This is a genomic window from Paenibacillus sp. J31R30 (genome assembly GCF_059692115.1).
Genome location: NZ_JCAUAV010000009.1, coordinates 1 through 57671, shown reverse-complemented (window position 1 = coordinate 57671; position 57671 = coordinate 1). Strand labels below are relative to the sequence as shown.

Sequence of the window (57671 nt, the reverse complement as noted above, 5' to 3'; positions counted from 1 at the left end):
ATGGTGAACAATGGAATATGAATTTTTTCTAAAGGTAATGATAGAAAAAAGGATTTTTCATCTGTTTTGTTGAAAGTAGTCTGTCGAGTATTTCAGAAATTGAGTAAAAGAAAGTAGGACGAATATGATTGAGTTTAAAAATTTGTCTAAAGTTTATCCAAATGGCACGGTTGGTTTAAATGATATTAACCTTACCATTCACCCAGGGGAGTTCGTCGTGATTGTAGGTTTATCTGGTGCTGGGAAGTCCACACTGCTGCGTTCGATTAATCGGCTGCATGAGACGACTAGCGGTGAAATCCTAATTGATGGCAAATCCATTACCAAAGCGAACGGCGCGGGGCTGCGTCGGATGCGTAGAGATATCGGGATGATTTTCCAAACCTTTAATCTAGTCAAAAGATCTACGGTAATTCGTAACGTCCTTTCTGGTCGCGTTGGTTACCACTCTACACTTCGTACAATGTTCGGTTTGTTCCCTAAAGCGGATATTGAGCTTTCTCTCAAAGCACTCGATCGGGTGAACATTCGGGAAAAAGCTTATTCGCGCGCCGATGAATTGTCCGGAGGTCAACAACAGCGCGTTTCCATCGCAAGAGCGCTCGCACAGGAAGCCAAAATCATCCTGGCGGATGAGCCTGTTGCGTCATTGGATCCGCTCACAACCCGTCAAGTTATGGATGACCTGAAACGGATTAACAAGGACCTCGGTATTACAACCGTCGTCAACCTTCACTTTATTGACTTGGCTCGCGAGTACGCAACACGTATTATCGGACTTCGTGCAGGTAAGGTCGTGTATGATGGACCTGTTGCCGATGCGACGGACGATGTGTTCTCCGAGATCTATGGCCGCGCCATCAAGAAAGATGAGCTGCTGGGGGGGCAGGAGGGATGAGTGTAGCAACCGTCAAAAAGCCTCCACGCACGAAGTTTTATTTGATTATTGCGATCATGGTGCTATTCTTGATCGGCAGCATTTATCAGACAGATGCGACGCTGACTAGATTAGCTACGGGTACGCCGGAGATCTTCAAATTCATTGCAGAAATGTTTCCGCCAGACTGGCTATTCTTCGCAGACATTTGGAAGCCGATGGCACAAACCATACAAATGTCCATTTTGGGTACGGTTGTTGGAGCTCTATTTGCGTTCCCAATGGCGCTGTTGGCTGCTCGTAACGTTACATCCTCACCATGGTTGTCGTACCCAGCTCGCTTTATTATGAATTTTGTTCGTACCATTCCGGATCTGCTCTATGCAGCATTATTTGCTGTATTAGTAGGCTTTGGTCCAACAGCGGGTACATTAGCGTTAATCTTCTTTACGTTTGGTATCATTTCAAAGCTTTCTTACGAATCAACGGAAGCGATTGATCCAGGTCCGCTTGAAGCGATGACCGCGGTGGGAGCTAATAAGCTGAAGCTGATCCGTTTCGGTGTCTTGCCACAAGTAGCACCTACGTATCTGGCGCATTTTCTGTATACCTTTGAAGTGAGCATTCGTGCTTCCGCTATCCTCGGTTTGGTTGGCGCAGGCGGTATCGGCTTATTACTTAAAAACACGCTTGATCTGTTCCGTTACGATCAATCTTGTGCAATCGTCATTTATACGCTGCTGATCGTTGTCATCATTGATTTGGTGAGTACACGATTCCGTACGTATTTGCTAAAAGGCAGTGCTAAGCCGATGTCTGAAACGCAAGCTAACACGTATAAAATTATTGGTATAGTGGCTGTAATCGGTCTACTTGTTTGGGCATTAACGGGCTTGGAATTAACAGGCTTCCAACCTACCACCTGGATTCTTACAAAAGCGATGATCAGTGGATTATTCCATCCTGATTGGGCTTATGTCTATATTCCTGAAGGGGAAGATTTACTTCGCTCCCTACTTGAAACCTTGTCGATTTCCTATTTAGGAAACTTCGTATCAGCGATTGTCTGTCTGCCCTTTGCTTTCTGGGCTGCGGCCAATATGAGCAAGTACCGTGCTGTTTCTGGCACTGGGAAGCTATTCCTTAGCGTCGTTCGGACAATTCCAGAAATCATTATGGCTTTGATCTTTATCAAAGCGGTTGGTCCAAATGCATATGCAGGTGTTATGGCGCTTGGCTTGCACTCTGTGGGGATGTTAGGTAAGCTCTACGCCGAGGCTATTGAGAACATGGATATGGGGCCTACAGAGGCCATGACGGCCGTAGGAGCGAACTTCTGGCAGCGGATGTCGTTCGCCGTCATTCCGCAGGTCATTCCAGATTTCATTTCGTATACACTGTACCGTTTTGAAATTAATGTCCGTTCTGCGACCTTGCTTGGAATCATTGGTGCCGGAGGAATTGGGACACCATTGATCTTCGCGCTGAATGCAAGACAATGGCCGCGTGTAGGCATTATCTTGATTGGGATTATTGTCACAGTTTCTGTCATTGACTATATCTCAGGTACATTGCGAAAACGGATCGTTTAAAGCGATTAACAACGCATTACTAAATAAAAGGCAGTTCCTGAAGGTCGTAGACCTTCAGGAACTGCCTTTTACTCATGAATGAACATTCCCACCTTGTGCAACTAAGTGGAGGATACGAGGCTCACGAAAACGATGGGAAACATGGGGGAGTGGTTCTTCTGGTCCGATAATCTCGATTTGGTCAATTAACGTGAGAGGAATCATAATGTTGTTTATTTTTAGAAGCTGAAATTCTGGGTAATACTGCGAAATGACACCCTGTACTTCATCGGTGCCGCACCGAATGATAACTTCTGTTTTCCGCATAATCAGCATTTCGTACATCTCTATTTTCACCCCACAATAAGTTATGACACGGCCGACTAGTAAACGTTTGGTAATTGAAAGTAAACGATGAGCTTGGACGGGCGTGCCACATTCATAATATGCAAGGAAAGTCTGGTATAGAATGTAAAATTAGAAGGGAAAAACCACCGCATCATGTTGTAAGGCTCATGCTACGGTGGTTTGTTTATGTGGTGTTAAATCTTATTTCAAGCCCATTGCTTTGTTAGCTTCACGAACGATGTTGAATTTATCATCAGTCGTAGCAACATAACCTTGGTGTGTGTATACGTCGATGATTACTTTCTTACCTTCTGGATCGTTGCCAATCGCAATGAAAGCATCTTGAATTTTCTTTTTCCAAGCTGCATCCATATCCGAACGAACAGCGATCGTATCATTTGGAATTTTATCGGAGTAAGAAAGAACTTTTGTTTGTTTGAAGATTTCAGGATAATCCTTCAACATGTTTGTACGAATATCTTGGAATACGCCGACTGCGTCAACTTGACCGTTAAGCAAAGCGATTACTGCTTTGTCATGCCCTTGGAATTGAACGCCTGTTACATCTTTAACTGGATCTACACCAGCGTTTTTCAAAACAAGACCTGGGTAAACGTAACCAGCAGCGGAAGTAACACCTTGCCAGCCCATTTTCTTACCTTTTAGATCAGCAACGGATTTAATAGGGGAATCCGCTTTAACAAGAATTTCGGATTTATAGAAATCAACAAGCTCTTTCGTTGGTTGACCTGTTGCATCATCAACGCCAAAACGTTGTGCTTGTACAAGAAGATCAGCAGCTTTACGATTATCGTGAGCAACAACATAGTTACTTGGTGGCAAGAAACCAACATCAACTTGTTTGGAAGACATTGCTTCGATTACGACGTTGTAATCAGTGGAAACGGAAACCTTAACTGGGATTCCTAGTTTATCTCCAAGCAATTTTTCAAGCGGCTTAGCTTTTGCTTCAAGTGTCTCTGCATTTTGGGAAGGAACGAATTGCACTTTAAGTTCTTTAGGAATGAAACCTGCCGCTGCTGCTGGAGTAGCCGTTGCCGCCGCTGTTGCTGCTGCAGTAGCTGAAGCAGATGGTTTAGTTTCTTCTTTTTTCGCGCAGCCTACAAGTGCACCTGCAGCTACAACCATGGACAAGCTAAGTACTGTTAATTTTTTCATGTTTTTTTTGACCTCCGTTTAAATATTTACTTTTTATCTATGATGTACTATAACATTATCATAAGAGATATGGAAGATAGTGTGAAGTATTTGTTAAACTGACAGTCTATATGTAATAGTTTACAAAAAATTGGAATTGGGTGAAGTGCTTGACGCAGACGGGGCAAGGACAAATATGTCACATTACGATTTTAGAAACGAGCGACCTCCATGGGAATATGTTTCCCATTCATTACGCAAATAATCATCCCAATGAAGTGGGATTGTCGAAAATCGCTGCATTAATTGCTCAAGAACGAGCAAAGGAAGCGCATGTAATAGTAATCGATAACGGAGATCTAATCCAAGGGACGCCGTTAGCATATCACCACGCCCGTTTGGATAATAAGCCTATGAATCCTATGGTGCTGGGTCTGAACTATTTGAATTATGATGGAGCTGTACTGGGGAATCACGAATTTAATTACGGGATGGACGTGCTGCAGAAAGCAGTCAGAGAATCTGAATTTCCTTGGTTATGTGCCAATATTGTGAACGAAGCGACAGGCCAGCCTTTCTTTGGTAAGCCGTATCTCGTTAAGGAATTTCCTGAAGGCGTGCGTGTAGGGATTCTTGGTTTGACTACGCCCTACATTCCGAATTGGGAAGATCCGAAGCATATTGCTGGCTTGCGTTTCGAAGATCCTATTGCAGCAGCTCGAACATGGATACAATTCCTCAAGGAGCAGGAACATGTAGACGTCGTTGTTGTTTCCTACCATGGCGGATTTGAAAGAGATATCGCAACTGGCGAGCCTACAGAGCCATTGACAGGCGAGAATCAGGGTTATCAGCTATGTATGGAAGTAGCGGGAATCGATGTTCTACTCACTGGTCATCAGCATCGAAGCATTGCGGGTGCCCAAATAAACGGCGTAACCATCGTTCAACCAGGCACAGCCGGCGTTACGCTGGGGAAAGTGAACATCGCGCTGGAGCAAGTTGAAGGGGGCTGGCGTATTGTTTCCAAGCAATCGGAGCTTCTATCTGTTGCGAATGTAGAGGCTGATAAGGTTCTGCTGGAGCGAATTAGTTCCTATGAGTCAAAGACGCAATTGTGGCTGGATCAACCCATCGGTAAGCTATCGGGCGATATGCTCGTGAGAGATCCTATGCAGATTCGTACCCAGGACAATGCGCTGATTGAGTTCATTAACAAGGTCCAAATGGAGCTGTCAGGCGCCCCTATATCTAACACAGCGTTATTTGATAACGTTTCACCTGGATTTCCGGCGGATATCACCATGCGGGATATTGTTTCCAACTATATTTATCCGAACACATTGAAGGTCATTCGAATCTCTGGTCAGGATATAAAGGATGCGTTGGAGCAGTCTGCGGAATATTTTGAAGTGTCGGAAAATGGAGATCTGCAAGTTAGTAAATCTTTTATGGATCCGAAGCCTGCTCATTACAATTATGATATGTGGGAGGGCATCTCCTACACGTTAGACATCGCCCGTCCTGCAGGGAATCGTGTTGTGCAGCTTGATTATGAAGGGGAACCGATTAAGCTGGAAGCCTCCTTCGATGTGGTAATGAACAATTATCGCGCTGCAGGCGGAGGCAATTATGCGATGTTCCAGAATAAGCCGGTAATCAAGGATATTCCAACGGACGTAGCTGAGCTATTGGCGGGATATATCATGGAGCGAGGTACAATCGAGGCAAGTGTAAATCATAACTGGAAAGTGATTTGGAAATAGATCATGTTGCATCTAAAAAGCCTGACAAAAGCGGGAGAATCGAAAGGTTCTCAGCTGTTGCAAGGCTTTTTTAGTTTGTGAAAAAGAAAAAGTTACTTTTCACGAATATAGGCACGATCTCCCGTCCGGGGATTATAGTAGACACGATGATCCCGCTCATAACCTTCGCGCTCGAACAGCGGTCCCGTAGGCGACGATTTCGCTCATATTTTGACCAATATCCCCGCCAATGCCTCTTGCCCTCACTACGACGCCAAATGTACTGCCCAATACTTCCGTAACCTCATAACCGGCAAAGTTTTCTGTTGTAACTACAATCATATTGAATCGCTCCTTTACTGTTGAAATAGATGCTTTTCTACGCGTTAAGGATTGGCTATTATTAACTTAGTACGCTAAACGCATAAGGGGGTTTCAAATGTGAACGTAAGGACGACGATTGAATTATGGCCTGGAGCCACGCAAGATAGTCAAGGTGTGAATAATCAAGGCTGCCCAAGCTTAACCTTATACCCAGTAGAGGGAGAGGGCTTGCGCGCAGCAGTTATTGTATGTCCTGGTGGAGGTTACGGCGCACGAGCTCCTCATGAAGGGGAACCAATCGCTAAATGGCTGAATGGGCTTGGCATTTCTGCTTATGTGTTGAACTATCGTGTAGCTCCTTATAAACATCCTATACCTTTGCAAGACGCGCAGCGGGCTATTCGTACCGTGAGACATCATGCTGAGGCATGGGGAGTCGATGGGAACCGCATTGGTATTCTTGGTTTTTCGGCAGGTGGTCATTTGGCTGCAACAGCAGGCACGCACTATGATACGGGAGATCAAAACGCCTTAGATCCAATTGACCAACATAGCTCTCGTCCTGATCTAATGGTACTGTGTTATCCTGTCATTTCATTCGGTATGAATACGCATCAAGGTTCGCGAATTAATCTGATTGGTGAAGATGCCAGCGATGAGTTAGTCCAGGATTTGAGCAATGAACTTCAAGTAACGGCAGATACACCGCCAACCTTCCTGTGGCACACGGCGGATGATGCGGCAGTTTCCGTCGAAAATAGCTTGCTTTTTGCCAGTGCGCTTAGTCGCAATAAGGTCCCATTTGATCTCCACGTTTTCGAGTCGGGACGTCATGGAATTGGCATTGCAGATGATCATTCGGAAGCGTATATCTGGCCAGAGGTTTGTGCGAATTGGTTGAAAAAGCAGCGATTTGCATGACCAAGCTTGTCTATGAATGCTATCCGCTTGGGGATTCAGCGATTGTGATTCGTCTAGGAGATGACATTTCGTTATTGAATCTTCATAAGGTCAGGCAGGTAGCGAGTTATTTAGAAAATAACTGGCATGAAGGATTCACTGAGCTAGTTACCGCCTATACAACCATTACAATTTATTATGATGCTTTCCACATGTATAACTATTCTTCCGAAGTTGTGTTAAAAAGCGGACGAACATATAGGGAAGCGACTTGGCTCCCTTATGATCATGTCTTACGGTACATAGAGCTGCTATTGAATGCTTATAGGGAGGACGAAAGCTTAGCCGGGCAACTGGGAGTCATTATTGAGATCCCTGTTTGTTATGAGGCAGCGTATGGTCCTGATCTTAGGGAAGTAGCGGCATACCATCAGGTGGATACAAAAGAAATCGTGACATGGCATACATCTCGCGTGTATCCGGTGTATATGATTGGCTTTGCACCCGGTTTTCCTTATTTGGGTGGTATGGATGAAAGGCTAGCGACACCACGCAAGTCCGTGCCGCGCACACAAATTCCAGCCGGCTCTGTTGGTATCGGCGGGTCGCAAACAGGCATCTACCCTTTTGAAACACCGGGTGGTTGGCAGCTTATAGGTCGAACGCCACTCCGCCTGTTTCGTCCTGAGACTGTTCCACCTTCCTTACTGAAGGTTGGAGATCAAGTGAAATTTGTGGCCATCACTTCCGAGCAGTTTCAAGCGTTAGAAGAAGGGAATGCGAGCGATGAGCTTTGAGGTAATAAAACCTGGCCTTTTAACTACATTACAGGATGAAGGGCGCAATGGTTATCGGAAACATGGCGTGATCGTAGCCGGGCCGATGGATCTGTTTGCTCATCGCGCAGCGAATTTGTTAGTTGGCAATGATCGCGAAGCGGCGACCTTAGAAATGACACTTAATGGGTCTTCATTAGTTGCCCAGAGAGATATGCTAATTGCTATTTGCGGTGCAGATATGCAAGCAGAAGTGGATGGAAGTTCAGCTCCGATGTGGCGCCCCTTCGTTCTTCGTAAAGGAAGTGAATTGCATTTTCACTACGCTACACATGGTTGTAGAACCTATTTAGCTGTGCATAGTGGTTTCAAGTCAGACTACGTACTGGGGAGTCGCAGCACCTACCAGAGAGCGGGTATGGGTGGGTATGAGGGAAGAGCTCTTCGTACAGGGGATGTATTGGAACTCGAGCGTAATGAACTGCCATCTCAACTCATGAAGAGTGTCGAGCTCCAATCCAAGTCCGTGAGTCCATGGATTCGTCCTGATTATCGAGACAATCCTGTTATACGGATCGTTAGAGGGAGGGAAGCCTCCTTTTTTACCGCAGTAAGCTGGTCTGGATTGCTTTCTCAGAGCTTTCAAGTGACCTCCCAATCGGATCGCATGGGTTATCGGTTGTTGAGTGACCCCAAGCTTGAGCTAGAAGCGGGCGTGCCCTATGAAATGATTTCCGAAGCTGTAGTAGCTGGGACGCTTCAGGTGCCCTCAAGTGGACATCCAATCTTGTTGATGGCCGATTGCCAAACAACAGGCGGATATCCACGGATTGGTCATGTAATTACGGCCGACCTTCCTTTGGTCGCTCAGGTAAAACCAGGTGGGAAGCTGCGTTTCCAGGAGGTCACACATTTTGAAGCACAAGAGCAGTTGTTGCTCCAAGCGATGGATTTGAAGCTGCTGGGGGCGGGGATGAAGGCTTGGTTGAGGGGAATGGCTTAAAACAAGGGATGCTTACTCTGTGAGGCAGGGACATGGGGACATGGCATGATAGGGATGGCTAAGCGATGCAGCGCCTAGGGAAAGACAAGTCATGATGATACATCAAGGCAGGGCATAGAGAAAATGACGAAGATGAGTTGGCACAATCTTGGGTGGGAGTGTGATGGCAATGCTGCGCATTGATTTGAATTGTGACATGGGCGAAGGGTTCGGCGCATACCGCCTTGGCCGTGATGCGGAGCTGCTTGACTATGTCAGCTCCGCCAACATCGCCTGCGGGTTCCACGCAGGCGACCCCGCAACCATGCGCAGCACGGTACAGCTGTGCGTGCGCATGGGCGTGGCGATCGGGGCCCATCCGGGCTTACCCGATCTGCAGGGCTTCGGCCGGCGCGAGATCGCGATCACGCCGGCTGAGGCTTACGAGCTGACGTTGTATCAGCTCGGGGCGCTGCAGGCGTTCGTTCACGCCGAAGGCGGACGCCTGCAGCACGTGAAGCCGCATGGCGCGCTCTACCACATGGCTGCGAAGCGCCATGAGTTAGCCGCCGCGATTGCGGCTGCAACGGCCAGCGTCAGCGCGGAGCTGACGCTGTATGGCCCGCCCGGCAGCGAGCTGCTGCGGGCGGGCGCCGCCGCGGGGCTGCGGACCGCGAGCGAGGCTTTCGCGGACCGCAGCTACCAGCGGGACGGCTCTTTGACGCCCCGCGACCAGCCGGGGGCGCTGCTTGAGAGCGCCGCGGCGGCTGCGGCGCAGGTGGAGCGGCTTGTCCGCGAAGGCAAGGTGCTCTCCCTCACGGGAGAGCACCTGAGCCTGCGCGCGGACACGATCTGTATCCACGGCGATGGCGTTCACGCCGTGGAGTTCGCGCGCGATATCCGCGCGCTGCTTACGCAAGGCGGCATCGCAGTCATGCCGCTGGGGACCTAGCGCAATGCTAGGTCCTTTTTTTCATGTATCCGTGTACAGTGGATTAACTGGAAAAAGTACATTTAATTATGCTCGTATTTCTCTTTTGGAGGTAATAACTGGATTTTATGAAGTTGATTTGGCCACTTTGTTCATTTAGCCACCGAAACACGGAATTTAGCTGGGTATTTTCCATTTAATATGAATTTCAGATGTAAAAAGCAGAAAAAAGATGTACTTTCTCCAGTTAATTTGCCAAACGAGCTATGAGCTGAGATCGTCCGAAAAGCAACATGTGCAACGTTTCGTGGTACTTTAAGTACTTTCACGCACGTCCACTTCGTTCTAACCTGCAACTTTCTCCACATCGTTTCACTCCCCCGTCAAGGAAAGAATCCCTATAACTATTCTTTCACTTGAGACCTGCTTAGCAATATGAGTAATATAGAGATGTAGCCGGCCGGCTAATGCCTTCGGAAAGGAGTGATCAAGGTGATTACAACGCAAACAGAGGTGATCTCTGCGTAAGCAGAGATCACTGTTCCAAGCGGGGGCCCCTAGGCCCTCGCATAACTTTTAAGATCGAGTAGACAGCGAGAAGCTTTTTACATATAATGAGAAATGTGAACACGAAGTGAACACAACAAAAAACTACGGTGAAGGGAGTGCTTTTTAATGAACACAATGACAATGACAGTAGCGATGAATGTTGCGGCCGCCGCAGAGGTACTCGTCTCCTAACTGAATATCATTCGTGGAATAACCGTTCACCTGAATTGTATAATTGCATATACAACCGACAGGCACGATTATGATCGTGTTTTTTTTATTCCATTTTTGAGAATGGTAGGAGGTTAAGGGGCGATGAAGATACTCTCTGCAAATCAGTCAAAGTTAAGCTTTGTACAATTTGAGGAGGTTTTCATCCATGAGTTACAAGAACGGGAAAGATGTTCTTCCCCCTAACCTATTAAAACAATTACAAGAATATATCCAAGGCGAAATCGTGTATATCCCTAAGAAAGAGCAAAAACGTGCTGGCTGGGGAGAAAATAACGGCACTCGCATCATCATTGAGCGGAGAAATCGTGAGATTTTCCGTCTGTATCAAACAGGCTCGACGGTTTTGGAGCTGATCAAGGTGTTTCATTTGTCCGAAGACAGCATCCGCAAAATTATTGTTAAAACACGTGAATTAACAGCCAATCAGGCATAGCAGCAGCATCCATCGTGATGCTGCTTTTTTTTGTAGGATTCCATGGACGAAATAACGAACTTATGTACATAACGCAAATAAGACAGGGAGGAACAGAAAATGATAGCTGTATTTGTGTATGGAACGTTACTTGTAGGAGAGAGTAATCATTTTGTTGTCTCTCCGTATGTACTTGACGTGCAACCTGGAGCAATTGAAGGACGTTTATTTGATGTAGGACCCTACCCAGCACTAGTTCGTATGGGTGATGATCATAGGGTTGAGGGAGAATGGCTCGAGGTCACCGAAGAAGGCTTAGCCGCCATGGATGACTTGGAAACGTACTACGGTCCCAATCATGAGGACAATGAATATGAGCGGATTTGGGTGAAGGATGTCAGTGGAGAGCGGGAAGGCTGGGTTTACTGTTGGACTAGCCCTCGCGGTTTGCCGGAAATAAAAGGCTCGTCATGGAAGGTCCACCAGCACGGTAAGGAAGTGTGATTTCTTTCGATATTTTCCGACATTTTCCTATCTAGGCGTAAGCGATGGTGCTATAATTAATGGTAATTCATAGACTCGAGGAGAGAGAACATGTCAGCTTACAAAATTTTGCTTGCCGATGATGAGTTGGCACTTCGCTTTCTGCTGACGGAAACGTTATCTGATGAAGGCTACGTTATTACAGAGGTTGAGGATGGTCAACAAGCGATCGAACAACTGGGTAAGGAAGCTTACGATCTAATCATTCTTGATTACATGATGCCGGAGCGTACGGGTGTCGAAGTTTGCGCTTGGTTGAGACAAAGTGAGAATGTGAATAGGGATTTGCCGGTTATTCTTTTGACTGCCAAAGCGCTAGAGAAAGATAAAGAGAAGGCTAAATCAGCGGGTGTTACCACGTACATTGTGAAGCCTTTCAGTCCGCTTCAATTATTAGACACCATAGGGCAGCTTTTGCAACGCTAGAAGTTTTTCTCATTAAGCTTATAAAGGGTGATTGTCTGTTATGAGCCATAGAAACATAGAGAGATCCAAAGATGCAGGTTCAGAAACTGATCGTGATGCAAGGATTCTTAAACAAGGCAAAAAGCTGTTTATTCGTGAATATGACAAGCAGCTCCAACTGCTTCAGACTTTGCTGACAGCCGTTCAAGTTGAACCTGTGCTAGAGGATTTACAACAGTGTTACCGGATTGCGCATACGCTCAAAGGCAGTGCGCCTGTTTTTGGTTATTTGAGAATCGGTAAACTGGCGGAAGACCTGGTACGGATGTGGGAATGGACACTCGCGACGAATACACTGGATGATGCGCTGCTTTCGTCGACGAATCCTGTTTATGAAAGCATAGAGCGAACAGCCGGAGTTTTGCTGGAATTGAAAATGGAATTGGATATCGGCTTAACAGAAATTCAGATGGATGAGCAGCAAGATCCTGCAGTGAGTTCGATGCTTCGAACCTTGAAAAGCCGCATATTACTTGTGGATGATGACGATGCGCTGCGCTCCTATTTGACAAGAAGATTGCAGCTCGATGATTGTATGGTTGACGAAGCATCCGACGTGGAGTCAGCTAAGAAATTACTTCGTGAGCATACGTATGATCTCGTTACGTTAGATCTTATGATGCACCCGCAATCAGGCTATGAGCTCTTCGAGTTCTTAAAGGAAGATCCTACGCTCAAATGGCTGCCGCTTATTGTATTATCAGGACGTGACGATGTCAGTGATAAAGTACGGTGTTTTCATTTGGGAGCGGATGATTACGTGACCAAGCCATTCCAATACGAGGAATTGGCGGCACGCATCTATGGACTCCTCAAGCGGACTCGGAATTTTGAACAGCTGGCTTTCCGGGACCCACTGACAGGCGTGTTCAATCGCAGATATTTCGATCTGCAGATTGGCCTGGAGCTCCAGCGGATTGAGCGCTACCCTGCGCCAATATCGCTTGTGTTTATCGATATTGACAGCTTCAAACGCGTCAATGATACGTACGGACATCACGTAGGGGATTTAGTGCTCCAAGGCTTGGCTCACTTGATGCAGATTAATCTGCGATCAACGGACTTATTGGCGCGTTTTGGCGGTGAGGAATTCGTTATTGCACTTCCGAATACCTCTGTGGAACAAGCTCGTTCTATTATGCAAGATATTCTTGATAAAGTACGTGTGAAGCCTGTAGCTCAGAATGATGGGCAGACGTTCTCCATCACGTTCTCGGCAGGCGTCGCTGAATGGCAAGTAGGCATAACGATTGCGGAGTGGGTAGCGAAGTCCGATGACGCGATGTACCAAGCGAAACAACAGGGCAAGAATCGGATTATCCTTGCGGATCTAGAGGATGAGGGAGCACAATTTACGAAACTTGTCGCCCATGCGCATGCACAGCTTCAGAAGAAGAAGCTTCTCATTGTTGATGATGATCCGATTCTGCGAGCCATCTTAATTTCACAATTGGAGCACTTGCCGATTGTAATTACGCAAGTTTCTGACGGTGAACAGGCGTGGCAGCTGCTGACTAGTCAAGCTTTCGATGCCTGTATTTTGGATGGAATCTTGCCTGGGCTGGACGGATTTACCATATTGGAAAAGGTAAAGACAGATGCTAATTCTCTCTCCAAAGAGATGAAGATTCTCATGCTTTCTGGGAAGAAGAAGGAAGCGGATGTAGCGAAAGGCTTGCAAATGGGAGCCGATGATTATATGACGAAGCCATTCTCACTCGTGGAGCTGGAGAACCGTGTCAAACAGTTAATGAAACTCGTCTAAGGAAGGAGGGGGTGCTGCCCTCTCCTTTTTTCTTTTTGCCTAGAGAAAGGTTATGTGAGGTGGTGATCTCCTTGATGGAGGTTTGCGACGCCAGTACTTTCTGATACAGTAGGAATAGAGACGAAGTTACCAATGAAGGAGCAAGATGAATGTCGGATAAAGAGAATCTGGTTCGTTTCGGAATTTCGATGCCGCAATCCCTGATCGAGCAATTCGACCGGTTGATTGCGATGCAAGGGTATGATAATCGCTCGGAGGCGATTCGAGATCTTGCCCGCAAGGCACTGTTAACCTCAAGCAGTATGCAGCCGAATGAGATGGTCGCTGGAACGATTGTTATGGTATATGACCATGAAATTAGAGATTTACCCATTACGTTAATGGAGCTTCAGCACGACTATCATCATGCGATCATTTCCACCATGCATATCCATTTAAACCATCAGCAATGCTTGGAAATACTCGTAGTTCGAGGTGAAGTACAGGAGCTTCGAGAGCTGCAGCAACGCATTCAGGTGTTAAAAGGGGTAGGCTACGCGGAGCTGTCAGTTACGCATGTGGACGAGCATAGCCAAAGTCATAGACATGCTCATCATCACGGACACCAGCATGATCATCATCATGTTCACGATAAACCTCATAAGGATGAGTAGAATTCGTAGTTCTCTCATTTTTTTGCTAAAATAATGGACATGGAGGTGCGTTATGTCTGAGAAGAAATGGTTCTCTTTGGAAGAGGCCAATCATTTATTACCTTTTGTTGATCAGGAACTGAAAAAAATGCAAGCCTTGAAGAGTGAGTTTGAGGACAAATATATGGAGTTGCGCCATAAGAAGAATGAATACGCGGAAAAGCCTGGCACGGAGAAGGATCCTTTCTTTGTCATGGAAGCTGCGCTTGAATTTCTTCAAATTGAAGCGCGTGGACTCATTCAAAGTTTTCAAAAGACAGGCATTGAGCTGAAGGACATCGATTCGGGTCTTGTTGATTTTCCAGCTGTCATGAATGGACAAGAAGTGTTGCTGTGCTGGAAGCAAGGAGAGGATCAGATTCGTTATTATCACGGGGAGCAAGATGGTTTTGCTGGCCGTAGACCGATAGCGGATTAGTGGGATGATCATGAGACAAAATAATCAACGAGCGAAGAATTGGTTCCTGCGATTGCCACTCGGCTTGATTGCTGTGTTGGCGATGATGCTAATGAGCGCTGTCCTTGTTCCACAATCAGCCTCTGCACATGCCTCATTAGTCGAAGCGGCACCAGAAGCGGGAGCGAAGCTCGAGAGCTCGCCTGCTGCGGTGTCCGTCACGTTCAATGAACAATTAGACAGCGGACTCTTTTATATCAAGGTGTATGATCATAGCGGAGCTGAGATAACGAAACGCAAAGCGACGATGAATAAGGATCAGATGGGCATCAAGCTAGATCTACCGAAGCTCGCAGAAGGCGTGTATTTGATTAGCTATCACGTCATCTCAGCAGACGGGCATCCCGTGGGTGGAAGCTATCCGATTACAATCGGAAATCCGCCGCAGGAGGATGTTCTTGATGTGCCATCCGCTCATATCGGGCACGAGCATAGCTCAGGACCGCTGACGACAAAAGGCTTGCTGCAATATGCTTCTCGCGGCCTATGGTTCCTGATGCTGCTAGCCTTGACCGGTTGGGCATTCTGGCTGCGTTTGGTGAGACCGCAAGGCGAAGAAGCGCAGAAATCCTTTGCCGCTTGGACGCTTAATCTTCAACGCGCACATATCGTTGCCCTTTTGCTGCTGATTTTCACGCATATCGAGGATCTGTTGGGCGGCGGCGGTGTGGACGAAATCGTACAGCTGCTAACCTCAACGAATATCGGGATTTCTTGGGCACTGCTTCTCGTATTATCCTTCCTAGGCTTTGTCTTAGTAGGCAGGCTGGCTTGGCTCGATGTAACTTGGTCTTTGGCTCTTTTGGCTGTCAAAAGCTTTAGCGGCCACGCAGCATCCTTTTCCCCGCTATGGGCGACGATCGGGCTCGACTTTATTCATCTTGCTGCCGCAGCTTGTTGGGTAGGCGGGCTAATACTCCTCTATGCCAAATGGCGTCATAACAAGATGGATCTCGGCAGCTATATGCAGAAGTTTTCAAGATTCGCGCTGATTTCGATCCTTGTTTTAACAGTTTCAGGGGTCCTATCAGTCCTGCTATTTTTACCGAGTTTACGTTACTTAACGTACACCACTTGGGGAATTCTTTTGCTTGTAAAAATAGGCGTGGTGGTGCTTGTTGCACTCATTGGTTTCGTAATTCGACTGTTCCTTCGCAGGAAAAAAGTGAATCAATCGATCGTCTGGGTGAAGCTGGATCTGTCACTCATGGTCGTCATTGTTGTCCTTGTCGGGCTGCTTACTTATATGGCGCCGATTCCGGCTAACGAGCCGCTTCAGTGGCATCAGATGGGTGAGAAGGTCCACGTTTCGGTGGATATTACGCCCAAAATCCCCGGCAATAATACGTTCGTCGCAAAAGTTTGGCTGCCTGAGAAGTCAGGCCAACCGAAGCAGGTTCTTTTGATTTTGCACAACAAAGATGATGAGGAAATTGCGCCGATTTCTGTTCCGTTAACGCTATACACGGATAGTAAGGAAGAGGAATCCTACGGTTTTGCCAAATTTAGCTATAAATCCGAAGGTCCATATCTGCCGTTTAGAGGGAAATGGGAGTTAGAAATGCGCGTTATGGATAGAGAAGATAATGAAACGGTGTATACCAAAGACTTTATTGTGTATTAGACCTTTAATAGGCTGATCCGTGCAGCGAGGAGGGTGACCATGGCTTGGGTTCAAATTCTAGATAAAGACCATCTGTCAGTCAAGCTTGATGACAAAGATGATTCCGCTCTAATTGAAATCAATGATGGAGGCATTTCACCGAACTATGTAACGATCCGATTGAATGAGCATGAAGTGGATGAGCTGATCGAAGCCCTCCAGCGTATCAAGCAATCGATGCAATAAGGGTATATGCATTATCAAAAAGAACCTTCCCCTCGACTGAAAGACAGTCATAAGGGAAGGTTCTTTTGATTAAAACAAGCTCCAGTCAAATTCTTGCGAGAGAATGCCAAGGAGATGTACACCAGCTGTACTGTTGCCCTTGCGGTTCAGAGCAGGCCCTACAAGGCCGATACCGTACTGTCCAGGCACCATCGTCAGGATGCTGCCGGACACGCCGCTCTTCGCAGGCAGCCCGACGTTCATGGCAAATTCGCCAGAGGCATTGTACATCCCACAGGTAAACATGAAGGTCTTGGCAATTTGCACGAAGCGCCGCGGAATGAGGCGTTGCTTGCGAATCGGATCTACGCCGTTATGAGCGAGAACGAGAGCCATTCTAGCCAGATCCGTACAATTGACCTCAACGGAACAATGACTAAAGTATACGCGAAGGACATCGTCCACTTCTTTGTCCAGAACGCCGTTATCCTTGAGAAAATAGGCTAAGGAGCGATTGCGGTGAGCCGTATCGGACTCGGATTTGAAGACGTTTTGATTGATAGCAAGCGCTGGATTATCGGCAATATCCCTGAAGAAATGAAGGATTCGATCGACCTGTTCATCCGTGCTGTTACCCGCAATTAAGGAGGATATAGCAATCGCTCCTGCATTGATAAGCGGATTAAAAGGGATGCCTGGCTCGATAAGTTCGAGCTTCAACATGGAGTTGAAGTCATCACCTGTCGGCTCCATCCCCACTTTTGAGAATACAATGTCCTCGCCGTTATCCATGAGCGCTAGAATTAGTGAAAACACTTTCGAAATGCTTTGCAAGGTGAAGCGAAAGTCAGAATCTCCAGAGGTTGTGGTTTGCCCTTCGCTATCCATGATGCAAATACCGAGAATATCCCCAGAAGCGTTTGCTAATTCAGGGATATAGGAAGCAACATGACCTTCCGATGTATGTGTTTTACTTACAGCAACCCATTCGTCGATGTGTGATTGAAGCTTCTTCCAGGTTTCATCGTGCTGTTGGTGAGGCATTCGCAAAGTCAGTCCTTCCTCTTCTCTAGGCTTTCCAAGCTTGCGGATGATTGTCGCTGATAAGCTCCGTTGCTGCTGCATTTGCGATCACTTGCTCAGGGTTTTTGCAGCCTGGAATAACAGAAGTGACGGCATCATGCTTCAAGCACCATGCTAATGCCCATTTCGCCATATCCATGCCCTCTGGCACTTCATTTTGCTGAATGCGCTGGGCTTCTTCTAGCTTGAGTCTAACGCTTTCAGCATCGTGACGATGGCGCACATCCGTATTGCTGAATACAGCACCTGGTTTATATTTTCCGCTCAAATAACCACTAGCCAGCGGTACTCGCGCGAGTACCCCAAGATCCTGATCGATACAAGACTGGAACACGAGCTCTTCTGGAGCACGATCCAACCGATTGTAGACTACCTGAATCGCTTTGGCATTCACCTTCGTGGAGGCTGCGGTTTGATGGATATTGGCATTGCTGCCGATGGAGGTACCCAAGTGACGGATTTTGCCAGCTTGTACTTGTTTATCAAGCGTTGTCCATAGATCGTCATTATCGAATAAAGCATCAGGTCCGGAATGGAATTGGTATAAGTCAATATAGTCCGTATGTAAAGCTTGTAATGAAGCATCAAGCTGTTTGATGACGGATTCAGCACTAAACTCATCAGTCCGTGTGAATAAATCATGGAAATGATGGCCGAATTTCGTTGCTACGACCCACTTATCACGATCGCGGCGGGATAAATAATTACCGATAAATGACTCGGAGAGGTGATCGCCATAGCACTCAGCCGTATCAATCAAGTTGATACCAAGCTCAGCCGCTTGATCTAGAATCGCATCAGCCTCATCTTGCGTATAGTTTAATCCCCACTCACCGCCAAATTGCCAAGTGCCAACACCAACGATGGAAACTTTCAGGTCCGTTTTGCCAAGTCTACGATATTTCATACAGCACACTCTCCTTCAATAGGGTATCCAAATTCATTATACAACAACATTTTATTTTGTTTTAATGTAAGCTTTCCATAAATGGGTTACGGTGTAAAGTAGGAATGATTCAAGATGAAAGGAAGTTGGTTCGATTGATCAAAAAGTATGTACTAAGCCTATTAAAAGAATGGGTACCTACGCTCGCATTCGCGGTCATTATTGCGCTTGTCGTCAATACCTATGTTGCACAAGCAATGACAGTACCAACCGGGTCCATGCTGCCTACGATACAATTACAAGATGAGCTGATTGTTGAGAAAATGAAGCCATTAACCGACTTTGAATTCGGCGATATTGTTGTGTTTTGGCCGCCGCTTGAGGGGAATGAGGACCGCTATGTGAAGCGTCTGATAGGACTTCCTGGCGATACCATAGAGATCAAAGACGGTGCTTTATATCGCAATGGAGCCAAAGTCGATGAGCCTTATATCCAAGCGCCTATGACATACACGTACCATCAGGTTAATGTGCCCGAAGGGAAGTATTTCTTCCTCGGAGATAATCGCAACGACAGTTATGATTCTCATCTGTGGCCGACGACACCTTTTGTAGCAGAAAAAGATATTATCGGCAAAGCCGTATTTCGTATTTTCCCACTTAATCATATCGGTACCATTGAGTAACAGCTCATAAATAAAGAAGCTCCCAACCTCGTCAGAGGAAGGGAGCTTTTGTCATGAATTAAGCGAGATGAGGTGTTACTTGGTTCTCATCTTCACCGTCTTCATTTTTCTTCGATTTACGGTCAGAAAGCTTGATGTTCCCAACGAAAAGCGTAAGAATCGCACCGAGGAGGACAAACACTAAGCCATAAATGAATACTTGATGAAGGGAAGTAACTAGCGCATTTTTAAGCAAAGGCACCATGTGCTCAACGAATTCTTTTGGCATTTTAGCTAAGGATTCTGGCACCAATAGGGATGAATATAAGGCTTGCGGATTCGTATGAATCATATCGGTCATCGAATTAGCTAGCTCACTTGCTTCCGCGGGCAGCTGCTTCACGACAGGCTCTAAATCTCTCTCAAGCAATACGGTTGATTTATGATTCATAATGGCACCGAGAATCGTCATCCCGAACGTACCACCGATTTGACGGAAGAATTGGCTGGAAGATGTTACAACCCCTAGCTCTGATTTCGGGAAGCTTTCTTGTAGAGCAAGCGTAAGAATTGGCATAACAAGCCCCATACCTAACCCAAGCAGAATCATGTAACTGGAAGCGATCAACTTGGTTGTTGAGATTCCCATTGTGCTAAGGAACAAGAAGCCCACAGCCATCACAATCATACCAATGAGCATTTGCTTGCGAACACCGATTTTGGCAATGAATTGACCAGAAACGACGCTGGCAATAATCATCGTAATCATCAGTGGTGTCATGACCGTTCCAGATGCCGAGGCACTAATACCGACAATACCTTGCATGAATAGAGGAACGAACATAATCGCGCCGAACATACCAACGGCCATTAGGAAGCCGACACCGTTAATAGTGGAGAAGGTTCTATTCTTAAATAAACGAACAGGAAGAATCGGTTCTGCCGCCTTACTTTCAATAAAGATGAAGGCAGTTAAGGACACTACAGCAAGTACAAAGAGACCAATGATTTGCCAAGAACCCCAAGCGTATTCACTACCGCCAAACGTAAGAGCAAGAAGTAAGCTCACAACACCGACGATCATGGTAACAATACCTGGAATATCGAATTTCACTTTTCCTACTGATTTATGTTTCGGTAAAGCAATAGCGATCAAAACAACAGCTAAGATACCAACAGGTAGATTGATGTAGAACACCCAACGCCAGTCCCAAGCATCTACGATCCATCCGCCAACTTGCGGCCCGATAACAGAGGATAAACCGAAGATCGCTCCGAAAACCCCTTGCCATTTGGCACGTTGTTTACCTGTAAATAAATCCCCGATGATAATCATCGCCATTGGCATCATGATACCACCGCCAAGACCTTGCAGACCACGGAACAAAATGAGTTCAGTCATGTTCTGAGACATACCACATAGCGCAGAGGCAACGATGAAGATGATAAGTCCTGTTACATAAATGACGCGGCGGCCAATTAAGTCAGCCAGTTTACCCGCGATGGGCACGACGACGGTTGATGTTAACATGTAGGCAGTTGTTAACCATGTCATTAGTCCGAGTCCACCGAATTCACCGACGATACGCGGCATTGCTGTACCTACGATCGTACCGTCCAAGGCTCCGAAAAGCATGGCAATGATCAATCCGGTGAGTAGGAGCCCCCTATTTTTGAGCTCAGGTGCAGCGGCTTCGGAGATATCCTTGGGCGCTGCTTTTTGAATGTTTTCCATGTGTGACCACTCCTTTGAAGTGTAAATTAATAAAATGAAGTAAATTTTTCGAATGCATTTACGAAAATATGAAGTTCATCTGGAGGAAGCTGTGATAAACCACGTGCTATCACTTTCTTTTGAACTTCATGGGCCTTAGCAAGGACCGCGGCACCTTCTGCGGTATTTTCGACCAGAACAATACGTCGATCTGTTTCATGATGTTTACGTATAACATGCCCGCTTTGGACAAGTCGATCAATCATCACGGTGATTGCACTTGGCTTAACGCCTAATTTATCAGCAAGATGGGATTGCTTCGGTGTGTTCTCCTTGGCAATCATCGCTAACATGAATAACTGAGGAGCTGTTAACTCTGAATTGAGTTCACTGAGGACACTTTGCGAAATCTTACGGTGAGCCAGCTCAAATGTTGTGCGGAAGCGATTGGTGTAGGCTGTCAATTCATCTTCCAAGCCATTACCTCCTAACAAAATTATTAGAATTGTCTAATAATTAAATGATATAATAATTAAATTAAATAACATTTAAACTATTTAAGTAAAATATATACCTGTCGAAGAATGAAGTCAATGGGATATTTCTGAAAACTTTCAGAAAAGAAGGTTGGATGTACTTGCATATCCTTTGTATCTTGCATATAATAACTGGTACATATACGTGGAAATGCTTTGACGGAGAAGAGTATGCAGTGCTTCTTGACAGGGAGGGAAAGCCAATGATTGAGAGCTGGCCCCGAGAATCAGGCTGCGGAAGTTCGCTCCCGAGCAGTCCTTTGAACGGAAGTTTGATCACTTCTCATTAGGGGGAACCGGACACATCGTCCGTTATCTGGAATGAAGTGAGACTCGTTTATTTGGCATTTGTACATAGACGAATCTAATTAGGGTGGTACCACGGCTTTTCGTCCCTTGCGAGGGAGCGGAAAGTCTTTTTTGTGTTTTCATAAAGGGCGATTCAGAGGCCTAATTCAGGAGGGATTTCGATGAAAGAGCGGTTAGAGGCTTTGAAGCAGGAAGCACTGCAGGAGCTTAGCGGCGTAGGAAGTCAGCAGGAATTGAACGATTTACGAGTTAAATACTTAGGTAAAAAAGGCCCGTTAACCGAGGTGCTTCGCGGCATGGGCGCGTTAAGCGCAGAAGAAAGACCGGTTATCGGCCAAGTGGCGAATGATGTTCGCGCAGCAATTGAGTCTGTAATTGAAGAGAAACAAGCAGCTTACACGAAGCAAGAAACTGAGAACAGACTTCGTGCTGAAATGATCGACGTAACGTTGCCAGGACGTCCTTCCCAGCAAGGTGCTGTACATCCTCTGAGTAAAGTCATTCAAGAGATTGAAGACATTTTCATCGGAATGGGTTACACAGTTGCTGAGGGACCAGAGGTTGAGCAAGACTATTACAACTTCGAAGCTTTGAACCTGCCGAAGGATCACCCAGCTCGTGATATGCAGGATTCCTTCTATGTTACAGAAGAAATCTTGATGCGCACACAGACATCCCCTGTTCAAGTAAGAACAATGGAGAAGCGCAAAGGTGAAGTTCCGATCAAAATCATCTGCCCAGGCAAAGTATACCGCCGCGATGACGATGATGCGACTCACTCTCACATGTTCCAACAAATCGAAGGTCTGGTCATTGACCGCAACGTGCGGATGAGTGATCTCAAAGGCACATTGCTGCAATTTGTACAAGAAATGTATGGCCCAGCGACGAAAATTCGCATGCGTCCAAGCTTCTTCCCGTTCACAGAACCAAGTGTTGAAGTCGATGTGAGCTGTGCGATGTGTGGCGGTGAAGGCTGTCGTACATGTAAACAAACAGGTTGGTTGGAGATTCTCGGAGCAGGTATGGTACATCCGCGAGTTCTCGAAATGGGTGGCTACGATCCAAAAGAGTACACAGGCTTCGCATTTGGCATGGGCGTTGAGCGTATCGCTATGTTGAAATATGGTATCGAGGACATTCGCCATTTCTATACGAATGATTTACGTTTCTTAAAGCAATTTTTACATGTGTAAGCAATAGGAAAAGGAGGGTATAAGCATGAATGTTTCATATCAATGGTTATCCGAATACGTGGATGTAACAGGCTTCACAGCCGAGGAATTAGCTGAAAAATTAACCCGCAGCGGTATCGAAGTGGATATCGTCGAGGATCGTAATAAAGGTGTTTCAAATGTAGTTGTTGGATTCGTGAAGTCCCGTGAGAAGCACCCAGACGCTGATAAACTTAGTGTTTGTGTAATTGACGCAGGGCAAGGCGAAGACTTGCAAATCGTATGCGGCGCTAAAAATATTGATGCTGGACAAAAGGTTCCTGTCGCAATGATCGGTGCCGTCCTTCCAGGCGGACTGGAAATTAAACGCGCTAAGCTGCGCGGCGTAGAATCCCAAGGGATGATCTGCTCCGCTAAAGAGCTTGGCTTGAACGATAAATTGCTTCCGAAGGAAATCCAAGAAGGAATCTTAGTATTGCCTGAGGATACGGAAATTGGTCAATCTATTCTAGATGTATTGGCGATTAGCGACAAAGTCATGGAGCTTGACTTGACGCCAAACCGCTCCGATTGCTTGAGCATGCTCGGAGCTGCTTACGAGATCGCGGCAATCCTTGGCCGCGAGATTAAACTGCCAGATGCGGAAGCTGCGCTGCAAGCGGCAGGAGCTGCCGGCGTGAAGGCTTCGGACCGCATCAGTGTAAAGATCACAGCGACAGAGCAGTGCACGCATTACGCGGCTCGCCTGATCGAAGGCGTACGCGTGGGCACTTCTCCGCTGTGGATCCAAAACCGTTTGATGGCTGCGGGCATCCGCCCTATTAACAACATCGTCGACATCACGAACTTCGTGATGTTGGAGTACGGCCAGCCGCTTCACGCGTTCGACGCGGAGCAGTTGAATAACGGACACATCGACGTACGACTCGCTGAAGCTGGCGAGAAGCTCGTTACACTTGACGAAGTGGAACGTACCCTTGAGCCGCACATGCTGCTCGTCACGGACGGCACAAAGCCTGTTGCGATCGCTGGTGTTATGGGCGGCGCTAACTCTGAAGTGACTGAGGGAACGTCGCGAATCCTTCTGGAATCCGCGAAGTTCGCTGGCAGCTCTGTGCGCCGCACATCGCGTCAGCTAGGCCTTCGCTCGGAAGCAAGCCTTCGCTTCGAGAAAGAAGTGAACCCGGAAGCGGTACTTCCGGCTCTGAACCGTGCTGCTGCGCTGATCGCGCAATACGCAGGCGGTAAAGTCGCTGACGGCATCGTAGAAGCCGCTAACGGTACACACAAGTCGGTCAGCATCGAACTTGCGGCTGACCGCGTGAATAACTATCTCGGCACAGCGCTATCCTTGGCCGAGATGGGTCAAATCCTTTCGCGCTTGCATTTCACATTCGAGCAAGCTGGCGAAGGTAAGCTGCTCGTGCATGTGCCGAGCCGCCGCGGCGACATTACGCGTGATGTCGATTTGATCGAAGAAGTGGCACGTCTCTTCGGCTATGATAACATCCCGACGACCTTGATGACCGGCGTTACGACGCCAGGGTCATTGTCCAAAGAGCAATCCATCCGCCGCATTACACGGAATGTCCTGACACAAAGCGGTTTGAATGAAGTGATTACGTATTCCTTCACCAACCCTCGCTCACACGGTGTTGCAGGCGCGGAAGTGAATCCGCAATCACAAGTGGATGCAATTCCTGGCCTTTACCCTGCTGCACAACCGATCTCACTCGCGATGCCGATGAGCGAAGACCGCAGCCAGCTGCGTACCAGTTTAGTACCGCATTTACTTGATGTTGTTAGCTATAATCGCAATCGTACGATGGATGATGTCGCCATTTTCGAAATTGGCAAAGCGTTCATTACTGACGAAGCAGCACTTACGGCTCTGCCGCAAGAAAAGCTATTGCTGTCCATCGTGTTGACAGGCAAACGCCGTCAAGCACATTGGGCTCAGAAGTCCGACGCAGTTGATTTCTATGACATCAAAGGGATTTTCGATCGTTTAGTTGGGTACCTAGGCATTAAGGGGCTTACGTACACTTCAGCAGCACCAGAAGGCTTCCACCCAGGTCGTACTGCTGAAATCTTACTTGCTTCCGCTGAAGGTTCGAAGGTTATTGGCCGCGTTGGTCAATTGCACCCAACTGCGCAACAACAACGTGATTTGGATGATACCTACGTGCTTGAAGTAGAACTATCTCCGATCTTGGAAGCCGCTAGCGATGAGATCGTATATAAATTATTGCCGCGCTACCCGTCTATCGGACGTGACATTGCCGTTGTGGTGAATGCAAGCGTACCTGTTGGACTTATGGAGCAAGCCATTGCCGAAGTTGCAGGGGAATTGTTGGAATCCATTCAAGTATTCGACATCTATACGGGAGAGCGTCTTGGAGCTGGTCGGAAAAGCGTAGCGATCGCACTCGTGTACCGTCACGCGGACAGAACTTTGCTTGATGAAGAAGTAACTGAACTCCATGCCAAAGTTGTAGCAACACTTGAACAACAATTTGAGGCTGAGTTAAGAAAATAGTGTAACTTTCCTTATAGGTTGCAGGAATATAGGCTGGTCTTATCGAAATTATTCTCGATAGGACCAGCCTTTCATTTTAAGGGAGGATTTAAAATTGACTATAGAAGATAAAACAAGAATTACTGTTGATATATATGGACACCAATATAAGCTCAAAGCGGATACAAGCACGAATCATATGAAGCGAGTTGCTGAATATGTTAACGACCAAATGTTTCGCATTGCCAAAGGATATCCTCGCTTGGATTCTCAGCGAATCGCTGTGTTGGCCGCGGTGAATATGGCGGACGAGTGCTTCCGAATGAATGAAATTTTGGAAGAGCTTAGTAAAGTGCAAAAAGAGCAGGAAGCGACGAAAATCGCCTACGAGAAGCTAACTAGCCGCTATACGGAATTGAAACAAGAGGATGACAAGAATCAAGCCCTTCTTGCTGAGCAAACCGGGAAACTTCAACAAATCACAGAACAAGAGAAACAACATAAAATTGAAATTCAAAAGGTCAGACAAGAACAAGAGCAAACCAATCAGCAAATGCTGCAAATGAAACAGCAGGTTGAAGTAGGGAAACAACACTTAGTTCAGACCAAGCAACAGTTAGATCAAGCCACGCAGCAGCTGGACCAGTCTAAACAACAGCAAATTCAGGCCAAACAACAAATAGATCAAGCAAAACAACAACAAGATCAAGTGAATAAACAGATTGATCAATTTAAGCAGCAGCTAGACCAGGAAAAGCGACAAAACCTGCAAGTAAAACAATTACTAGATCAAGAAAAACAACAGCATCAACAGAGTAAACAACAGCTCGAGCAGGCGCAACAACAGAAATCGCAACAGCTTTTGAAATTGACTGAACATCATAAGGCAGAATTGGCTGCCATTGCGGAAACGCATCGCAAAGAAAATGAAAGTCTGCACCACCAACTGCAAGAAGAGAAAAACTCGCTTATCCAATTACACATTCAAGACAAAGAAAGTGCGGATCTTCAGCATCAAGAAGAACTGGCGCTAGCTTCTAAGCAAAGTGGTTCTGATATCGCCGGCATCCATAAGCAGTACCAGTCGCAAATCGAATCCATAACCAAGCAACATCAAGAGGCACAAGCCTCCATGACACGTGAGCACCAATCCCAACTTGCTTCCTTGAGAAAAGAGCATCAAGACGCAATAGTGAACCTTAAAAGCGAGCATGAATCTGCAATTTCCTTGTTGGCAGAGGAGCATCAAATTGCAATTGCTCTATTGGTAGAGGACCATCAAGCTGCAATTGCGCTCATGAAGGAAGAACACCAAGCAGAATTAATTGCTATCTCTGATAGTCATCTAAATGAAATTGAGACGATTTCGGATGAATACCAAACTGAGATTCAAGCCATCTCAGAGAAGCTTCAAAACGAAATAGCCCATCAAACTGATGAGCACCATTTCGAGATTGCTTCCTTGACAGAGAGTCATCAAAATGAGATCGCAATGATTACACATAACCGTCAAAAGGAACTGAACGCTATTTCAGAGAACCACCAAAGGGAACTGAATACGATTTCAGCAAATCATCAAAACGAATTGCATGCTTTTTCAGAAAAGCACAATAACGAATTGAGCTCAATTTCAGAGAAGCATCAAAACGAATTGGAATCGCTCTCTGAGCAGCATCATGACGAAGTATCGTCTAATACGATGAAGCATCATAATGAAATCGCAGCCATCGTACGTGGTCATCATGCTGATATTCATGCCATTAAACAGAAGCATCAGGCCGAGCTTCAGGTAGCAGCTAGTACACATCAAGAGGATATCGACTCACTAGCATTGCTTTACCAGGAAGAGGAAGAGGCTAAAGTTCAAGAACAACAGTCAACGTTCATGCAGCAGCTTGAGGAACAGAAAGCATCCATCATTCAGCACTATCAAGGTAAAATTGAAGAACTGCTTGCACAAATGCAAGCTGAGCGAGATACACGTACACAACAGTTTGAAGAAGAGAAAGAACTTATTTTATCCCAAGCTCAACAGGAAAAAGAAGAACTTCTTCAGATGAGCATGAACGACGAAGCTCACCAAGAGGAGCTGCAGGCTGTCAAAGAAGAATACAGGAAATTGCGTGAAGAGTATGCCAAGCTGCAAATTGAATACAACGAATGGATCGAGCTTGTAGAAGCTGATAGCACAGTCGGGTAGCCCTAAGTGACACTGAATACACTAGACTACGTCTTGATGTCGGTTATAGCTTTAGGGTTGCTCATTGGATACTTTAGGGGATTTATCGCTCAAATCGTTTCCATTTCGGGCATGATCCTTGCCTATCTTGTTGCCTTTTATTTTTACAAGGACCTTGCTCCCTTACTTAAAAACGCAATATCACTGCCAACGTATCAAAATTATCAGAAATATGAATTCATCGTTAAAGGCCTCAATTTAGATACTTATATCTTAAATGCCATTGCCTTTGCGCTTCTATTCTTCGGTGTAAAGCTCGCACTTGTGATCATTGGCAGAGCCTTGAATATTCTTGCCAAAACGCCAGGACTCAATGCGATGAACCGTTGGAGTGGCGCATTATTGGGGTTTGCAGAAGCGCTGCTTATTATTGTAATTGCAGTTAATGTGATGACCATCATTCCTTCCGATGGCCCTCAGAAACTATTAGCAAGCTCCTCCCTTGCTCCTTACTTAATTAACGAGCTGCCGCAGGTAGCAGGTAAACTTCATGACATGTGGAAACAAGGAATATCCTTATAGAAACTACCGCCTTTCGAATAGAAGCGGTAGTTTTTTATTTATTTTTGCGCGAGTTTGATGACTTAACGTTTGTAGGCGTGGGCGCGGCTGGGGCAAATATGTCGCAAAACAATTTTTCTGAAGTATCTACAATTCCCATAGTTATCAGCTCCGACCAGTGGAGTTCTTACTTATTGCAAAAATAGTTCCTCATTTACGGTAGTAAATCACATGCCCAGTCAGCCCCGTTGAACCCCTTTTCCGTAATTACAGAGGCCTATTAAGTACTCTTGCTGTGTCCCCCTCCCTCAGATGTTCTTACTCTCAAAAAGTCAAAAGTAGCTTCTCGCGAGCTCCAGCCAGCATTAGCTACTATAATTTAAGTACTTACATAAAAGGCTAAACCACTGATAATCACAGTTGATTGTTCTAGGGTGCAAGAGTTAGCCCTCACAGGGATTAATTACGACTTCCTTTTCTATTACTTAGACAAGCAAGTAGATGTTGCAGCATGTAACGAACGATTCGCAAAGTTAATTGTAGTTATCTCAGAAAATAATAACGTCGATATGTCCACGCCCAAATAAACATATTTTTCTTTACATGGAAACAAATGTTCGATATAATAAATTATAGGAACACAAGTTCTATTTGTGAGGTGGATCTGATTATGGAAATGCATCTTATAGGCTCGATCAACAATACTTTTCAAACAGAGGAAGATTGTGAGAAGTTCTTAATGAAAAGCCGTTGGGCTAATGGGTTCTTTTGTCCAAGATGCGACCATGATTCATTTTATAAAGTGAAAACGCGCAGCTTGCTAGAATGCAAGAAATGCCGTACACAAATATCGATAACAGCTGGTACCGTTATGCATAAGTCAAAGTTACCTTTATTACTCTGGTTCAAAGCCATTCGAGTGTTGATTCTAGATGAAATGACCTATTCAATTCCATCGTTTGCAAATTTGCTTGGTGTGAATTATCGAACAGCTAAGTTGATATTAGAAAAGCTTCAACTAGCTTTGCATAAGCAATACGCACGTATGGGTAGCAAAAATTCTGAAAAACCAATGCAAAGGTCCATGGAGGAAACAATTGAAGAGCAGCAGAGCGAAGTGAAAAGCGTCAAAACGAAGAAGTATACGAGTATTTTAGCTACGTTTCTGTTTAAGACTACTCGAAACGTAAGATATGCCGAACAAGAAATGTTTCGAAAATGGATGGATGCATTCTTCTCAGTGTATTTATATCCCTACTTTTTGAGATATTTTCAGGTTGTCTGACAGCAATGAAGCCAATTGAATATGAAAAAAGCCTTATCACCAAACTCGTGATAAAGCTTTTCTAAGCAAAAATATAAATTATTCAACAATTAGTGTTGTTTTCATATTAGCATGGCCATTTCCGCACATGATGGAGCAGTTAATTGGGAATGAACCTGTTTTATCTGGTGTAAAGGTAACGGTTTTATTACCGTTGTTGAGGTTAATGTTAAATTCTTTAATGGCAGCGCCGTGAACACCTTGGGAATTATCAAGTGTAATTGTGACTGCTTCACCTTTTTTGACGCGATATTCAGTCTTATCAAATTGAAAATTTGTAGCTTTTAAGACGACTTGTTGTCCACCTGTTGCGGCTTTCGTTGTCGCAGCTGGTGAAGCAGCAGCTGTCGTTGACGCGGCTGGCGCTGTAGTAGTTTGTGCAGACGCTGCTGGTGTAGTTGTTGCTTCTGTTGTTTTGGAGTCTTTGTTTCCACATGCTGTGATGGCGATAATGACTGCTAGTCCCATCATAAGAATAGTTAGTTTTTTCATGGGTACCCCTCCGTATACATAATGATATCCTCATTATTGTACACGACCTTTTTCCAAATTACAGTGACAAACTGGTGAATACACATAGAAAAGATCGGCCCGGCGAGTAAGAACGCTGCAGGCCGATCTTTTTTGGGCTTTACCTTGGCTATCAGTTATCGAAACTGACAGGTTTATCGACGGTCTTCTCTGCCCGTGATCCCTTGTTCGAAAGGGGTTTTCACTGGAATGAATAAGTCGATGATCCCAATGACTAAAGCAGCTAAAATAGCACCTATCATGCTCGTAGACACATTGGTTACAACAAATTGAGCGGCCCAAATGACTAGTGCGCTCACAATAAACCCTACGATACCTCTGCCAAACGGAGTGATTTGTTTACCGAAGATCCCTTCAATGATCCAAGCCGCGATCGCGATGACCAGCGCCAAGAAAAAGGCACTCCAAAAACCACCGACCTTAAACCCTGGGACTAGCCAGCTTACAAACATTAAAACCAAAGCTGAAACAATAAACCTTACCAGATGTCCAAGAAGATGCATGTCCCGTGAACCTCCTTCTTTCTGTCATGGAATAGCATCCATTGACAAGAAGCGATTTTTTGACGCAATTGCTTTGATAGTGACGATTTGCAATTTCCTTTGGCAGAGGAGTAGATGCACAACTTAGTGTATCCAAAATTGTGATATTTATGGTGGACAGAATCTTCCATATAATCATTGTCTCCGTAGCTAATCAGGTTCAAATTGGTTTATAATATAGGGTAGAGAAAAGAGGTTGGGAACTTTGAATCCGAAAATAATAAAAACATTAGAATATCAGAAGATTTTACATAAAGTAGCTCATCATGCGTCGACATCACTTGGCAAAGAAGCGGCAGAGAAGCTCGAGCCCAAAGGGGATTTTGAACTCGTTAAGTTACGCTTGCAAGCCACGGATGAGGCCGTAAATGTAGAGCGCTTAAAAGGAAATGCCCCATTCGGTGGGATCAGAGATATCCGCGCACCACTTCATAGGGCTCGTATTGGCGGGATGTTGAATCCAACTGAATTACTGGATATTTCAACGACGATGTTTGGAACTCGCAGATTAAAGAGATTTGTTCTCGCTGTTCATGAGGAATATGCAATTCCGATGCTGAAGTCGCAAGTGGAATTGTTGACCGAGAACAAACAATTAGAAGATAAAATTAATAGCTGCATTGATGAAAATGCGGTTGTTGTTGATGGAGCAAGTCCTGAACTAGGGCGAGTTCGAAGTGAGCTTCGCACAGGTGAAGGAAGGGTTCGTGAGAGACTGGAACAGATGATCCGTAATTCTTCTGTCCAGAAGATGCTTCAAGATGTGCTCATTACGATTCGGAATGACCGTTTCGTAATCCCAGTGAAATCGGAATACCGTTCCAGCTTTGGCGGAATGATTCATGATCAATCTGCTTCTGGTGCAACACTTTATATAGAACCAGATGCCATCGTGCAATTAAATAATAAAATTCGTGAGCTCAAATTTAAAGAAGAAGCTGAAATTGAGAAAATTTTGCGAGCATTGACTGAGCTTGTTGCGGAACAAGTGGAAGTGCTTGTTTTGGATGTTGATCAGTTGGCAGAGCTTGATTTTACGTTTGCCAAAGCGGGCTTAGCCCGAGAGTTAAAAGCAACTATGCCAAGATTGAATGACCGAGGCTTTATCAAAATTAAAAAAGGAAGACACCCGCTAATTGCTGCCGATACCGTAGTACCTCTTGATTTGGAGCTAGGCAACGACTACTCGCAAATTATTGTAACGGGTCCGAACACTGGTGGTAAGACGGTTTCTCTTAAAACCGTAGGTCTTCTTAGTTTAATGGCGATGTCAGGTTTGTTTGTTCCTGCCGAGGAAGGCACGCAATTGTGTGTATTTGATGCTATCTACGCTGATATTGGCGATGAACAAAGTATTGAACAAAACTTGAGTACTTTTTCTAGTCATATGACGAATATCATTAGCATTTTACGGGATATGACGCCTAAGAGCTTAGTATTGCTTGATGAGTTAGGCGCGGGTACGGATCCTGCAGAAGGATCTGCATTGGCGATCTCGATTTTGGATTACATTCATCAAATTGGTTGCCGCATCATTGCAACAACGCATTATTCCGAGCTGAAGGCGTATGCTTATCAAAAGCAAGGTACGATTAACGCGAGTATGGAGTTCGATATCCAAACGCTTAGCCCAACTTATCGCTTATTAGTCGGTGTACCTGGGCGGAGTAACGCGTTCGCGATTGCGGAGCGGCTTGGATTATCCCGACGTATTATTGAGCATGCTCGCACCCAAGTAGGTGAGGAAGATCAGCGCGTAGAATCCATGATCGCTTCTCTCGAGGAGAATCGTCTGATTGCTGAATCGGAGCGATACGCTGCTGAAGAGCTGCGTAAAGAAGCGGAAGCGATGCGCAAATCGCTGGAGGCTCAACAGCTGAAATTCGACGAGCAGCGCGATAAGCTGCTCGAAAAAGCAGAACGAGACGCACGTGAGGCTGTTCTCAAAGCTCGTCGCGAAGCGGACGAAGTGATTGCCGATTTGCGCCGTATGGCACAAGAGGAAGCCGGTGGGGTTAAGGATCACCGTCTGGTGGAAGCGAAGCGGCGTCTAGATCAAGCGACGCCAGAGCTGCGCAGCAAACAAGTCCGCGCATTGAAGAAGCGCCCTGAGCAGATTGAAGCAGGAGATGAAGTACGCGTCATCTCACTGGGACAAAAGGGGCACGTTGTCGAACTGGTAGGAACAACGGAAGCAAATGTTCAGTTGGGGATTATGAAAATGAAGGTGCAGATATCCAATTTGGAGAAAACAGGCAATGCTCCTCAACCCAAGCAGCCACAGAAAACGGCAACTATAGTAAAGCGCACGCGCGATGATAATGTCAAAATGGAATTGGATATGCGCGGCATGAACATGGAGGAAGCTATGATCGAGGCTGATCGATTCTTGGATGAGTCTTTCTTGAGTAATTTTGGGCAGGTGTATTTAATCCATGGCAAAGGGACAGGTGTGCTGCGGACGGGGATGCAGGACTATTTGCGTCGACATAAGCACGTAAAAAGCTATCGCATGGGCAATTACAATGAAGGCGGAGCTGGGGTTACCGTCGTCGAATTGAAATAAGTTTTAAATTTTTCTATCTTTTTGAAACTCATTCTTTGGTGTTACGTATGGAATAAGTATAAAAGAGTAATAAACCTTAGGAGGAATTTTAGATGGGAATTTTCAAAAGACTTCGTGATATGACTATGGCTTCAATCAATGATTTATTGGATAAGGCAGAAGATCCTGTCAAAATGTTAAATCAATTTTTGCGTGACATGGAAGAAGATATCATGGAAGCAGAAGCTGCAGTAGCGAAGCAAATTGCGATTGAGAAGAAATTCAAATTGCAATTTGAAGAGTCCGAAGAAATGGTAACAAAGCGTACAGAACAAGCGATGAAAGCCCTTGAAGCAGGGAATGAAGATTTAGCCCGCCGCGCACTGGAAGATAAGAAAGAGCACACTGCTCGTTACGATGAATTGAAACGTCAATATGATCTTGCCAAAACAAATGCGGATCAGCTTCGAGCGCAATTGACGGAGATGAAAGACGAATTCACAAAAATGAAGAACAAAAAGGATTTGTTAATTGCTCGTGCTGAAACTGCGAAAGCACAAAAACAAATCAACCAAGCGATGTCTGGCTTTGGTACGGATAACGCTGCGAAAGGCTTCGATCGTATGAGCGAGAAGGTTCTTCAAATGGAAGCTGAAGCGCAAGCAAGCGGTGAAATTCGTGCGAAAAACCGCAGCTTAGACGATGAATTAGATAAGTTAGGCGCAAGCAGCAGCGGTATCGATGATGAGCTTGCAGCAATGAGAGCAAAGCTTGCTGAAAAAAAACAATCCTAATGTTATACTAGTTGTACCTGCGAGAGACTGAGTCATACTCAGTCTCTACTACCATATATAGGGATTAAGGGATCTTTAATCGTAATTAAAGTCTCGACTTGTGTAAAGGAAGGCAGGAGATGATATGAACGAAGAGGTGGATGTCTTGTTAAGTAACCCGTATTTATCAACGCTTGCATTTTTTGCTGTAGCAGTAGTCGCGCTAGTTGTTTTTCTTACCATCTTTGAAATGGTTACGAAGTATGACGATTGGGCTGAAATTAAAAAAGGTAATTTATCGGTCGCCATGGCAACGGGTGGGAAAATTTTTGGGATTTGTAACTTGTTCCGCTTTGCTATTTTAAACAATGACACCATGATTCACTCTCTCGTTTGGGCTGGCTATGGCTTCGTGCTGTTGTTGGTTGCCTACTTTATTTTTGAATTCCTTACGCCTTACTTCAAAATTGATGAGGAAATCAAGAAAGATAACCGCGCCGTAGGCTTCCTGTCCTTAACGCTATCTGTCTCCTTATCCTATGTGGTTGGCGCATGTGTAACTTAGTATCATACATAGTCTTGGAGGCTTAAACAATGAAATACCTGTGGGGAACCTTGTTTGCTATCGCGCTTGTGTTTGTAGCAGCAGGGGTTTATTATGTATGGAAATATGCATGAATGCAATTAGGTGGAGGATTTCGCAATGAGCAGCAATGAAGAAGTTGTGTGTCCGTGGTGCCAGACTGAGATTGTTTGGGATCCCGAGATTGGACCTGAAGACGAGTGTCCGCACTGTTTTAATGAATTGAATGATTACCGCAGTATTGATCTGAAGGTCAAACAAACGGGTCAGAAACTGCGTTTCAATGAACAAGAATATGCTGAATCTGACGAAGATTTATCGATGGCATGGGATGATTCCGATGAGCCGCTTGATAAATATGGTGAGAAAGTCCAGCAGATGACGGATGAACAGGAAGAAGCGCCAGAATGCTCGAATTGTCATGAATTCCTGCTCCTTGCTGGAACGGAAGTGACAAGCGAAGCTTCCTTCACGCCTAGTATTCCTAAGACGTTAGGGAGTGCCTTCTTAACAGGTCCTTTCACGACAGATGTTTATGTGTGTCCATCCTGTTTCCGGGTGGAAAAAGTGCTATCAGATACCGACCGTTTACTGATGGTGGAACGAATTAAATCGGAATAATAACGTTTGAATTGGAACCGAGTCCTGTTGGATTCGGTTTTTTTGCGTGCATTCGCCTCATATTTTCACTCTAAAGGGGAAGCTTAACAAGAGCCAATATTCACTCTAAGGTAGGAGGAGGAGTATGCAAATTAATCAAACGATTAAGAAAAGCAAAGGGAAGCTGGATTCTCAAGCGATCCTTTTGCTTATTGTTCATGCGTTATTCGGCGGAGCGAATGCTTTATCAGGTACATTTGTCGGCGTTTATTTGTGGAAAGCCAAAAATGATTTTACCTTAATCGGCTGGTTTACATTAACGACTCATTTGACCATGGCGATTACCTTCTGGTTAGCAGGCAAGTGGGTGAAAGAGCATAACAAGATGAATTGTTTGCGCATTGGTGTTTCCATTTCAGCGTGTTTCTACATGCTGGTACTCTGGATGGGGACGAGCAGCGTCCACTATTTCGTCTGGCTAGGATTGGTGCAAGGGATCTCCGTAGGCTTGTTCTGGATCGCCTTCAACGTCGTTTACTTTGAAGTGACGGATCCAGACAACCGAGACCGATTCAATGGCTGGGTTGGCCTTCTAGGCGCAGGTGCGGGCATTATTGCTCCATGGATTTCAGGTTTGCTCATTGTCAACCTAGGTGATGGAGCAGGTTATCGACTCATCTTTTCAATTTCACTAGGCATATTTGTGTTAGGCGTTGTAATTAGTTTTTTTCTAAAAAAGAGAAAATTAAGCGGGAATTACGAGTGGCTGCTGCCGCTGCGGATACTTAGACAACCTGAAACGCCTTGGAAGCGAGTAAGTTTGGCCTTACTTTTTCAAGGAGTACGCGAGGGTGTATTTGGTTTTATGATTGGGTTACTGGTATACATATCCACGTCAAGTGAAGCAAGCTTAGGTAACTTTGCTCTCATTACGTCATCCGTTGCGCTGGTTAGCTTCTGGGCAGCAGGTCGATTCATCCGGCCATCTTTCCGCAAAATGAGTATGTTCATTGGGTCAGTTATGGTTGTTCTCGTGATTCTGCCTTTCTTTTGGAAGATCACATACAGTACCTTACTGATGTTTGGGATAGGGTCTGCACTCTTTTTCCCCATGTACTCCATACCTATGATTTCAGTTGTCTTTGACTTAATTGGATCCGATGATGAGAGTGCAAAGCAACGGGAGGAATACATTGTCCTGCGTGAGCTTTCACTGAATGTGGGACGCGTATGCGGCGTGCTGTTATTTATCTGTGTGATCTCATGGAGCAAGGAGCCCCTAGTAATCAATGTACTGCTATTGGTCATCGGAAGTTCTACCTTCTTCTCATGGGTGTTCATTAGAAATCAGCTGCCCGCATCCAAGTCTTGACAGGGACTAGGTTTCCACATGAAAATGTGAGTAGCAGAATTGTGAAATGAGGAGGGGGCACCATTGTCCAAAAAGATGGTTAACAGCATCACAGAGCTAATCGGAGATACCCCCGCAGTGAGGATTAACCGTTTATTGGAACCGGAAGCTGCTGAGTTGTATGTGAAGCTGGAGTACTTCAATCCGAGCGGAAGCGTGAAGGATCGGGCTGCATGGAATCTCATAGATCAGGCTGAGAAGTCAGGACTCCTTCAGCCAGGTGCGACGATTATTGAGCCTACTAGCGGAAATACAGGCATTGGTCTTGCGATGAACGCGGCGGCTAAGGGCTATAAAGCGATTTTGATTATGCCGGATAATATGAGTAAAGAGCGCATAAATATCTTGAAGGCTTACGGTGCCGAAGTTGTGCTAACGCCAGCTGCTTTGCGGATGCCAGGTGCCATTGCTAAGGCTGTGGAGCTGCGGGATCAAATTCCCGGCAGCTTTATTCCACAGCAGTTTGAAAATCCAGCGAATCCGAGTATTCATCGAATAACGACGGCACCGGAAATTTTGCAGCAAATGGAAGGGCGTTTAGATGCATTCGTTGCCACCTCGGGTACGGGCGGTACGATTACAGGGACTGGTGAAGTGCTTCGGGAACATCTGCCGAATATCCAAATATATGTGGTAGAACCCAAGGGATCGCCTGTACTTTCTGGTGGAAGCCCGGGACCTCATAAGCTAGTCGGAACAAGTCCAGGTTTTGTTCCTGCTATTTTGAACACAAGTATCTATGATGAAATTGTACAAGTGTCGGATGAAGATGCGATTCAAACGATGAGGGATCTAGCAAGCAAAGAAGGCATCCTGGTCGGACCTTCTGCTGGCGCCTCCGTGTGGACAGGCATTCAGGTTGCGAGGAAGCTTGGGGCAGGCAAACGAGTGCTTTGTATTGCACCAGATACGGGTGAACGGTATTTAAGTATGGATCTTTTTTAACTAAGTAATGAGATAAGTAAGACAATCGGAAAGCCACGTGGAGCGTCATCCAGTGGCTTTTTAATTTGCCAATGGAAGTGGAATTTTCAAATATATATAAATATTCTGCCTTTCTTCCTCGATCAGTAATTGAATTAGGACAGTGATTCATTGTAAGATGAATGGATGAACGAAACATATTTCAGAAAGGTAGGTTTAACCATGGATACTTTGAAGCTTAAAATTCTCGATTTACTAAAGGAAGACGCCCGCAGGAGCGCGGATCTGATCGCCACCATGTTAGGAACGGCGGAGGCCGAAGTTGCGCGAGCGATAAGCGAGATGGAAGCGGATAAGGTCATCGTCAAATACGCGACAGTCGTGAACTGGAGCAAAGTAGATGACGAAAAGGTTACCGCCCTAATTGAAGTGCAAATTACGCCGGAGCGCGGGCGCGGGTTTGATGCGATTGCGGAACGGATCTACTTATATCCGGAAGTCAAATCGGTTTATCTGATGTCAGGAGCGTACGATTTACTTGTCGAGATTGAAGGAAGTTCATTGAAACAGGTTGCTTCATTCGTATCCAACAAGTTGTCGCCGATTGATCGAGTTCTTTCCACGAAAACAAATTTCATTTTGAAAAAATACAAACAAGACGGCATTATTTTCGAAGATCAGGAAGATGATCATCGGATGCTTGTTTCGCCGTAAGGAAGAGGTAGCGTATGATCAAGGATGAGACTATTCAAACAAGTAAAAAATCCATGCAGGACTACCTCGCTCCTGCTGTACGTGAAATGAAGCCTTCAGGCATTCGTAAATTTTTTGATCTTGTAAGCAATAGCAAAGAGGATATTATCTCCCTGGGTGTTGGTGAACCGGATTTCTCCACACCATGGCACGTTCGCGAAGCTGCTGTTCATTCCTTGGAGCGCGGCAGAACCAAATATACGCCAAACTCTGGTATCCCTGAGCTCCGCGAAGCCATTGCGAACTATTTGTATACATCGTTTAAGGTCAAATATGAGCCATCGAATGAAGTGCTCGTGACGGTTGGCGGCAGTGAGGCTATCGATTTGGCGCTGCGCTCACTGATTACACCGGGGGACGAAATTCTGATTCCGGAGCCTTGTTATATTTCCTACTCGCCAATCACAGCCATTAGTGGCGGTGTGCCAGTTGGTATCGAAACGTTCGCCAAGGATCAATTCAAGCTAACGGAAAAGGCACTTCGTGATGCGATTACGCCACGTTCCAAAATTTTGATTCTTTGCTACCCAAGCAATCCAACAGGCGGCATAATGACTTATGAGGACTGGCTGCCGATTGCCAAAGTTGTCGAAGAGCACGATCTGATCGTCATTTCCGATGAGATTTATGCAGAGTTAACGTACGGTCAGAAGCATGTGAGTTTCGCCGCGGTTCCAGGGATGCAGGATCGGACGATTCTCGTTAGCGGATTCTCCAAGGCTTTTGCCATGACAGGCTGGCGGATGGGGTATGCTTGCGGTCACCGAGAGCTAATCTCGGCGATGACCAAGATTCACCAGTATACGGTCATGTGCGCGCCAGTCATGGGCCAAGTAGCTGCACATGAAGCGTTGACGAATGGATTGGAAGAGAAAGATCGCATGATCGAATCTTACAATCAACGGAGACGATTGGTTGTTAGAGGCTTCCGTGAGGTAGGACTTGAATGCCATGAACCACAGGGCGCATTCTACGCGTTCCCAAGTATTGTGGCTACAGGATTAACCTCCGATGAGTTTGCACAGCGTCTCTTATACGAGTCAAAAGTTGCTGCTGTGCCTGGGGATGTATTTGGATTAGGCGGGGAAGGTTTCCTGCGTTGCTCATATGCTTACAGCGTTTCCCAACTTAACGAAGCACTAGAAAGAATTGGTAATTTTTTAAGGAAATTATAACTTTTGCAATATATTTTTGTAACAAATTCATATATTCATAGGCGATTAAAACTGGTATTCTTATAGTGAGGAGGGATGAGCGTGGCTTTTATGGAATATCAGCTTACTAACTTTCAGAAGCAATTTCAAATTCGTGAGCAAGAGTTCGGACAGCGTTGGCTGACCAGACATGCCAAGAAGCAAAATTCCCTAACTTTACTAGAAGAAGAGATCAACACATTGCGCCGTAAAATGGAACAGATGGTCATGGAAGGCAGAGAAATGACATCTGATGAAGTTGTTGAATTAAGCACGATGCTGGATCAAAAAATAAATGAATATATGACATCTGGAAAGAAAAGTCGGTGAAAACCGACTTTTCTGGCGACTATCGATAAGAGAGAGTACACGACGGAGGGAAATACTTACATGAAGGCGAAATGGCTATTCGTTGTATTGTTAGGCATGATGCTGGCGCTTACTGCATGTGGTGGACCGAAAGCAGATGTTTCCGTATTTATTATGGGACCTAATGGTTTTCCAAGTGAAGCGGCAGAGAAGATGGAAGTTTCCTTGAAAGCTAAGGTAGGCGAATTGCCTACTGTGAAGCTGAATACATCCCCTATTTTTTCAATGGAAAAAATGATTGTCGAGCTGGCTGCTGGTGGGAATGGGATCTTCATCTTGGGAGAAGAACAGTTCAAAGGCTTGAGTAACCAAGCGGGATTCGTTTCATTAGACAACACGATTAATCCGGCAGATTACCCTGATGGGGTTATCGAAATCAAAGAAGAAGGCAAGTCCGCAGAGAAGCATCTATATGGTATTCCGCTTACAGGGAATAAATGGATGAAAGAGCAAGGCTATGAAGGCAAAGGTTTGTACGCGTTCATTCCTCAGAATGCTCCGAAAATGGACGAGGCTTTGAAAGTCATCAAAATCATTGCGCAAAAGTAAGAGAACGTCTATAATCGACAAATAGCTTGATCGTATAATTTGCAATCATAGGTACGAATAAGCTTCCGAATGGAAGGTTATTCGTTTAGGGGAAGCCGGTTCAAATCCGGCACGGTCCCGCCACTGTAATCCAGTCTTGCGAAAGTCTGGAGAGTCAGGATACCTGCCTATGATGCCGTTACAACATCCTTCGAGGAAAAGGATCGCGTTAAATCAGGAAGCAGCGTACGTAGGTCCGTTGCCCAATACCGCGATTTATCGTCCCCTTGTTCCTAGTGAACAAGGGGACTTTTTTCAATTGGCATGGAAACGAAAACGAAAATGAATGAAGAAGAAAGAGGGTTTATTTGATGACACAAAGCAGGATCAAGAAAGGTCTTATTCTCACATTAGCGGTTGCAACAGCGATTTCTTTAGCAGCATGTGCCAAAAAGGAAACAGAAATCTCGGATCCATCGAAACTTGGCGGTGAGGGGACGAAGGCACCAACCACGACTACATCTTCAGCGCCTGCCGCAGCGAAGAAAACGACATACCCATTGAAAGTGAAGGATGCAACAGGTAAAGAATTTACTTTCGACAAAGCCCCAGAACGTATAGCATCGGTCTCCCCGTCAGAGACAGAAGCACTATTTGCAATTGGACTAGAAGCGAATATTGTGGGCGTATCTGACTTCGATGATTATCCAGAAGCGGCTAAATCGAAGCCGAAGCTAGGCAGCATCACCAAACCCAATATGGAGGCCGTTATTGCTTCCAATGCCAATCTTGTGTTCACTGGTGTTTCCATGAGTGCAGAATCCGTAGAGAAGCTTCGTGCATTGAACATTAATGTGTTTAAAGTTGAGCCCAAAACGTTAGATGATGCCATTAATAACATTCAAACCTTCGGACTCATTACGGATCATCAGGAGCAAGCGGAAAAGGTTGTCACTAAAATGAAAGCAGATCGTCAGAAGGTCGTCGATGCTGTGAAAGACGTGAAGCAGCCCAATAAGAAAAAAGTATATATGGAATTTGCACCAGGCTGGACTGTGGGAAGCGGAGAATTCATGGATGAATTGATCAATATCGCAGGTGGCATCAACGTTGCTAACGATAAAGCAGGTTGGTACGAAATCAGCGAAGAAAAGATCATTCAACAGAATCCAAATGTCATTTTATTCGCAAATGGGATTGTGGACTTCAAGAGCAAGAAGCCGTTAGAAGAAATCATTCGTACGCGCGGTGGGTGGGATGCCATTGATGCCGTGAAAAATAAACGTGTGATAGGGCTCGACCAAAACTTGGTAAGCCGCCCAGGTCCGAGATTGACGGATGGTTTATTGGAAATGGCGAAAGGCATCTATCCTGAACTGGTGAAATAATGAAAAGAAAATTGATGCTAGGAGGAGGAGTAGGCGTTATACTCCTTCTTCTTTCTATTGTTGTGAGTTTATCCATAGGTTCAGCTCAGCTTCCTATTTCGCATATTGTGGGGATACTGGCAAAGCATCTGCCTTGGATAGGAAGTCACATCGAGGTGAACTGGCCGCAGTCATCCGAACAAATTATGAATAAAGTACGAATCCCGCGTGTGCTGCTGGGTATTCTTGTTGGGGCCGTGCTCTCCATAGCTGGCGCTGGATTCCAAGGGGTTCTGCGCAATCCGCTCGCCGATCCTTACTCGCTTGGTGTCTCATCAGGGGCATCGGTAGGTGCTGCATTTCTTATCTATTTTGGGCTGCAATTGGCCTGGTTCGGACAATGGTCGATCCCGATTGTAGCTTTCGTGACGGGGTTAACTTCCTTGTTCTTGGTCTTGAAGCTGGCCATGATTGAAGGGAAACTGAAGATGGAAACGCTGATTTTATCCGGCGTCGTGATGCAAGCATTCCTAGGCGCGTTCGTATCGTTCTTGGTATCCATTTCGAATCAAACGATTAATGAGATTATTTTTTGGCTGATGGGCAGTCTAGCGATGCGAGGATGGTCATATACGTATATGATTTCACCATATCTCTTGATCGGCCTAGTCATTCTTCTAAGCTATGCGAGATCGTTAAATCTGCTTGCATTGGGCGAGCGCCAAGCTGCTCATCTTGGCGTTCATGTGGAGCGTACGAAGTTAATTGTGTTGATCGCTTCTACGTTGATTACTGCAGCTGCTGTATCTGTGGCAGGGGTTATCGGCTTCGTTGGACTGATCGTACCGCACTTAGTGCGTCTGCTGGTTGGTCCAGATTATCGATTGATTATTCCCTTATCCGCGATTGGCGGGGGGATTTATGTATTATGGGCAGACACCCTAGCTCGCACGCTGCTTAGTCCTACGGAAATTCCGTTAGGGGTTATCACGGCGTTTCTAGGTGCACCGTTTTTTGCTTACCTGCTCCATAAAGATAAGAAAACGTTAAGAGGTTGATAACGATGATTAAAGTGGAGCAGCTCTTTCAGAGTTTTCAGGAACAACAAGTCTTGGATCAGATAAGTTTTGAGGTTCAGCAGGGGGAGTTCTTCGGGATTATTGGTCCCAATGGCAGCGGTAAATCTACTTTGCTGCGACTTTTATCAGGCATGGATCCTGTTTTGAAGGGCAGTGTGCTTTTAAAGGGTCAGAAGGTATCTTCGTATTCGCGAAAGGAGCTGGCCAAATGGCTCGCAGTTCTTCAGCAGGATGCTTTGCCCCCCGTTGGATTTACGGTTCGTGAAGTCATTGAGATGGGGCGATATCCGTTCCAAAGTTGGCTTGGCGAGGATTCGAAGGAAGCAGATGGACTGATAGATGCGATTATTACAAAGCTTGAACTAGAAGCGCTCGTAGATCGAACAATTGAGCGTTTAAGCGGAGGAGAGCGTCAGCGTGTTGCACTAGCTAAAGTGATGGCGCAGCAGCCGAGCTTGCTTATGTTGGATGAGCCAACCACCTTTCTAGATATCGGCTATCAAATTCAAATGATGGATTATATTCGAAATTGGCAGCAGGAGTCGGCGCTTACGGTCGTAGCTGTGCTGCATGACTTGAATTTGGCGGCGCAATACTGCACGCGATTGATGATCGTACATGAGGGGCGGGTAACCGCCATTGGAACGCCAGAAGAAATCATAACGAGTGAACGAATTGCAGAAGTGTACGGGACAGAGCCGATTGTATTGAAGCACCCCGTAAGTGAAGTGCCGCAGATTATCTTACAGCCTGGGAAATAATTGAATACCGGAGGATGATAAGGATGAACAGATTACATACCTTGATTAACACGATTGAACCTATCCATCATGAGGTGGCGCATCAAGCCAACGATCATTTGAACCAATTGACCAAGCCGCAAGGCAGCTTAGGAAAGCTGGAGGATATCGCTCGCCAAGTTGCAGGAATAACAGGAGAAGTGATGCCGACTTTTGATAAAAAAGCGGTTATTGTCATGGCTGGTGATCATGGTGTTTGTGAGGAAGGCATTAGTGCCTTCCCAGCGGCAGTGACACCGCAAATGGTGCTCAATTTCCTGTATGGCGGTGCTGCTGTTAATGTGCTGGCTAGACATGCCGGTGCTGATGTGGTTTGTGTGGATATGGGGGTCAATGCGGAGCTGGAGCATCCGAATCTCGTCTCGCGCAAAGTAAGAATGGGCACGCGCAACATGGCGAAGGAAGCGGCTCTTACGCTGGATGAGACGATTCAGGCGATACTAGCAGGGAGCGAGATCGTGGACGATTTGGTGGCAAAAGGCTACCGACTTTTCGCCACGGGTGAAATGGGGATTGGCAATACAACGGCAAGCGCAGCGATTTTGTGCGCGTTGACGGGGTTAGACACAGGCCTTGCTGTGGGCCGTGGAACGGGCATCGACGATGCGACTTGGCTGCATAAGCAGTCGGTTGTGAATACAGCGCTGGATGTGAATGGATTGCGCGGGGCGGGTGCAAGTGCGAAGGATGGCTCAACCGCCGAATACGCGCTTGAGGTGTTAAGCAAGGTCGGCGGATTAGAGATCGCCGGACTCGTTGGGGTGATCTTGGGCGCAGCGAAGCATCGCTGCCCGGTTGTTGTCGACGGCTTCATCTCGTCGACAGCGGCGCTCGTGGCGAGCCGATTAGCTCCGCTAAGCGCGTCCTACATGCTCGCCTCGCACTTATCGCAGGAGCAGGGGCATACGAAGCTGCTCGAGTCGGTTGGCCTCGCAGCGATGCTGCAGATGGATATGCGGCTCGGCGAAGGTACGGGAGCTGTACTTGTATTCAACTTGATCGATGCCGCAGGCAAGATCATGAAGGAAATGGCGACGTTCGAAAGCGCAGGCGTATCGCGAGGGTAACGAGAAGAAGCAGAGAAGGAGGCGAGGGCGCCATGGCGGTTCTGGTAACGGGCGGCGCGCGCAGCGGCAAGAGCTCCTTCGCGGAGAAGCTGGCGATGCATCGCAGCAAGCAGGGGGTGTACATCGCGACCTCCCACATCTACGATGAGGAAATGAGGGAGCGTGTGGGGCTGCACCAGCAGCAAAGGCTCCTCTCGGGGTTCCCTTGGGAAACCCGAGAGGAGCCGTATGCGCTGCGGGCTTGCCTCGAGCAGCTGCACGAGAGCGGCGAGGGGGCTGTGGTGTTAGTCGACTGCCTGACCCTGTGGCTGACGAATTGGCTGCTTCATTACGAAGCAGCTAGTGACGCCGTTCAGCTTGTAACGAAGCAACTGGATGAGCTCGTGGAAGCCGTGTCCTCCTACAGTGGACAACTCATCCTGGTTACGAATGAAGTGGGTGACGGCATTGTGCCGGAATACCCGCTAGGGCGTCAATTTCGAGATTTGGCCGGTCGGATGAATCAACGCGTGGCTGAAGTTTGTCAGCAAGTGTTCCTGGTTACGGCAGGTATCCCGATAGAACTCAAGAGTAGAGCTTATGTTTTAGACTAATAGAGCTTGAAGTAAGTACGGAATGGTGAAGCCCTTATGTGGATATACACTTGGCAGGAAATCGTCTGGATGACGGCTTCTGCGATAGCTTTGGATTGGATGATTGGTGATCCAAAATGGCCCACTCATCCCGTAATAATCATGGGACGTTGGATTCGCTGGGTGGAGGACAGGCTGCACCCAAGAGAGACAACGAGTATGCTAGTAGGTAAGCACCCTAAATGGCTGCAAATGAAAGGCGTACTGCTCACTCTTTCCACAATCACACTGAGCTTTGTTGTGGTTCTTGTGCTGGTACATTTTGCTAACGATATTCATCGTTGGCTTGGATATGTCGTTTCCACTTGGCTGATCTCCACAACTGTGGCGGTCAAAGGTCTGAAGGATGCCGCGTATCTGGTCTACAATCCGCTGCGCGAAGGCAATCTCGCGGATGCTCGCAAGTACACCGGCTATATCGTAGGCCGGGATACGGATGCGCTCCACGAGGAGGAGCTCACGCGAGCCGTCGTGGAGACGGTCGCGGAGAACATCGTGGACGCGGTCATCGCGCCCTTGTTCTACGCGCTCATCGGCGGGGCGCCGCTCGCAATGCTGTACCGTGCATCGAATACGCTGGATTCGATGGTTGGCTACCGAAATGACAGATACCGTCATTTCGGCACCGCGTCGGCCCGCTGGGACGACGCCATGAACTGGATCCCGGCGCGGCTCACCGGGATCCTGCTGATCCTCGTGGCCCTGGCGAAGCCGGGCCTCTCAGCTCCACGCGCAGCGGCGGCGATTCGCCGCTTCGCGCATCTACACCCCAGCCCGAACAGCGGGATCCCGGAGTCGGCGGTAGCCGGGGCACTCGGGATCGAGCTTGGCGGGCTGAATCTCTATGGCGGCGCTGCGAGTGAGCGCGCCCGCCTGGGCTGGCCGCTGCGTCCGCGGACGCAGCGGGATATTGTGCACGCCGTGAGCATGCTATACGGCGTCAGTTTTCTAGTGATGGGAGGACTCCTGTGCGTCATACTCGTGCTTTGGTAGATTGGCTAGGAGCCGGCCTAGCCGCCTTTCAATTTCTGACTCGTCTGCCGATCCCGGTACAGATTAACTATACAGAGCGCGTATTTCAGCGCAGCTCGGTCTTTTATCCCTTCGTCGGCTTCGTGATCGGACTGCTTCTCCTATTGGCAGGAGAAGGCCTCTCCCACGTGTTACCGACCATGCCAGCAGCTGTCTTACTCCTCACACTTTGGGTGGTTCTCACAGGCGGACTGCATCTGGATGGTCTGATGGATACAGCAGATGGCATTCTCAGTCACAGGCCTCGCGAGCAAATGCTTGAGATTATGAAGGATAGCCGCGTTGGTGCAATGGGCGTTATCGTATGTGTTCTTCATTTATTACTAAAATGTTCTTTGCTATATACGATGCTGGATACTAATCCTTCAGGTGAACGAGGTAGTCTACTAGTCCTGCTGGCCATCATCCCGATTTGGAGTCGGTGGTTCATGGTTGCGGCAATAAAGAATTGGCCATACGCACGACCGAGTTCTGGTTTAGGCAGCCTGTTCCGTGGCGTAAACAACAGGCATGTCACTCTTTCCCTAATAGTAGCCCTGTTAACTACTACGTTAATCGTTTACTTCGTTAACCCAACATCGTTGCCGAGTTGGAGTATCGTCTTAGGCTTCACTGTCGTTACGATTCTTGCAGGGGCAGGCATCGCCGCTTACATCAGCAGCAAACTAGGCGGACTTACCGGAGATACCTATGGTGCTTTAAACGAGCTGCTGGAAAGCGTGCTTTTACTTGCAGTCATCATCATCATTGGCATGTAGGGTAGGCTCTGTCTGTAATCTATTCGTGAAAGGAATGACCCATATGTTAGAGCGTTATGGACACGGGGGCGATCTGTGGACGGCGGAGGAAGCTTTTCATCGGCCGAAGGAGCAGTTTCTTGATTACAGCTCTAATATGAATCCTCTGGGGCCTCCTGAAGTGGTGAAGGAGATTCTAGCAGCGGGCTGGCGTGATATCGTCAAATACCCAGATCCTGCTGTACGTGAACTTCGCCAGAAGCTATCACTGAAATACGAGATCGATCCCGAAAGTATTTTAGTTGGCAACGGTGCAGCAGAGCTGATTGATTTGATCATTCGAGTGTTGAAGCCAAGAACGACTGGCCTTGCAAGGCCCTCTTTTAGCGAATATGAAGAAGCGGTACACAAAACGGGTGGTGGTCTAATCAACATCCCGTTACATCCTCAACATCAATTTGTGCTGCAATGGCCTGACATCGAAGCAGCATTACCAGCTGTTGACTTGTTTTTCCTCGGACACCCTAACAATCCCACGGGTAAACTACTTCCTCGCCATGTGTTAAACAGTTTGCTCCAGAGTCGGCGTAAGCTTGTACTTGATGAGGCTTTTATGGATTTTGTTCCTCAGGAGGCGGAGCATTCGCTTCTCAAGCTTGCTTCTACAAGTCATGATCTCGTCGTGATCCGCTCCATGACGAAGTTTTACTCGATCCCTGGTATTCGTTTAGGCTTTATGGTGGCTCACCCTGAACTCATTCAGCAACTGCGACAGCAACAGGTACAGTGGAGTGTGAATTACCTCGCACAGCGAATTGGCTCAGCAGTTCTAGAGGATGAGGCCTTTGAACAGTCCAGCAGGCAGTGGTTGAGCGTGGAGAAGCCTTGGTTTATGGAGCAGCTGAGTCAATTAGGGTTAGAAGTTGTCCCGAGTGATGTGAATTTTGTGTTGTTTTCATTTCCTATGTCGAGTGGGATAAGTGTTAAGCAAGCTCAACTCCATATGGGCCATCAAGGGATTCTGATTCGGGATGCTTCGTTATTTGAAGGGCTGAATGAACGGTATTGTCGCGTAGCGATACGACTTCGGGAGGACAACGAGCGTTTACTCCAAGCCTTAGCAATAATGATGAACGACTTATCTAGGAATGGAGGTGCAGACCATGCGTGAATCGAAGTCAGCGGTTCTTATGATTCAAGGCACAGCTTCCGATGTTGGCAAAAGCATTCTTACGGCGGCTCTGTGCCGTATTTTTGTTCAGGACGGCTGGCTGACGGCCCCTTTTAAATCACAAAATATGTCCCTCAACTCCTACATTACGTTCGATGGCAAAGAGATTGGCAGAGCGCAAGGCGTGCAAGCAGATGCTTGCCGAATTATCGCCACGACAGACATGAACCCGATTCTGCTCAAGCCTAAGCAAGACATGGTCGCCCAAGTTGTTGTTCATGGTAAGCCTTATGCAGATTTGGATGCTAGAACGTATAGAGAATCTTACTTGCCACGAGCGGAAGCGATCGTGAAAGATGCATTAGAACGCTTGCGCAGCGAATATGATATTGTTGTTCTGGAAGGTGCAGGAAGCCCGGCTGAGGTCAATCTGAAGGATCGCGACATCGTCAATATGCGACTGGCTGGTTGGGCAGATTCACCGGTTCTGCTGGTTGCTGATATTGACCGTGGCGGGGTTTTTGCTTCGATTGTAGGTACGCTTGAAATCTTAACTCCCGAAGAACGAGATCGGGTGCAAGGATTTATCATTAATAAATTTCGCGGGGATGTCAGCTTGCTGAAGCCTGGCTTGGATTGGTTGGAAGAGCGCACAGGGAAGCCAGTTCTCGGCGTTATTCCCTATTTGCAGCAGCTGGGTATTGAGGACGAAGATTCAGCTTCACTTGATTCCAAACGGGCACAAAGCAGGAGGTCTTCGAACAATCATGGGAAAAAATCCGATCAATTGGACGTCGCCGTTATACGCTTGCCTCGCCTTTCGAACTTTACGGATTTTGATCCTCTAGAAGAGGAAACGGACGTATATTTCCGTTACATCGATCATCTTGCTGACTGGGGAGAGCCAGATGTGGTCTTACTTCCTGGAAGTAAGAATACGATGGAAGACTTATGCTACCTGAAGGAGTCGGGGTTAGCTGCCCGATTAATCTCTTTTGCTCAAGAGGAAGATGGTTGGATCGTTGGGATTTGTGCGGGGTATCAAATGCTAGGTGTCTCACTTTCGGATCCTGGGCGGTACGAATCGGAGCATGCGGAGCTTGAAGGTTTAGGCCTGCTGCCGACGGAGACTGTGTTTACGCCGGATAAACGAACAGTACGGGTACAAGGTGTCAGTACGCTTTTCGCTATGGAAGGATATGCGTTTAACATTGAAGGCTACGAAATCCACATGGGGCGGACGCAATGCCTGCAAGATTTCAATGCGCCATTCCAGATTGCTGAAACCAACGCAGTTTCCTCCGTACAAGCCGAAACTCCCATGCATCAGGACGGAGCAGTCACCCTAAATGGACGTGTATGGGGAACCTACATCCATGGTATTTTGCACAATGATGATTTTCGTAAAGCTTGGCTAAATCAGATTCGCATACATAAGGGCTTAGCCCCAGTCTTACAAGGACTTCGATATAAAGAGCGCCGAGAAGCGGCGTTTGATCGATTGGCTGAGCATGTAAGAGCTCACTTGGATATGGAGCGAATCTGTGAGATGATGGGAGTAACACATCCTAAGAAACGGGAGGGGTTCTGAGATGAAAATATATACGCGTACGGGAGATGCTGGGCAAACCAGCGTGATCGGCGGTCGAGTGGACAAAGATGATGATCGCGTCGAAGCCTATGGGACGACCGATGAGTTGAATAGCTTCCTAGGTCAAGCGATGAGCTTCATGGATCCGCAGAAATATCCGGATTTACTGCCTGATTTATTGCAGATTCAGCATGAACTGTTCGATTGCGGTGCAGATCTTGCGCTTTTGAAGCAGGATCTACGACCTTACAAAGTAACAGCTGACATGGTGGATGCCCTAGAGGCGTGGATTGATAAATATGATGCAGAGACGCCAGATATTACGCGCTTTATTTTGCCAGGTGGCGGGACCGTGTCATCGACTTTGCATGTATGTCGTACGGTATGCCGAAGAGCAGAGCGTTTGGTCGTAACCCTCGCTCGCACGCAGGAGATTAATCCCGAGGTACGCCGCTATTTAAATCGATTGTCCGACTTTTTCTTCACGATTGCCCGCACAGCGAACTTCCGCGAGGGGATTGCAGATGTGGAATATATACGCAGCGCTGAGGTGTTTAAACGTAAATCATGAGCTATTATGAACCATTAGTATACATTGTTCCGCCAGAGGAAGAGGGCTTTATTCTCAAAACGGTGCTGCAAAAAAGGTTGATGGTCTCACGTAAATTGTTATCCCGCATCAAACTTACGGAACGTGGGATTACCGTTAACGGGGAGAGGCAGTACATTAATATCAAAGTGAAGGCTGGCGACCGTGTGGAAATTCGGATGGAGGAAGAGCAATCGGAGGACATTCTGCCTCAGGATCTTCCGCTGCACATTCTGCATGAAGATGAGCATCTGCTCATCCTGGCTAAGGATGCGGGCATCATCGTCCATCCGACCCATGGTCATTATGTGAATACGATTGCGAATGGTGTCGTGTACCATTGGCAGCAAGCGGGGATTACGTGCCGTTTCCGACCCGTACATCGACTGGATCAAGAAACCTCGGGCGTTCTAGCCATCGCGAAAACACCTTATGTGCATCAGCAAATTTCCGAGCAAATGATTCAGCATCAGGTGAAAAAAGAATACCTTGCCTTCGTCTGGGGCCAAGTAGCCTCCCCTGCTGGGACAATCAATGAGCCCATTGATCGTGATGACGATCAGCCTCATGTACGCATCGTTAGGCCTGATGGATATGCTGCGGTGACGCATTACGAGGTTGTGAAACAATTCGAAAAGGCCGCACTTGTCCGGATTTGGCTGGAAACCGGGCGTACGCATCAAATCCGTGTCCATATGCGACACTTAGGTCATCCGCTGTTGGGGGATAAAATGTACACATTGCCTCAGTTCGAGGCTAATGCGGTCGAACTTGAAGCTAGCGGACGGTTACATCGTCAGGCGCTTCATGCGTATAAACTAGGCTTTATACATCCAGGCACAAGGGAATGGACAGAATTTAACGCACCTTTACCTGCAGATTTATCTGAACTTGAGCAATGGTTGACCGATAAGGATAAATAATTAAAAGCCATTCCAATTTTTGGATGGTTTTTCTTTGCAATTACTTGACTTTCCTTGGCAATTAGCCCAAAATTTTAAGTAGTTCTTATGAGAGCATCATACAGCATAAAGGAGTTATTACAACGTGGGAGTTAAAATGTATGGTTACGATAAATGTGGGACGTGCCGGAGTACAGTAAAGTGGCTGAAAGCGCACGATGTTGAAATTACAGATCAAGTCCCTTTATTTGAAACACCGCCTACAGCAGTTGAACTAGCGGAATTGCTTAAGTTAAGCGGATTTGAGATTAAGAAGTTTTTCAATACATCAGGTGAAGTCTACAAAGAAATGAATTTAAAAGACAAGCTGCCTAGCATGTCACAAGAACAAATGCTTGAATTGCTAGCCTCCAATGGGCGACTAATCAAGCGGCCTATTGTAACGGATGGTCATAAAGTGACCGTCGGCTTCAAAGAGGAAGTATTTGAGGAAGTTTGGGCGAAGGGGTGATGTGTACATGGGAGACAACCAGAAACCAGCACGCAAAAAGTCACCACTAGCCATTGGCGGTTTCATCGCTGTCCTCTTATCACAAGGCAAGCTGCTGCTTGCCGCTTTGAAGTTTGGCAAAGTTGGCGGTGCCGTCATTTCGATGTTCATCACGATCTGGGCTTACGCCTATTTGGCGCCATTGCCATTCGCGATTGGGATCGTACTCATGATCCTGATTCACGAGCTAGGCCACGTGCTTGCAGCGAAGATAAAAGGGTTACCGGTTTCTGCGCCAGTCTTCATCCCGTTTCTTGGTGCTTTGATCACGATGAAGAAGCATCCAACTGATGCGGTAACAGAAGCTTTTATCGGCATTGGTGGTCCTATTCTAGGCACCCTCGGAGGCGTTGCTGCTTTTGGCGTTGGCATGTATGTCGATTCAGCTGTAATCGTTTCCGTTGCCTATGCTGCTTTTTACCTTAATCTAATCAATTTATTGCCTATTCATCCTTTGGACGGCGGACGAATCTCGACTGCGGTAACACGTTGGTTATGGTTGCTTGGATTGATTGGCGGGCTCGTATTTATTATTTACATCGATAGCTATTTTTCGAGTAAAGTTATTTTCTTTATCATCTGGGCGATGTTTGCTTGGGATTTGTATAAGAAATATGTGCGGTATCGCCATAAAGAAGAGCGCGTTACTGTCGCTACAAGATTCGAATTTCCAGCCAATCATTTATTGCAGCAAGGCTATATGATCCCAGGTGAGAGTCACACGCGTGACTTGGACTATATCACTTACTCGGAACTACAGGGCCCAGGCGCTGGCCGACAAACCTTGACGATGTCTTGGCAGGGTATAGGATTTGAGGGGCAAGCTTATCTGCCTGTACAGGCGATCGTCAGGAGAGTCCAATTGGTAAAAGTGGAACGTATGAATAAAGAGGATGGCTTGCACCTAGGTCTTCAGGTTCAAGTGGAATATACCCCTCTTGGGCTGCAGGAGAACTATTATGACGTGCCAGTCAAGACACGCTGGAAGTTCGGTATTTCGTATTTGGTATTAATCTTATTTTTGCTGTATATGATTAGACTCGTTCATCAGGTCGGCATTATTACATGACAATTACATAATGAGGAAGTTATCCATGACATTTAAAGGATCTAGACGGCTGCAACAGCTGGGCTCAGCCATTTTTTCTAAAGTAGCAGAATGGAAGAGAGAGGTTATGAACCAAGGGGTGGACGTCATAGATTTAGGTATAGGAAGTCCTGACCTCCCTCCATCACAGCGAATTTTGGACGCAATGGCGGAAGCCGTTCGTACCCCATCTCATTACGGTTATCCCACATCCGAAGGGAGCCTAGCGTTTCGCGAAGCTGTAGCCAAATGGTATCAGTATCGTTTCGGTGTAGAGCTTAATGCTGAGACTGAAATCTTGACCTTGATGGGCTCACAAGATGGTCTTGCTCACTTAGCGCTTTCACTCTGTGATCCTGGGGATGTCGCTATTGTCCCCGATCCAGGTTACCCCATATATTCGGCTAGTCTCGTGTTGGCGGGTGTTGAGCCCTACTTACTTCCGCTGCGTGCAGCTAATCAATTCTTACCCCAATTAGAGGACATCCCAGATGACGTGGCTGCTAAGGCGAAATTCATCCTGCTTAACTATCCAAGCAATCCGTTGTCTGCTGTTGCAGATCGTGCTTTCTTTGAGTATTTGATTTCCTATGCCAAGAAGCATGATTTGCTTGTTGTACACGATCTTGCCTATTCCGAAATGGCCTTTGATGGCTATAAGCCGATGAGCATTTTGGAAATTGAAGGTGCTAAGGAGGTTGCCGTTGAATTCCATTCTTTATCCAAAAGCTTCAATATGGCAGGCTGTCGCATCGCATTTTTAACCGGTCATGCAGATGCGGTCAAGGCTCTCAAGACGCTCAAATCGAATATTGATTATGGGGTATTCGGAGCTATTCAGGCAGCAGGTATTGCAGCTTTGGAAGAAGACATGGAAAACGATCACACTGTCTCAAGTATTTATGAGAAGCGACGAAATGCATTTATTTCGGCATTAAATGATGCGGGTTGGATCATTCCACCACCGAAAGCAACGATGTTTATTTGGGCTCCAATACCCAAGGGTTGGACGTCTCGACAAATTTCCCGGGAAATGTTATTCCAGACAGGTGTTGTTGTTATTCCTGGCGATGCATTTGGCGCTGAAGGAGAAGGGTTTGTCCGTATTGCTTTAGTGCAAGATGAGGCTCGATTACTTGAGGCAGCAAGGCGTATAGGAGATTGGCTGCAATCCTTAGAATGAAAGTTAGAGATATTGGTAAAAATAGGAGAATGAGAGACATATGTAGAAGTAAGGTCTTACGAAAATTTATACGTTGAAAGGGGTAAGCATATGGATGCCATTTCTTCACTATCAGAGTTGTTAGCTGAACAGAAGCCGTCATCGTTCGTAGAAATTCCCGGAATTTTAGGACAGACGTTCGGGCAAGCGACAATAGCTGCTACATTACCTATTAGCAAACTATTTTCTATTTTTGAGGTTGATTTAGAAGTTCAACGTGCGATTATTCCACGTAACCTCTCCAAGCTAATTGACTATGTGAATTTATATTTAGAGGATCGCCAACCTATCTATTTCCCTGGCATTATTTTCTCAGCAAGAGGTGCAGGGCATTACGATGAGGAGCATGGGGCACTTCGTTTACAACCGATTGAGAAATTGTACGTTGTTGATGGTCAGCATAGATTAGCTGCTTTCCAGCGAATTATGGAAACGCTGCAAAGTCAGATGGCACGTGCGAAAGATCGTCGCGAATATGACAAAATGGAAGAAATTACGGAAAAGCTGCGCCGATTATATGCTTTCCCAATCTCAACAATGACGTACCTGGATATCAATGCGCGTCAAGAGCGTCAGTTGTTCTCCGACATTAACAAGCTTCCTCGTAAACTTGGAGGTAACTTGGCTGTACTACGTGATCAGCGTCGGTTCTATCATGTGGCTGCGACTGAACTAGCGGCGAAAGCGCCTGCCATGCAGAAGCTGACCGTCGATATGTTCTCAGAGCGCGGGAAATCGCCGGAGTATTTGTTCTCCTACCACTTGTTAATTGAGATTCTAGTGGGACTGTTTGAAGGGCGTATGAAGTCAGCCGCTCGTAATAACAACTATCAATATGCCGACAAAGATTTACAGGAGCTAATCTCTCTAGCAGGCGGTTATTTTAACGGATTATTGACACATTTGCCTTCCCCGACCAAGGGTGAAATCGTGTGGTCCGAGAATATCCAAATTGCGCTGGCTCTGTTCATGCATGAAGAAGCAACGAAAACAGGCAGCTTCAATCGCTATGCGCTTGAGCATGCTTTGAAAATATTACCGCATGTAAATTGGAATAGTATTTACGCAGGAGAAGAGAAGGATCGTTTGCCAAGACGTACACGTATCATGAAGGCTTACAATCATATTAAGAGCTTCTATCAAGAGCAAAATGCTTTCCTGATCAGTGACGCAGAAGCCTACAAAGCTAGTTTTGCCAATAAGGAGGACGTGAGCTAATGGAAGGATTACGCCTAAAAATGACCATCCATCCTTTCTGCGAAAGGTTCGGTCTAGCGACTGTTGCCTTACGCGTTCAGGACCTGCTGAACTATACCATGATCGATCCTATGGTTCAACGGAAGCTAAGTAACATGCAGCGCCGGAAGATTTCAACCTATTTGCAAGAACGTGAATTGGACCATGTCTTCTTCGGTCCTGTTACGCTGTCGCTGCGCGAGGTGAACCAGCTCTCCAAAGGGGCAAAGGAGTTCCTCTTGCGTCATGGCTCGAAGCTATCGATTCTTGATGGCCAACATCGTATTCTAGCTCTTGGTTATGTGAATGATCAGATGCAGAAGGAAGTACGACGCTATGAGAAGAAGCTGGCTCTGCTCAAGATTAAGCAGCGTAAGTTTAGTGATGATGCGGAGATTAAGCAAGAGGTTGAGGAAACCGAAGGTACGATTAATCAACTTGAGGGAAGACGCTTAGACCTTATGGAAACACAGCTTGCTGTGCAAATCTATATCGGTTTGACGGAAGAAGAAGAGCAGCAGCTATTCGGCGACATCAACTCCAAGGTACAGCTTGTTAGTAAGGAACTCGGACATTCCTTCGACTCTATTGATCCGCTTAATTTGGTCATTCAACAAGTTGTGGATCACAATGTGTACCTGAAGGCAGCGGGTGTGGAGAGACGCAGTAATTTGACCTCCTTTAACCGTAATTTTACGTGTTTCAGCTGGTTGTATGCGACCGCGACAATGCTGTTCTCAGGCAGAATGCAGCCTTCTTACGAGCTGCAGCGTAAAATTCGTCATGATCCATCGACGTATGTTGAAATCTTGCATCAGTTTTTCAATACGATCCTGCCAATGATGCCAGAACAGCCAGGGTTGGCGCAATATACATCCGCGAATCGTGTGATTCAAGAGAGTATTGCCCTGTATGCGAATCGTTTCTTATTCCCAAATGGCGAATATAACGAAGAGTGGACGCAGTCGCTACAGCTGTTAGATGGCTTTGATTGGTCGCATGACAATGAAGAGTTAATCTATGTTTTCGGCTCGTTGGATAATGGCAAAATCAATCTTATTCACGAAAAATCGTTGAAAAAGCATGTGAAGCTCGTGCAATTCTTCCTTGAAGGCACGGATTCAGCCAGCGATTCCGAAGAAGTATCCTCCGCATAAGCGGAGATATGGGAAACCTTTCTATCTCAATGGAAGTTGAGAGATAGAAAGGTTTTTTTGTGTTCCTATAGTAGTCTTTTAAAATATACGCATTCAACTCTTCATTCGTCTATATCAAAAGCGGAAAGCTAGAATACTATATCATATAAAGCTTGAAGGGAGGAAAACACAATGAGTTGCTCCGTATACGCTACTTTGGCTCATGTTGGACTTGGTACGGTTATTACGATTCATGCTGGCACTACACCAAATCATCAAGGTAGATTTCTAGGTATCCAAAATGGTAATGTTGTTATTGCAAATGGTGCTGGTACTGTATTCTATTTCCCAATTGATAAAATTGCTGTTGTTCATATTCCTTAATGATCGTATCCAAATGAAAGAATAAAAAAGCAAGAGAGCGGACGAGCTCTCTTGCTTTTTTTTAACATAGTAGAACGTATAAAATTCAAAGAGCAGGAGCCCCTTCTAAACGTGGCGGTCTTGCAGGCTCTGCGCCTACCGTACGTGCAAGGAAAGCGAACCGGTAGCCCGTCGCACGCTAGCGCACAAAAATAGTGCGCAAGGAGTCGATTCCGCCGGCAGTCGCATGCTAGCGCACAAAAATAGTGCGCAAGGAGGTGAATCCGCCGGTCATCGCCCGTTAGCGCACAAAAATAGTGCGCTAGGAAAGCGATTCCGCCGGCTGTCGGCCGCTAGCGCACAAAAATAGTGCGCAAGGAAGGCGATTCCGTCGGCCGTCGCCCGCTAGCGCACAAAAATAGTGCGCAAGGAAGGCGATTCCGTCGGCCGTCGCCGGCTAGCGCACAAAAATAGTGCGCAAGGAAGGCGATTCCGCCGGTCGTCGCCCGCTAGCGCACAAAAATAGTGCGCAAGGAAAGCGAATCCGTCGGCCGTCGCCCGCTAGCGCACAAAAATAGTGCGCAAGGAAGGCGATTCCGCCGGCCGTCGCCCGTTAGCGCACAAAAATAGTGCGCAAGGAAGGCGAATCCGTCGGCCGTCGCCCGCTAGCGCACAAAAATAGTGCGCAAGGAAGGCGATTCCGCCGGCCGTCGCACGCTAGCGCACAAAAATAGTGCGCAAGGAAGGCGAAACCGTCGGCCGTCGCCCGCAAGCGCACAAAATTTTGCGATAAAACCTTTCTCTCAACGCAGAGTAACGATAGTTCAAGAATGAATAGGATGAAGAGACGA

The 57671-nt window shown here is 46.4% G+C and carries 57 protein-coding genes and 1 riboswitch; of the genes, 48 read left to right on the top strand and 9 right to left on the bottom strand.

Annotated features, from left to right (window positions below):
- Nucleotides 1-124 precede the first annotated feature (124 nt).
- Nucleotides 125-898 (top strand): phosphonate ABC transporter ATP-binding protein, encoded by a 774-nt coding sequence (gene phnC / locus AC58QO_RS24515; protein WP_497270134.1) that lies wholly within the window; start codon nt 125-127, stop codon nt 896-898.
- Nucleotides 895-2469, top strand: coding sequence for a phosphonate ABC transporter, permease protein PhnE (gene phnE / locus AC58QO_RS24510; RefSeq protein ID WP_497270132.1), 1575 nt, complete (start codon nt 895-897; stop codon nt 2467-2469). The genes phnC and phnE overlap by 4 nt, the downstream gene beginning before the upstream one ends.
- A 72-nt stretch (nt 2470-2541) precedes the next feature.
- Here the strand turns inward: phnE and AC58QO_RS24505 are convergent, their stop codons facing one another.
- Nucleotides 2542-2793 (bottom strand): hypothetical protein, encoded by a 252-nt coding sequence (locus AC58QO_RS24505; RefSeq protein ID WP_497270130.1) that lies wholly within the window; start codon nt 2791-2793, stop codon nt 2542-2544.
- Between the two features lie 204 nt (nt 2794-2997).
- A complete protein-coding gene (locus tag AC58QO_RS24500) occupies nt 2998-3975 on the bottom strand; it encodes a phosphate/phosphite/phosphonate ABC transporter substrate-binding protein (RefSeq protein ID WP_497270128.1) in 978 nt (325 codons plus the stop codon).
- A 149-nt stretch (nt 3976-4124) separates the two neighbouring features.
- Between AC58QO_RS24500 and AC58QO_RS24495 the strand changes: the two genes are divergently transcribed.
- Nucleotides 4125-5720, top strand: coding sequence for a bifunctional metallophosphatase/5'-nucleotidase (locus AC58QO_RS24495; RefSeq protein ID WP_497270126.1), 1596 nt, complete (start codon nt 4125-4127; stop codon nt 5718-5720).
- A 156-nt stretch (nt 5721-5876) separates the two neighbouring features.
- Here the strand turns inward: AC58QO_RS24495 and AC58QO_RS24490 are convergent, their stop codons facing one another.
- A complete protein-coding gene (locus tag AC58QO_RS24490) occupies nt 5877-6041 on the bottom strand; it encodes a heavy metal-binding domain-containing protein (protein WP_497270124.1) in 165 nt (54 codons plus the stop codon).
- Between the two features lie 99 nt (nt 6042-6140).
- Here AC58QO_RS24490 and AC58QO_RS24485 point away from each other — a divergent pair, with 99 nt between their 5' ends.
- The 12 genes from AC58QO_RS24485 to AC58QO_RS24430 all read left to right on the top strand — a co-directional run bounded on the left by AC58QO_RS24485 (nt 6141) and on the right by AC58QO_RS24430 (nt 16578).
- Nucleotides 6141-6944, top strand: coding sequence for an alpha/beta hydrolase (locus tag AC58QO_RS24485; protein WP_497270122.1), 804 nt, complete (start codon nt 6141-6143; stop codon nt 6942-6944).
- On the top strand, nt 6941-7720 hold the full coding sequence (gene pxpB / locus AC58QO_RS24480; protein WP_497270120.1) for a 5-oxoprolinase subunit PxpB: 780 nt from the start codon (nt 6941-6943) through the stop codon (nt 7718-7720). The genes AC58QO_RS24485 and pxpB overlap by 4 nt, the downstream gene beginning before the upstream one ends.
- A complete protein-coding gene (locus AC58QO_RS24475) occupies nt 7710-8702 on the top strand; it encodes a 5-oxoprolinase subunit C family protein (RefSeq protein ID WP_497270119.1) in 993 nt (330 codons plus the stop codon). The genes pxpB and AC58QO_RS24475 overlap by 11 nt, the downstream gene beginning before the upstream one ends.
- Before the next feature lie 169 nt (nt 8703-8871).
- Nucleotides 8872-9633 (top strand): LamB/YcsF family protein, encoded by a 762-nt coding sequence (locus AC58QO_RS24470; protein ID WP_497270403.1) that lies wholly within the window; start codon nt 8872-8874, stop codon nt 9631-9633.
- Between the two features lie 907 nt (nt 9634-10540).
- Nucleotides 10541-10828, top strand: coding sequence for a CD3324 family protein (locus tag AC58QO_RS24465; RefSeq protein WP_028556449.1), 288 nt, complete (start codon nt 10541-10543; stop codon nt 10826-10828).
- Between the two features lie 99 nt (nt 10829-10927).
- Nucleotides 10928-11311: a gamma-glutamylcyclotransferase family protein gene (locus AC58QO_RS24460; RefSeq protein WP_497270117.1), complete on the top strand. Its 384-nt coding sequence runs from the start codon at nt 10928-10930 to the stop codon at nt 11309-11311.
- A gap of 90 nt (nt 11312-11401) precedes the next feature.
- Nucleotides 11402-11776 carry a response regulator gene (locus AC58QO_RS24455; protein WP_497270115.1) on the top strand — a complete coding sequence of 125 codons (375 nt, stop codon included), beginning with the start codon at nt 11402-11404 and terminating at the stop codon, nt 11774-11776.
- A 40-nt stretch (nt 11777-11816) separates the two neighbouring features.
- Nucleotides 11817-13580 (top strand): response regulator, encoded by a 1764-nt coding sequence (locus AC58QO_RS24450; RefSeq protein ID WP_497270113.1) that lies wholly within the window; start codon nt 11817-11819, stop codon nt 13578-13580.
- 149 nt (nt 13581-13729) lie between these two features.
- Nucleotides 13730-14233 carry a nickel-responsive transcriptional regulator NikR gene (gene nikR, locus AC58QO_RS24445; RefSeq protein ID WP_497270111.1) on the top strand — a complete coding sequence of 168 codons (504 nt, stop codon included), beginning with the start codon at nt 13730-13732 and terminating at the stop codon, nt 14231-14233.
- Between the two features lie 52 nt (nt 14234-14285).
- Nucleotides 14286-14690, top strand: a complete 405-nt coding sequence (locus AC58QO_RS24440) for a DUF2203 domain-containing protein (protein ID WP_497270109.1) — start codon at nt 14286-14288, stop codon at nt 14688-14690.
- A gap of 10 nt (nt 14691-14700) precedes the next feature.
- A complete protein-coding gene (locus AC58QO_RS24435) occupies nt 14701-16353 on the top strand; it encodes a copper resistance CopC/CopD family protein (RefSeq protein WP_497270107.1) in 1653 nt (550 codons plus the stop codon).
- 39 nt (nt 16354-16392) lie between these two features.
- Nucleotides 16393-16578, top strand: a complete 186-nt coding sequence (locus AC58QO_RS24430) for a hypothetical protein (protein ID WP_497270105.1) — start codon at nt 16393-16395, stop codon at nt 16576-16578.
- 69 nt (nt 16579-16647) lie between these two features.
- On the opposite strand, the gene glsA is transcribed toward AC58QO_RS24430, so the two are convergent.
- Together glsA and AC58QO_RS24420 are read right to left on the bottom strand one after the other, a co-directional pair.
- Nucleotides 16648-17601: a glutaminase A gene (gene glsA, locus AC58QO_RS24425; protein ID WP_497270401.1), complete on the bottom strand. Its 954-nt coding sequence runs from the start codon at nt 17599-17601 to the stop codon at nt 16648-16650.
- Between the two features lie 25 nt (nt 17602-17626).
- On the bottom strand, nt 17627-18547 hold the full coding sequence (locus tag AC58QO_RS24420) for an aldo/keto reductase (protein ID WP_497270103.1): 921 nt from the start codon (nt 18545-18547) through the stop codon (nt 17627-17629).
- A 104-nt stretch (nt 18548-18651) separates the two neighbouring features.
- Here AC58QO_RS24420 and lepB point away from each other — a divergent pair, with 104 nt between their 5' ends.
- Nucleotides 18652-19212: a signal peptidase I gene (gene lepB, locus AC58QO_RS24415; protein WP_497270101.1), complete on the top strand. Its 561-nt coding sequence runs from the start codon at nt 18652-18654 to the stop codon at nt 19210-19212.
- 58 nt (nt 19213-19270) lie between these two features.
- Here the strand turns inward: lepB and AC58QO_RS24410 are convergent, their stop codons facing one another.
- Together AC58QO_RS24410 and AC58QO_RS24405 are read right to left on the bottom strand one after the other, a co-directional pair.
- A complete protein-coding gene (locus tag AC58QO_RS24410) occupies nt 19271-20926 on the bottom strand; it encodes an MDR family MFS transporter (protein ID WP_497270099.1) in 1656 nt (551 codons plus the stop codon).
- A gap of 26 nt (nt 20927-20952) precedes the next feature.
- Entirely contained in the window at nt 20953-21381 is a 429-nt protein-coding gene (locus AC58QO_RS24405) for a MarR family winged helix-turn-helix transcriptional regulator (protein WP_497270097.1), read from the bottom strand.
- A 530-nt stretch (nt 21382-21911) separates the two neighbouring features.
- Here AC58QO_RS24405 and pheS point away from each other — a divergent pair.
- From pheS to AC58QO_RS24380, 5 genes are all read left to right on the top strand, one after another.
- Nucleotides 21912-22946: a phenylalanine--tRNA ligase subunit alpha gene (pheS, locus tag AC58QO_RS24400; RefSeq protein ID WP_068666178.1), complete on the top strand. Its 1035-nt coding sequence runs from the start codon at nt 21912-21914 to the stop codon at nt 22944-22946.
- A gap of 25 nt (nt 22947-22971) precedes the next feature.
- Nucleotides 22972-25464, top strand: a complete 2493-nt coding sequence (pheT, locus tag AC58QO_RS24395; RefSeq protein ID WP_497270095.1) for a phenylalanine--tRNA ligase subunit beta — start codon at nt 22972-22974, stop codon at nt 25462-25464.
- Between the two features lie 94 nt (nt 25465-25558).
- Nucleotides 25559-27643, top strand: a complete 2085-nt coding sequence (locus tag AC58QO_RS24390) for a hypothetical protein (protein WP_497270093.1) — start codon at nt 25559-25561, stop codon at nt 27641-27643.
- 6 nt (nt 27644-27649) lie between these two features.
- On the top strand, nt 27650-28204 hold the full coding sequence (locus AC58QO_RS24385; protein WP_497270091.1) for a CvpA family protein: 555 nt from the start codon (nt 27650-27652) through the stop codon (nt 28202-28204).
- 649 nt (nt 28205-28853) lie between these two features.
- A complete protein-coding gene (locus AC58QO_RS24380) occupies nt 28854-29468 on the top strand; it encodes a transposase family protein (RefSeq protein ID WP_497270089.1) in 615 nt (204 codons plus the stop codon).
- Between the two features lie 78 nt (nt 29469-29546).
- On the opposite strand, the gene AC58QO_RS24375 is transcribed toward AC58QO_RS24380, so the two are convergent.
- Together AC58QO_RS24375 and AC58QO_RS24370 are read right to left on the bottom strand one after the other, a co-directional pair.
- On the bottom strand, nt 29547-29999 hold the full coding sequence (locus tag AC58QO_RS24375) for a cupredoxin domain-containing protein (protein ID WP_497270087.1): 453 nt from the start codon (nt 29997-29999) through the stop codon (nt 29547-29549).
- 173 nt (nt 30000-30172) lie between these two features.
- Complete coding sequence (locus AC58QO_RS24370; protein WP_477587541.1) at nt 30173-30541, bottom strand: phage holin family protein; 369 nt, start codon at nt 30539-30541, stop codon at nt 30173-30175.
- Nucleotides 30542-30785: 244 nt separating this feature from the next.
- Here AC58QO_RS24370 and AC58QO_RS24365 point away from each other — a divergent pair, with 244 nt between their 5' ends.
- The 27 genes from AC58QO_RS24365 (at nt 30786) to AC58QO_RS24235 (ending at nt 56841) form a co-directional block, all read left to right on the top strand.
- Nucleotides 30786-33146 (top strand): endonuclease MutS2, encoded by a 2361-nt coding sequence (locus tag AC58QO_RS24365; protein ID WP_497270084.1) that lies wholly within the window; start codon nt 30786-30788, stop codon nt 33144-33146.
- Nucleotides 33147-33238: 92 nt separating this feature from the next.
- Nucleotides 33239-33919 carry a PspA/IM30 family protein gene (locus AC58QO_RS24360; protein WP_497270083.1) on the top strand — a complete coding sequence of 227 codons (681 nt, stop codon included), beginning with the start codon at nt 33239-33241 and terminating at the stop codon, nt 33917-33919.
- A gap of 124 nt (nt 33920-34043) precedes the next feature.
- Entirely contained in the window at nt 34044-34463 is a 420-nt protein-coding gene (locus AC58QO_RS24355) for a DUF350 domain-containing protein (RefSeq protein ID WP_497270081.1), read from the top strand.
- 138 nt (nt 34464-34601) lie between these two features.
- Nucleotides 34602-35102 carry a hypothetical protein gene (locus AC58QO_RS24350; RefSeq protein ID WP_497270079.1) on the top strand — a complete coding sequence of 167 codons (501 nt, stop codon included), beginning with the start codon at nt 34602-34604 and terminating at the stop codon, nt 35100-35102.
- Nucleotides 35103-35226: 124 nt separating this feature from the next.
- The gene (locus AC58QO_RS24345; RefSeq protein ID WP_497270077.1) at nt 35227-36453 is read left to right on the top strand and encodes an MFS transporter; all 1227 of its coding nucleotides are present in this window, start codon (nt 35227-35229) and stop codon (nt 36451-36453) included.
- Between the two features lie 63 nt (nt 36454-36516).
- A complete protein-coding gene (gene cysK, locus AC58QO_RS24340) occupies nt 36517-37437 on the top strand; it encodes a cysteine synthase A (protein ID WP_497270075.1) in 921 nt (306 codons plus the stop codon).
- A 201-nt stretch (nt 37438-37638) separates the two neighbouring features.
- A complete protein-coding gene (locus tag AC58QO_RS24335) occupies nt 37639-38130 on the top strand; it encodes an Lrp/AsnC family transcriptional regulator (RefSeq protein WP_056609404.1) in 492 nt (163 codons plus the stop codon).
- Nucleotides 38131-38144: 14 nt separating this feature from the next.
- Nucleotides 38145-39344: an aminotransferase class I/II-fold pyridoxal phosphate-dependent enzyme gene (locus AC58QO_RS24330; RefSeq protein ID WP_497270073.1), complete on the top strand. Its 1200-nt coding sequence runs from the start codon at nt 38145-38147 to the stop codon at nt 39342-39344.
- 90 nt (nt 39345-39434) lie between these two features.
- The gene (locus tag AC58QO_RS24325) at nt 39435-39692 is read left to right on the top strand and encodes an aspartyl-phosphate phosphatase Spo0E family protein (RefSeq protein WP_497270399.1); all 258 of its coding nucleotides are present in this window, start codon (nt 39435-39437) and stop codon (nt 39690-39692) included.
- Nucleotides 39693-39752: 60 nt separating this feature from the next.
- A complete protein-coding gene (locus AC58QO_RS24320; protein WP_497270071.1) occupies nt 39753-40280 on the top strand; it encodes a hypothetical protein in 528 nt (175 codons plus the stop codon).
- A gap of 32 nt (nt 40281-40312) precedes the next feature.
- Nucleotides 40313-40465, top strand: a riboswitch (cobalamin riboswitch).
- A gap of 165 nt (nt 40466-40630) precedes the next feature.
- Entirely contained in the window at nt 40631-41647 is a 1017-nt protein-coding gene (locus AC58QO_RS24315; RefSeq protein WP_497270069.1) for an ABC transporter substrate-binding protein, read from the top strand.
- Complete coding sequence (locus tag AC58QO_RS24310; protein ID WP_497270067.1) at nt 41647-42684, top strand: FecCD family ABC transporter permease; 1038 nt, start codon at nt 41647-41649, stop codon at nt 42682-42684. The genes AC58QO_RS24315 and AC58QO_RS24310 overlap by 1 nt, the downstream gene beginning before the upstream one ends.
- Nucleotides 42685-42689: 5 nt before the next feature.
- Nucleotides 42690-43466 carry a heme ABC transporter ATP-binding protein gene (locus AC58QO_RS24305; protein ID WP_497270065.1) on the top strand — a complete coding sequence of 259 codons (777 nt, stop codon included), beginning with the start codon at nt 42690-42692 and terminating at the stop codon, nt 43464-43466.
- Between the two features lie 23 nt (nt 43467-43489).
- The gene (cobT, locus tag AC58QO_RS24300) at nt 43490-44572 is read left to right on the top strand and encodes a nicotinate-nucleotide--dimethylbenzimidazole phosphoribosyltransferase (protein WP_497270064.1); all 1083 of its coding nucleotides are present in this window, start codon (nt 43490-43492) and stop codon (nt 44570-44572) included.
- Between the two features lie 32 nt (nt 44573-44604).
- Nucleotides 44605-45165: a bifunctional adenosylcobinamide kinase/adenosylcobinamide-phosphate guanylyltransferase gene (gene cobU, locus AC58QO_RS24295; protein ID WP_497270062.1), complete on the top strand. Its 561-nt coding sequence runs from the start codon at nt 44605-44607 to the stop codon at nt 45163-45165.
- A gap of 36 nt (nt 45166-45201) precedes the next feature.
- A complete protein-coding gene (gene cbiB / locus AC58QO_RS24290) occupies nt 45202-46197 on the top strand; it encodes an adenosylcobinamide-phosphate synthase CbiB (RefSeq protein WP_497270060.1) in 996 nt (331 codons plus the stop codon).
- Nucleotides 46173-46994: an adenosylcobinamide-GDP ribazoletransferase gene (gene cobS, locus AC58QO_RS24285; protein WP_497270058.1), complete on the top strand. Its 822-nt coding sequence runs from the start codon at nt 46173-46175 to the stop codon at nt 46992-46994. The genes cbiB and cobS overlap by 25 nt, the downstream gene beginning before the upstream one ends.
- 43 nt (nt 46995-47037) lie before the next feature.
- Nucleotides 47038-48144, top strand: a complete 1107-nt coding sequence (gene cobD / locus AC58QO_RS24280) for a threonine-phosphate decarboxylase CobD (protein ID WP_497270056.1) — start codon at nt 47038-47040, stop codon at nt 48142-48144.
- On the top strand, nt 48137-49735 hold the full coding sequence (locus AC58QO_RS24275; RefSeq protein WP_497270054.1) for a cobyric acid synthase: 1599 nt from the start codon (nt 48137-48139) through the stop codon (nt 49733-49735). The genes cobD and AC58QO_RS24275 overlap by 8 nt, the downstream gene beginning before the upstream one ends.
- A 1-nt stretch (nt 49736) precedes the next feature.
- Nucleotides 49737-50306, top strand: a complete 570-nt coding sequence (locus AC58QO_RS24270) for a cob(I)yrinic acid a,c-diamide adenosyltransferase (protein WP_497270052.1) — start codon at nt 49737-49739, stop codon at nt 50304-50306.
- On the top strand, nt 50303-51247 hold the full coding sequence (locus AC58QO_RS24265) for an RluA family pseudouridine synthase (protein WP_497270050.1): 945 nt from the start codon (nt 50303-50305) through the stop codon (nt 51245-51247). Before AC58QO_RS24270 ends, AC58QO_RS24265 begins: the two co-directional genes overlap by 4 nt.
- 136 nt (nt 51248-51383) lie before the next feature.
- Nucleotides 51384-51737, top strand: coding sequence for an arsenate reductase family protein (locus AC58QO_RS24260; RefSeq protein WP_497270397.1), 354 nt, complete (start codon nt 51384-51386; stop codon nt 51735-51737).
- A 7-nt stretch (nt 51738-51744) separates the two neighbouring features.
- Nucleotides 51745-52845: a site-2 protease family protein gene (locus tag AC58QO_RS24255; protein ID WP_497270048.1), complete on the top strand. Its 1101-nt coding sequence runs from the start codon at nt 51745-51747 to the stop codon at nt 52843-52845.
- Nucleotides 52846-52870: 25 nt separating this feature from the next.
- On the top strand, nt 52871-54046 hold the full coding sequence (locus AC58QO_RS24250) for an aminotransferase class I/II-fold pyridoxal phosphate-dependent enzyme (protein WP_497270047.1): 1176 nt from the start codon (nt 52871-52873) through the stop codon (nt 54044-54046).
- A gap of 90 nt (nt 54047-54136) precedes the next feature.
- Nucleotides 54137-55303 carry a DNA sulfur modification protein DndB gene (locus AC58QO_RS24245; RefSeq protein WP_497270045.1) on the top strand — a complete coding sequence of 389 codons (1167 nt, stop codon included), beginning with the start codon at nt 54137-54139 and terminating at the stop codon, nt 55301-55303.
- Entirely contained in the window at nt 55303-56478 is a 1176-nt protein-coding gene (locus tag AC58QO_RS24240) for a DNA sulfur modification protein DndB (RefSeq protein WP_497270043.1), read from the top strand. Before AC58QO_RS24245 ends, AC58QO_RS24240 begins: the two co-directional genes overlap by 1 nt.
- 171 nt (nt 56479-56649) lie before the next feature.
- On the top strand, nt 56650-56841 hold the full coding sequence (locus AC58QO_RS24235) for a hypothetical protein (RefSeq protein ID WP_056609441.1): 192 nt from the start codon (nt 56650-56652) through the stop codon (nt 56839-56841).
- Nucleotides 56842-57671: the final 830 nt, after the last annotated feature.

Coding starts and splice junctions, on each gene's coding strand:
- AC58QO_RS24420 (WP_497270103.1), bottom strand. CDS start 18,547: ATGAAATATCGTAGACTTGGCAAAACGGACCTGAAAGTTTCCATCGTT.
- AC58QO_RS24305 (WP_497270065.1), top strand. CDS start 42,690: ATGATTAAAGTGGAGCAGCTCTTTCAGAGTTTTCAGGAACAACAAGTC.
- AC58QO_RS24435 (WP_497270107.1), top strand. CDS start 14,701: ATGAGACAAAATAATCAACGAGCGAAGAATTGGTTCCTGCGATTGCCA.
- AC58QO_RS24330 (WP_497270073.1), top strand. CDS start 38,145: ATGATCAAGGATGAGACTATTCAAACAAGTAAAAAATCCATGCAGGAC.
- AC58QO_RS24315 (WP_497270069.1), top strand. CDS start 40,631: ATGACACAAAGCAGGATCAAGAAAGGTCTTATTCTCACATTAGCGGTT.
- AC58QO_RS24335 (WP_056609404.1), top strand. CDS start 37,639: ATGGATACTTTGAAGCTTAAAATTCTCGATTTACTAAAGGAAGACGCC.
- AC58QO_RS24460 (WP_497270117.1), top strand. CDS start 10,928: ATGATAGCTGTATTTGTGTATGGAACGTTACTTGTAGGAGAGAGTAAT.
- AC58QO_RS24260 (WP_497270397.1), top strand. CDS start 51,384: ATGTATGGTTACGATAAATGTGGGACGTGCCGGAGTACAGTAAAGTGG.
- AC58QO_RS24360 (WP_497270083.1), top strand. CDS start 33,239: ATGGGAATTTTCAAAAGACTTCGTGATATGACTATGGCTTCAATCAAT.
- AC58QO_RS24490 (WP_497270124.1), bottom strand. CDS start 6,041: ATGATTGTAGTTACAACAGAAAACTTTGCCGGTTATGAGGTTACGGAA.
- AC58QO_RS24355 (WP_497270081.1), top strand. CDS start 34,044: ATGAACGAAGAGGTGGATGTCTTGTTAAGTAACCCGTATTTATCAACG.
- AC58QO_RS24370 (WP_477587541.1), bottom strand. CDS start 30,541: ATGCATCTTCTTGGACATCTGGTAAGGTTTATTGTTTCAGCTTTGGTT.
- AC58QO_RS24265 (WP_497270050.1), top strand. CDS start 50,303: ATGAGCTATTATGAACCATTAGTATACATTGTTCCGCCAGAGGAAGAG.
- AC58QO_RS24325 (WP_497270399.1), top strand. CDS start 39,435: ATGGAATATCAGCTTACTAACTTTCAGAAGCAATTTCAAATTCGTGAG.
- AC58QO_RS24450 (WP_497270113.1), top strand. CDS start 11,817: ATGAGCCATAGAAACATAGAGAGATCCAAAGATGCAGGTTCAGAAACT.
- AC58QO_RS24320 (WP_497270071.1), top strand. CDS start 39,753: ATGAAGGCGAAATGGCTATTCGTTGTATTGTTAGGCATGATGCTGGCG.
- AC58QO_RS24275 (WP_497270054.1), top strand. CDS start 48,137: ATGCGTGAATCGAAGTCAGCGGTTCTTATGATTCAAGGCACAGCTTCC.
- AC58QO_RS24470 (WP_497270403.1), top strand. CDS start 8,872: ATGCTGCGCATTGATTTGAATTGTGACATGGGCGAAGGGTTCGGCGCA.
- nikR (WP_497270111.1), top strand. CDS start 13,730: ATGTCGGATAAAGAGAATCTGGTTCGTTTCGGAATTTCGATGCCGCAA.
- AC58QO_RS24250 (WP_497270047.1), top strand. CDS start 52,871: ATGACATTTAAAGGATCTAGACGGCTGCAACAGCTGGGCTCAGCCATT.
- phnE (WP_497270132.1), top strand. CDS start 895: ATGAGTGTAGCAACCGTCAAAAAGCCTCCACGCACGAAGTTTTATTTG.
- AC58QO_RS24310 (WP_497270067.1), top strand. CDS start 41,647: ATGAAAAGAAAATTGATGCTAGGAGGAGGAGTAGGCGTTATACTCCTT.
- pheS (WP_068666178.1), top strand. CDS start 21,912: ATGAAAGAGCGGTTAGAGGCTTTGAAGCAGGAAGCACTGCAGGAGCTT.
- AC58QO_RS24245 (WP_497270045.1), top strand. CDS start 54,137: ATGGATGCCATTTCTTCACTATCAGAGTTGTTAGCTGAACAGAAGCCG.
- AC58QO_RS24350 (WP_497270079.1), top strand. CDS start 34,602: ATGAGCAGCAATGAAGAAGTTGTGTGTCCGTGGTGCCAGACTGAGATT.
- AC58QO_RS24240 (WP_497270043.1), top strand. CDS start 55,303: ATGGAAGGATTACGCCTAAAAATGACCATCCATCCTTTCTGCGAAAGG.
- AC58QO_RS24270 (WP_497270052.1), top strand. CDS start 49,737: ATGAAAATATATACGCGTACGGGAGATGCTGGGCAAACCAGCGTGATC.
- glsA (WP_497270401.1), bottom strand. CDS start 17,601: ATGCCTCACCAACAGCACGATGAAACCTGGAAGAAGCTTCAATCACAC.
- cobD (WP_497270056.1), top strand. CDS start 47,038: ATGTTAGAGCGTTATGGACACGGGGGCGATCTGTGGACGGCGGAGGAA.
- AC58QO_RS24475 (WP_497270119.1), top strand. CDS start 7,710: ATGAGCTTTGAGGTAATAAAACCTGGCCTTTTAACTACATTACAGGAT.
- AC58QO_RS24410 (WP_497270099.1), bottom strand. CDS start 20,926: ATGGAAAACATTCAAAAAGCAGCGCCCAAGGATATCTCCGAAGCCGCT.
- cbiB (WP_497270060.1), top strand. CDS start 45,202: ATGTGGATATACACTTGGCAGGAAATCGTCTGGATGACGGCTTCTGCG.
- AC58QO_RS24255 (WP_497270048.1), top strand. CDS start 51,745: ATGGGAGACAACCAGAAACCAGCACGCAAAAAGTCACCACTAGCCATT.
- cobU (WP_497270062.1), top strand. CDS start 44,605: ATGGCGGTTCTGGTAACGGGCGGCGCGCGCAGCGGCAAGAGCTCCTTC.
- pheT (WP_497270095.1), top strand. CDS start 22,972: ATGAATGTTTCATATCAATGGTTATCCGAATACGTGGATGTAACAGGC.
- AC58QO_RS24465 (WP_028556449.1), top strand. CDS start 10,541: ATGAGTTACAAGAACGGGAAAGATGTTCTTCCCCCTAACCTATTAAAA.
- AC58QO_RS24380 (WP_497270089.1), top strand. CDS start 28,854: ATGGAAATGCATCTTATAGGCTCGATCAACAATACTTTTCAAACAGAG.
- AC58QO_RS24455 (WP_497270115.1), top strand. CDS start 11,402: ATGTCAGCTTACAAAATTTTGCTTGCCGATGATGAGTTGGCACTTCGC.
- AC58QO_RS24375 (WP_497270087.1), bottom strand. CDS start 29,999: ATGAAAAAACTAACTATTCTTATGATGGGACTAGCAGTCATTATCGCC.
- cobT (WP_497270064.1), top strand. CDS start 43,490: ATGAACAGATTACATACCTTGATTAACACGATTGAACCTATCCATCAT.
- phnC (WP_497270134.1), top strand. CDS start 125: ATGATTGAGTTTAAAAATTTGTCTAAAGTTTATCCAAATGGCACGGTT.
- AC58QO_RS24430 (WP_497270105.1), top strand. CDS start 16,393: ATGGCTTGGGTTCAAATTCTAGATAAAGACCATCTGTCAGTCAAGCTT.
- AC58QO_RS24500 (WP_497270128.1), bottom strand. CDS start 3,975: ATGAAAAAATTAACAGTACTTAGCTTGTCCATGGTTGTAGCTGCAGGT.
- AC58QO_RS24235 (WP_056609441.1), top strand. CDS start 56,650: ATGAGTTGCTCCGTATACGCTACTTTGGCTCATGTTGGACTTGGTACG.
- lepB (WP_497270101.1), top strand. CDS start 18,652: ATGATTCAAGATGAAAGGAAGTTGGTTCGATTGATCAAAAAGTATGTA.
- AC58QO_RS24345 (WP_497270077.1), top strand. CDS start 35,227: ATGCAAATTAATCAAACGATTAAGAAAAGCAAAGGGAAGCTGGATTCT.
- AC58QO_RS24505 (WP_497270130.1), bottom strand. CDS start 2,793: ATGTACGAAATGCTGATTATGCGGAAAACAGAAGTTATCATTCGGTGC.
- AC58QO_RS24440 (WP_497270109.1), top strand. CDS start 14,286: ATGTCTGAGAAGAAATGGTTCTCTTTGGAAGAGGCCAATCATTTATTA.
- pxpB (WP_497270120.1), top strand. CDS start 6,941: ATGACCAAGCTTGTCTATGAATGCTATCCGCTTGGGGATTCAGCGATT.